This is a genomic window from Streptomyces humidus (assembly GCF_014649655.1).
In the GTDB taxonomy this organism is placed as follows: domain Bacteria; phylum Actinomycetota; class Actinomycetes; order Streptomycetales; family Streptomycetaceae; genus Streptomyces; species Streptomyces humidus.
On record NZ_BMTL01000035.1, the window covers coordinates 57,672 to 108,210 of the forward strand.

Annotated in this window: 36 protein-coding genes and 7 pseudogenes (1 of these 43 running past the window's edge); 18 read left to right on the plus strand and 25 right to left on the minus strand. The window is 71.4% G+C overall.

Features of this window, described 5'->3' with window-relative positions; all coding sequences use genetic code 11:
- Both IE239_RS32855 and IE239_RS32860 read left to right on the plus strand, forming a co-directional pair.
- Positions 1-506, plus strand: partial view of a class I SAM-dependent methyltransferase gene (locus IE239_RS32855; RefSeq protein WP_190153104.1) — the end only. The gene continues 520 nt to the left of window position 1, outside the view; only the last 506 of its 1,026 coding nucleotides appear in the window; its start codon lies beyond the left edge, outside the window; it ends in the stop codon at positions 504-506.
- Positions 503-1,486 (plus strand): annotated as a pseudogene (locus IE239_RS32860) (lysylphosphatidylglycerol synthase transmembrane domain-containing protein); the annotation flags it as partial. The gene IE239_RS32855 and the pseudogene IE239_RS32860, both read left to right, overlap by 4 nt.
- Positions 1,487-1,623: 137 nt before the next feature.
- On the opposite strand, the gene IE239_RS32865 reads toward IE239_RS32860, so the two are convergent.
- Positions 1,624-2,472: a creatininase family protein gene (locus tag IE239_RS32865; protein ID WP_190153105.1), complete on the minus strand. Its 849-nt coding sequence runs from the start codon at positions 2,470-2,472 to the stop codon at positions 1,624-1,626.
- Between the two features lie 38 nt (positions 2,473-2,510).
- On the opposite strand from IE239_RS32865, the gene ribA reads away from it, so the two are divergent.
- The 3 genes and pseudogenes from ribA (at position 2,511) to IE239_RS32875 (ending at position 4,545) form a co-directional block, all read left to right on the plus strand.
- Positions 2,511-3,170 carry a GTP cyclohydrolase II gene (gene ribA / locus IE239_RS32870; RefSeq protein ID WP_190153106.1) on the plus strand — a complete coding sequence of 220 codons (660 nt, stop codon included), beginning with the start codon at positions 2,511-2,513 and terminating at the stop codon, positions 3,168-3,170.
- Positions 3,171-3,267: 97 nt separating this feature from the next.
- Positions 3,268-3,466: pseudogene (locus tag IE239_RS42555) on the plus strand (sarcosine oxidase subunit beta); the annotation flags it as partial.
- Complete coding sequence (locus IE239_RS32875) at positions 3,463-4,545, plus strand: saccharopine dehydrogenase (protein ID WP_190153107.1); 1,083 nt, start codon at positions 3,463-3,465, stop codon at positions 4,543-4,545. The pseudogene IE239_RS42555 and the gene IE239_RS32875, both read left to right, overlap by 4 nt.
- Before the next feature lie 375 nt (positions 4,546-4,920).
- Here IE239_RS32875 and IE239_RS32880 read toward each other — a convergent pair whose 3' ends face one another.
- The 4 genes from IE239_RS32880 to IE239_RS32895 form a co-directional block, all read right to left on the minus strand.
- Positions 4,921-6,150 (minus strand): serine hydrolase domain-containing protein, encoded by a 1,230-nt coding sequence (locus IE239_RS32880; RefSeq protein ID WP_190153108.1) that lies wholly within the window; start codon positions 6,148-6,150, stop codon positions 4,921-4,923.
- A gap of 40 nt (positions 6,151-6,190) precedes the next feature.
- Entirely contained in the window at positions 6,191-7,654 is a 1,464-nt protein-coding gene (locus IE239_RS32885) for an MFS transporter (protein ID WP_190153109.1), read from the minus strand.
- On the minus strand, positions 7,651-8,280 hold the full coding sequence (locus tag IE239_RS32890; protein ID WP_190153110.1) for a TetR/AcrR family transcriptional regulator: 630 nt from the start codon (positions 8,278-8,280) through the stop codon (positions 7,651-7,653). The genes IE239_RS32885 and IE239_RS32890 overlap by 4 nt, the downstream gene beginning before the upstream one ends.
- Positions 8,281-8,710: 430 nt before the next feature.
- On the minus strand, positions 8,711-8,962 hold the full coding sequence (locus tag IE239_RS32895; protein WP_190153111.1) for a hypothetical protein: 252 nt from the start codon (positions 8,960-8,962) through the stop codon (positions 8,711-8,713).
- A gap of 378 nt (positions 8,963-9,340) precedes the next feature.
- Here IE239_RS32895 and IE239_RS32900 point away from each other — a divergent pair, with 378 nt between their 5' ends.
- The 3 genes and pseudogenes from IE239_RS32900 (at position 9,341) to IE239_RS32910 (ending at position 14,311) form a co-directional block, all read left to right on the plus strand.
- The gene (locus tag IE239_RS32900; RefSeq protein WP_229878493.1) at positions 9,341-13,081 is read left to right on the plus strand and encodes an NACHT and WD repeat domain-containing protein; all 3,741 of its coding nucleotides are present in this window, start codon (positions 9,341-9,343) and stop codon (positions 13,079-13,081) included.
- A gap of 238 nt (positions 13,082-13,319) precedes the next feature.
- Positions 13,320-13,472: pseudogene (locus IE239_RS42565) on the plus strand (transposase); the annotation flags it as partial.
- Positions 13,451-14,311, plus strand: coding sequence for an alpha/beta fold hydrolase (locus tag IE239_RS32910; protein ID WP_229878495.1), 861 nt, complete (start codon positions 13,451-13,453; stop codon positions 14,309-14,311). The pseudogene IE239_RS42565 and the gene IE239_RS32910, both read left to right, overlap by 22 nt.
- Before the next feature lie 718 nt (positions 14,312-15,029).
- Here IE239_RS32910 and IE239_RS32915 read toward each other — a convergent pair.
- Both IE239_RS32915 and IE239_RS32920 read right to left on the minus strand, forming a co-directional pair.
- Positions 15,030-16,487 (minus strand): membrane-associated oxidoreductase, encoded by a 1,458-nt coding sequence (locus tag IE239_RS32915; RefSeq protein ID WP_190153113.1) that lies wholly within the window; start codon positions 16,485-16,487, stop codon positions 15,030-15,032.
- Positions 16,488-16,646: 159 nt separating this feature from the next.
- Positions 16,647-17,630, minus strand: a complete 984-nt coding sequence (locus IE239_RS32920) for a helix-turn-helix transcriptional regulator (protein ID WP_229878497.1) — start codon at positions 17,628-17,630, stop codon at positions 16,647-16,649.
- Positions 17,631-17,693: 63 nt separating this feature from the next.
- On the opposite strand from IE239_RS32920, the gene IE239_RS32925 reads away from it, so the two are divergent.
- Together IE239_RS32925 and IE239_RS32930 are read left to right on the plus strand one after the other, a co-directional pair.
- Complete coding sequence (locus IE239_RS32925; protein WP_190153115.1) at positions 17,694-18,080, plus strand: VOC family protein; 387 nt, start codon at positions 17,694-17,696, stop codon at positions 18,078-18,080.
- A gap of 2 nt (positions 18,081-18,082) precedes the next feature.
- The gene (locus IE239_RS32930) at positions 18,083-18,406 is read left to right on the plus strand and encodes a putative quinol monooxygenase (RefSeq protein WP_190153116.1); all 324 of its coding nucleotides are present in this window, start codon (positions 18,083-18,085) and stop codon (positions 18,404-18,406) included.
- Between the two features lie 422 nt (positions 18,407-18,828).
- Here IE239_RS32930 and gnd read toward each other — a convergent pair whose 3' ends face one another.
- From gnd to IE239_RS43140, 7 genes and pseudogenes are all read right to left on the minus strand, one after another.
- Positions 18,829-19,710 (minus strand): phosphogluconate dehydrogenase (NAD(+)-dependent, decarboxylating), encoded by an 882-nt coding sequence (gnd, locus tag IE239_RS32935; protein ID WP_190153142.1) that lies wholly within the window; start codon positions 19,708-19,710, stop codon positions 18,829-18,831.
- A 15-nt stretch (positions 19,711-19,725) separates the two neighbouring features.
- Positions 19,726-21,369, minus strand: coding sequence for a glucose-6-phosphate isomerase (gene pgi / locus IE239_RS32940; protein WP_190153117.1), 1,644 nt, complete (start codon positions 21,367-21,369; stop codon positions 19,726-19,728).
- Positions 21,362-22,297, minus strand: coding sequence for a glucose-6-phosphate dehydrogenase assembly protein OpcA (opcA, locus tag IE239_RS32945; RefSeq protein ID WP_190153118.1), 936 nt, complete (start codon positions 22,295-22,297; stop codon positions 21,362-21,364). The genes pgi and opcA overlap by 8 nt, the downstream gene beginning before the upstream one ends.
- Entirely contained in the window at positions 22,294-23,838 is a 1,545-nt protein-coding gene (gene zwf / locus IE239_RS32950; protein ID WP_190153119.1) for a glucose-6-phosphate dehydrogenase, read from the minus strand. The genes opcA and zwf overlap by 4 nt, the downstream gene beginning before the upstream one ends.
- A pseudogene (locus IE239_RS32955) lies at positions 23,835-24,197 on the minus strand (transaldolase family protein); the annotation flags it as partial. The gene zwf and the pseudogene IE239_RS32955, both read right to left, overlap by 4 nt.
- Before the next feature lie 142 nt (positions 24,198-24,339).
- Positions 24,340-24,703, minus strand: a pseudogene (locus IE239_RS32960) (transketolase-like TK C-terminal-containing protein); the annotation flags it as partial.
- 50 nt (positions 24,704-24,753) lie between these two features.
- Positions 24,754-24,864, minus strand: a pseudogene (locus tag IE239_RS43140) (hypothetical protein); the annotation flags it as partial.
- A gap of 171 nt (positions 24,865-25,035) precedes the next feature.
- On the opposite strand from IE239_RS43140, the pseudogene IE239_RS42570 reads away from it, so the two are divergent.
- Positions 25,036-25,471, plus strand: a pseudogene (locus IE239_RS42570) (AraC family transcriptional regulator); the annotation flags it as partial.
- Between the two features lie 164 nt (positions 25,472-25,635).
- Here IE239_RS42570 and IE239_RS32965 read toward each other — a convergent pair.
- The 4 genes from IE239_RS32965 to IE239_RS32980 form a co-directional block, all read right to left on the minus strand.
- Positions 25,636-27,027, minus strand: coding sequence for a glycoside hydrolase family 16 protein (locus IE239_RS32965; RefSeq protein WP_190153122.1), 1,392 nt, complete (start codon positions 27,025-27,027; stop codon positions 25,636-25,638).
- A gap of 213 nt (positions 27,028-27,240) precedes the next feature.
- Positions 27,241-27,678: a GNAT family N-acetyltransferase gene (locus IE239_RS32970; RefSeq protein WP_190153123.1), complete on the minus strand. Its 438-nt coding sequence runs from the start codon at positions 27,676-27,678 to the stop codon at positions 27,241-27,243.
- Positions 27,679-27,772: 94 nt separating this feature from the next.
- The gene (locus IE239_RS32975; RefSeq protein ID WP_190153124.1) at positions 27,773-28,552 is read right to left on the minus strand and encodes an IclR family transcriptional regulator; all 780 of its coding nucleotides are present in this window, start codon (positions 28,550-28,552) and stop codon (positions 27,773-27,775) included.
- Between the two features lie 18 nt (positions 28,553-28,570).
- A complete protein-coding gene (locus tag IE239_RS32980) occupies positions 28,571-28,996 on the minus strand; it encodes a MarR family winged helix-turn-helix transcriptional regulator (protein WP_190153143.1) in 426 nt (141 codons plus the stop codon).
- A gap of 243 nt (positions 28,997-29,239) precedes the next feature.
- On the opposite strand from IE239_RS32980, the gene IE239_RS32985 reads away from it, so the two are divergent.
- From IE239_RS32985 to IE239_RS33000, 4 genes are read left to right on the plus strand one after another with little or no spacing between them, the layout of a single operon-like run.
- Positions 29,240-30,157: an SDR family NAD(P)-dependent oxidoreductase gene (locus IE239_RS32985; protein WP_308435442.1), complete on the plus strand. Its 918-nt coding sequence runs from the start codon at positions 29,240-29,242 to the stop codon at positions 30,155-30,157.
- A gap of 47 nt (positions 30,158-30,204) precedes the next feature.
- A complete protein-coding gene (locus IE239_RS32990; protein ID WP_190153145.1) occupies positions 30,205-31,080 on the plus strand; it encodes an amidohydrolase family protein in 876 nt (291 codons plus the stop codon).
- A 12-nt stretch (positions 31,081-31,092) separates the two neighbouring features.
- Positions 31,093-32,598 carry an acyl-CoA synthetase gene (locus tag IE239_RS32995; RefSeq protein WP_190153125.1) on the plus strand — a complete coding sequence of 502 codons (1,506 nt, stop codon included), beginning with the start codon at positions 31,093-31,095 and terminating at the stop codon, positions 32,596-32,598.
- A gap of 25 nt (positions 32,599-32,623) precedes the next feature.
- A complete protein-coding gene (locus IE239_RS33000) occupies positions 32,624-33,079 on the plus strand; it encodes a MaoC family dehydratase (protein WP_190153126.1) in 456 nt (151 codons plus the stop codon).
- Between the two features lie 114 nt (positions 33,080-33,193).
- Here the strand turns inward: IE239_RS33000 and IE239_RS33005 are convergent, their stop codons facing one another.
- From IE239_RS33005 to IE239_RS33035, 7 genes are all read right to left on the minus strand, one after another.
- Positions 33,194-34,861 carry a PHP domain-containing protein gene (locus IE239_RS33005; protein ID WP_190153127.1) on the minus strand — a complete coding sequence of 556 codons (1,668 nt, stop codon included), beginning with the start codon at positions 34,859-34,861 and terminating at the stop codon, positions 33,194-33,196.
- A complete protein-coding gene (locus tag IE239_RS33010) occupies positions 34,858-36,735 on the minus strand; it encodes a LamG-like jellyroll fold domain-containing protein (RefSeq protein ID WP_190153128.1) in 1,878 nt (625 codons plus the stop codon). Before IE239_RS33010 ends, IE239_RS33005 begins: the two co-directional genes overlap by 4 nt.
- 64 nt (positions 36,736-36,799) lie before the next feature.
- A complete protein-coding gene (locus IE239_RS33015; protein ID WP_190153146.1) occupies positions 36,800-39,754 on the minus strand; it encodes a glycoside hydrolase family 2 TIM barrel-domain containing protein in 2,955 nt (984 codons plus the stop codon).
- Between the two features lie 8 nt (positions 39,755-39,762).
- Positions 39,763-40,632 carry a carbohydrate ABC transporter permease gene (locus IE239_RS33020; protein WP_190153129.1) on the minus strand — a complete coding sequence of 290 codons (870 nt, stop codon included), beginning with the start codon at positions 40,630-40,632 and terminating at the stop codon, positions 39,763-39,765.
- Between the two features lie 15 nt (positions 40,633-40,647).
- Positions 40,648-41,610 carry a carbohydrate ABC transporter permease gene (locus IE239_RS33025; protein WP_190153130.1) on the minus strand — a complete coding sequence of 321 codons (963 nt, stop codon included), beginning with the start codon at positions 41,608-41,610 and terminating at the stop codon, positions 40,648-40,650.
- Positions 41,610-42,896 carry an extracellular solute-binding protein gene (locus IE239_RS33030; RefSeq protein ID WP_190153131.1) on the minus strand — a complete coding sequence of 429 codons (1,287 nt, stop codon included), beginning with the start codon at positions 42,894-42,896 and terminating at the stop codon, positions 41,610-41,612. Before IE239_RS33030 ends, IE239_RS33025 begins: the two co-directional genes overlap by 1 nt.
- 124 nt (positions 42,897-43,020) lie before the next feature.
- A complete protein-coding gene (locus tag IE239_RS33035) occupies positions 43,021-44,040 on the minus strand; it encodes a carbohydrate kinase family protein (RefSeq protein ID WP_190153132.1) in 1,020 nt (339 codons plus the stop codon).
- Between the two features lie 165 nt (positions 44,041-44,205).
- Here IE239_RS33035 and IE239_RS33040 point away from each other — a divergent pair, with 165 nt between their 5' ends.
- The 3 genes from IE239_RS33040 to IE239_RS33050 all read left to right on the plus strand — a co-directional run bounded on the left by IE239_RS33040 (position 44,206) and on the right by IE239_RS33050 (position 49,502).
- A complete protein-coding gene (locus IE239_RS33040) occupies positions 44,206-44,970 on the plus strand; it encodes a DeoR/GlpR family DNA-binding transcription regulator (protein ID WP_190153147.1) in 765 nt (254 codons plus the stop codon).
- Complete coding sequence (locus tag IE239_RS33045; protein WP_190153133.1) at positions 44,967-46,304, plus strand: 6-phospho-beta-glucosidase; 1,338 nt, start codon at positions 44,967-44,969, stop codon at positions 46,302-46,304. The genes IE239_RS33040 and IE239_RS33045 overlap by 4 nt, the downstream gene beginning before the upstream one ends.
- Before the next feature lie 117 nt (positions 46,305-46,421).
- The gene (locus tag IE239_RS33050; RefSeq protein WP_190153134.1) at positions 46,422-49,502 is read left to right on the plus strand and encodes an alpha-mannosidase; all 3,081 of its coding nucleotides are present in this window, start codon (positions 46,422-46,424) and stop codon (positions 49,500-49,502) included.
- The last annotated feature ends 1,037 nt before the right edge of the window (positions 49,503-50,539 follow it).

A 50,539-nucleotide genomic window follows, 5' to 3' on the forward strand; every position in this document is an offset into this window, starting at 1 on the left:
CGGACGCCCTGCTGGGCGCCTCGCTGGTCACCGCCTCCGCGCTGCTCGACGTCCTCACCCGCGAGGAGGTCGAGACGCTCGCCGCGGCCTGCGCCGGCGCGGGCTGCCCCGCGCTGCTGACGCTGTCGGTCGCCGGCCGCGTCGAACTCAGCACCCCCGACCCGCTGGACGACGAGATCACCGCCGCGTTCAACGACCACCAGCGGCGCGGCGGCCTCCTCGGCCCCGACGCGGTCTCCGTGGCCTGCGAGGCGTTCGCCGACCAGGGCGCGACCGTCAAGGTGCACCCGAGCGCGTGGCAGCTCGGCCCCGAGAACGTGGGCCTGACCGCCCAGTGGCTGCGCGGCTGGGTAGGCGCGGCCGTGGAGGAGCGCCCCGGACTGGCCGAGCGCGCCGAGCCCTACCTGGCCGCGCGGCTCGCGGCCTGCGCCGCCGGCGAACTGCGCGCGACCGTGCACCACAGCGACCTGCTGGCGCTGGCCCGGCCGACGGGCGGAGCCGGATGAGCGCGGAGACGGCGGGCCCCCGGGTGACGAGCGCGGCGCCCCTGGGCCGGGCCGAGACGGCCTCGCCCGCCGTGCGACGGCCCCCGCGGGCTCCGTCGCAGGCCCGCACCGCCGTCATCGCGACCGAGCCCCGCGCGCAGCGGCCCTCCCGGCTGCGCGCCCTGCTCGGCAACCGCGCCCTGCGCACCCACTTCGGGACCGTCGCCGGGGTCGTCATCCTCACCGTGCTGCTGTGGCGGCTGGGCACCGGCGTCTTCCTGGACGGGCTGCGGCGCATCGACGCGCCGACGCTGCTCGCCGCGCTCGCGATCGGCGCGCTCACCACCGTGTTCAGTGCCTGGCGCTGGGCGCTGGTGGCCCGCGGGCTGCGGATCCGGCTGCCGCTCGGCCCGGCCGTCGCCGACTACTACCGCGCCCTGTTCCTCAACGCGGCACTGCCCGGCGGCGTCCTCGGCGACGTGCACCGAGCGGTGCGGCACGGGCAGAGCGCGGGCGACGTCGGACGCGGCGTGCGGGCCGTGGTCCTGGAGCGCACCGCGGGACAGCTCGTGCTGACCGTGGCGGGCGTGACGGTCCTGCTGGCCCTGCCGTCCCCGGTCATGCAGGACGTCCGGCAGATCACGCCGCTGGTCCTGCTGGCCGGCGTGGGCGCCTGCGCCGTCGCCCTCGCCGTGCGGATGAGCTCCTCGGCGCCGCGGCGCGCCGGCCGGCTGCGGGCGACGCTGGCGGAAGCGCGCGAGAGCCTGCTGTCGCGGCGCAACGGGCCGGGCGTCGCCCTGTCCTCGGCGGTCGTGCTGAGCGGACACCTCGGCATGTTCGTCGTGGCCGCCCGGGTCGCCGGTTCCGGCGCCTCCGTGCTCGCGCTGCTGCCGATCGCCGTGCTCGCGCTGCTCGCCATGGGCCTGCCGCTGAACATCGGCGGCTGGGGCCCGCGCGAGGGCGTCACCGCCTGGGCGTTCGGCGCCGCCGGGCTCGGCGCGAGCACCGGGCTCACCGTCGCCGTCGTCTACGGGGTGCTCAGCTTCGTGGCGGCGCTGCCCGGAGCGGTCGTGCTGCTGGTGCGCTGGTCCGCGGGACTGCGGACCCGGGACGCCGGCCCGGGTCCCGTCGAGAGCCGCTACGACGAGGCCGCGTCACCGTCCGCCGCGGCACCGTCCGCCGCGCCGGCGCGGGTCCCGGTCGCCGACGCCTGCGAAGCCGCCGACGCGGCCGGCATCGCCGACGTGAGCAGGGTGAAATACGTGCCGAAGGAATCCGCCAGGCTCGCCAGGAGTTCCTTTCCCTTTTCCGCGGACCCCAGGGAAGGACGGCCGATGACGCCCGAATCGGTATAGGCGGACATTCCCAGCGTGAGCAGATGACGGCGGTCGTCCGCGACGAAATCGGCCGACTCGTAACCGGGCCGGACGACGTCGGGGTGGGCGTGCAGCAGGATCGAGGTCTCGATCTCCCCGGCGTGCATGTCGGTGAGGAGCGAGGTCGCCACCCCGGACCGCTCCAGCGCCGCCTCCCAGTCCTCCGGGGCCGGGAAGAGCGCCATCCGTTCACCTGCGGCGGAGGACTCCTGGACGACGTTGCCCAGGACGTAGTTCCCGCCGTGTCCGTTGACCAGCACCAGGGCTTCGACGCCCGAGCGGCGCAACGACGCCGCGATGTCCCGTACCACCGCGTGAAGGGTCACGGAGGAAATGCTGACGGTTCCCGGCCAGGCCGCGTGCTCGTGCGAGCAGGCGATGGTCACCGGCGGGAGGAGGTGCACCGGGTACGCCCCGGCGATCTCCCGCGCGATGGCGCAGGCGACCAGCGTGTCGGTGGCCAGCGGCAGGTACGCGCCGTGCTGTTCGAAGCTGCCGACCGGCAGGACCGCCACCCGGGTCGCGACTCCCGCCCCCCGGGCCCGCACGTCCTCGGTGGTGTCCGTGGGCATCACTCCGTACGCCACCGGCCGTATGTCCGAACCACTCATTTCTTCCCGGCCCTTCGTCTCTGCTTAGGAACCAGATCATGACAGAAAACATTGGCGTACTCGGCACGAAGACCCCGCAGCGCACCGGTGTGGAACGCGTGGTGAACGCCCCCCTGCCCACGGTGTACGGGAAATTCCAGGCGATCGGCTTCATGGACCACGACCGCGGTGACGAACAGGTCGCGCTGGTCTACGGCGAGATCGGCGCGGAGGACGTGCTGACCCGGCTGCACTCGGAATGCCTGACGGGCGACGCGTTCGGCTCCCAGCACTGCGAGTGCGGCGACCAGTTGGAGTCCGCGCTGCGGGCCGTGGTCGAGGAGGGCCGTGGCGTGGTCGTCTATCTGCGGGGGCACGAGGGCCGCGGCATCGGGCTGCTCGGCAAGCTGCGGGCGATGGCACTGCAGGCGGAGGGCCTGGACACCGTCGAGGCCAACGTGGCCCTCGGTTTCCCGGTGGACGCCCGTGACTACAAGGTGGCCGCCGACATCCTGCGCGATCTGGGCGTGCGTTCCGTCCGCCTGATGTCGAACAACCCGCGCAAGCGCGAGGCGCTGGTGGACAACGGCATCAGGGTCGCCGAAGAGGTGCCGCTGCTCATCGAACCGTGCGAGAACAACATCACCTACCTGCGCACCAAGCGGGAGCGGCTGGACCACCGGCTTCCCCACCTGGACGCGGTGGCGCACTGGTCCTGAGCAGGCCGCGCACCGCCGCCCCGCCGGACGAGGGCCACGGCGGCCCCCGCGCACGACGGCCCCGGCCCCGGCAACGGGCCGGGGCCCGCTGCCTTTCCTGATCGGCGAGGCCGCGGCGGTGTCGCGCCTCCTGTCCCCGACGGGCCTGTGCGCTCACGGCTTCCGCCAGGCGCCGGCCGTCGGCGAGATCGTCCGCGGCCGGTATCCGGGCCGCGTACCCTTCGTGGACGTCACCCCCCCTGAGCGCCGACCGCTTCACGGCCGACGCCCCGTGTCCGGAGGTCAACCGCGTATGACCGCACTCCACCTGTGGCTGCGCCACGAGGTCCGCACCACCGAACGGCGTACCCCGGTCGTCCCCGACGACGCCCGCCGCCTCGTCGAGGCCGGCGTGCGCCTGAGCGTCGAGGACTCCCCGCAGCGCGTCTTCCCGGCCCCGGAGTACGAGGCCGTCGGCGCGAGGATCGTCCCCGCCGGCTCATGGACCTCGGCACCGGACGACGCCGTCGTCCTCGGCCTCAAGGAACTCCCGGACGAGCCCACCCAACTGACTCACCGTCATATTTTCTTCGGGCACGCCTACAAGCGGCAGCCGGGGGCCGCGGCCCTGTTGCGCCGGTTCGCCGCCGGAGGCGGAGCACTGCTCGACCTGGAGTACCTGGTCGACGACGACGGGCGTCGTCTCGCGGCCTTCGGCTTCTGGGCGGGCTACCTGGGAGCGGCCCTCGCCGTCCTCCAGCACCGGGGCGAGCTGACCGCTCCGCTGGCGCCCACCGACAAGGAGGCCCTGGACGCGACGCTGCGTCAGGCGTTGCACAAGGAACCGGAGTTCACCGCCCTCGTCGTCGGGGCCCTCGGACGCAGCGGCCGGGGCGCACGCGCCGCGTTCGCCACGGCCGGCGTGGACCCCTCCTGCTGGGACCTGGCGGAGACCCGCGACCTGGACCGCACCGCCCTGCTGGCGCACGACGTGATGGTCAACTGCGTCCTCGCCACGACCCCCGTGCCGCCGTTCGTCCGCGAGCAGGACCTCGACGACCCGGACCGCAGGCTGCGCACCCTGTCCGACGTCACCTGCGACGTGGGCTCGCCGCTCAACGTCCTGCCGGTGTACGACCGCACGACCGAATGGTCCGACCCCGTGCGCCGTCTGCGCAAGGAGCCTCCGCTGGACCTGATCGCCATCGACAACCTGCCGTCCCTGCTGCCGCGCGAGGCCAGCGTCGACTTCTCGGCGGCCCTCACGCCCCAGCTGCTGCACTTCGGCGCCGACCGGGCATGGGCCCGCTGCCTGGACCGCTTCCACGAGGCGAGCCGTGAACTCGGCCTGGCTCCGGGTCGGTTCGGCGCGGAAGGGGAGTCCGGCCGTTCCTGACGCCGTGCCCGTCACCGGCGTCGTGCACCAGGTGGGCGCGGGCCTGTCCCGGGCAGCGGCCCGGCCGCCCCGGGTGAGCACGGCGACCGCGTACGCCTGTGGCACCGCACGGCGGAACGGGCGGCCGGCACGCTGGGTGTCCGGCACATCCTGGGCGGGCCCCTCCCGCCGGGCCTGGCCAGGGCCGCCGGGACGGCCACCCGCTGCGAGCGGTGGCTGGGCGAACTGCGCGCCGGGGGACTGGACTTCGCGTTGCGCGTCGGGGCCTGACGGCTGCCGCGAGTCCCGGCGGGGGCGGGCGCGAGGCCGGCGCGGGACTCCGGAGGCGGACGTCCCCCGCGGGGCGGCGCCACCGTGGCGGCGGTCCCGGCGCGGTCAGTCCGTGACCGCTTCGTGGACCAGCCGCTTGAGGTCGGGGTAGAGCTTCAGCGACCTCCGCGGGCGCAGCTGGGTCAGGAACTGGACGGACACGTCGTGGCTCGGGTCGACCCAGAAGGTCGTGGTGGCGACGCCGCTCCAGCCGTACGTGCCGAGCCCGGACGGGGCCTGGGTGCGGCTCGGGTCGACGACCACGGAGACCCCGAGACCGAAGCCGACGCCGTCGTTGCCCGGCTCGTCGTGGGCGGGACGGCTGCCGAAGGCGCGCAGGTCGGCGCCGCCGGGGAGGTGGTTGCGGGTCATCAGGTCGACGGTTTCGGGCGCGAGCAGGCGCACCCCGTCGAGCTCGCCGCGCCGTCTCAGCATCTCGCTGAACCGGTGGACGTCGTAGGCGCTCGCCACCATGCCGCCGCTGCCCGACAGGAACCGGGGGCGGCCGAACAGGGGCAGACCCGGGATCGGCTCGATGCCGCCGCCGTCGGCGTCCCCGTACAACTCCGCCAGGCGGCCCGCCTGTTCGCCGGAGACCTGGAAGCCGGCGTCGGGCATGCCGAGCGGGCGGAAGATCCGCTCGGCGAGGAACTCGTCCAGCGGCCGGCCGGAGACCACCTCGACGACCCGGCCCAGGACGTTCGTGGCCACCGAGTAGTTCCACTGGGTGCCCGGCTCGAACTGCAGCGGCAGCCGCGCGTACGCCTCCACGGTGCCCGCGAGGTCCGAGCCCGGCAGCACCGCCGAGTCCAGTCCGGCCTCGCGGTACAGGGCGTCGACCGGGTGGCAGTGGTAGAACGCGAAGGTCAGGCCCCCGGTGTGGGTCATCAGATGCCGCACCAGCAGGGGCTGCTCGACCGGGCGGGTGGACAGGTCCGCGCCCGAACCGCCGGTGTACACGCGCTGGTCGGCGAAGGCAGGCAGGTGGTCGGCGACGGGGTCGTCGAGCCCCAGCCGGCCTTCCTCCATCAGTATCAGCGCGGCGACGGAGGTCACCGGCTTGGTCATGGAGTAGATCCGGTACAGCGTGTCCGCCTCGACGGGCAGCCCGGCGGCGATGTCGCGGCGGCCGTGCGTGACGAGGTGCGCGACCCGGCCGCCGCGTGAGACGGCCAAGAGGAACCCGGGCAGACGCCCTTCGTCGACACGGTGGGCGAGGTGCTGGTCGAGACGGTCCAGCGCCTTCCCGTCCAGCCCGGCCTCGCTCGGGTCGACCTCTTGTCGCAGCAGTGCCATCCCTGTCCTCCAGTGCGTTCGTTCAAGGTGCGGCCCCGGTCTACCCGCCGGGACGACCTCCGACCTCATCGTCGCGCAGGGAACGCGCGTGCGGACCCCTTTCGGCACCGTGATCCTTGTGCGTTGCGTCGCTTCCCTCAGCCGGGTGACCAGCGGGGCAGGCGGTCGGGCGGGCGGTGGGGGCGGGGCGTGCGCGGCCAGGGAGCGCCCTGCAGAGCGCCGGAGCGGCCGCGGACGCGCACGCCACCGCCAGCAGGGGCGAGCGCGCCGCGCCGAGGTTCATGAGCACGGTCGCCGCCGCGACGCCGAGCGCCGGTCCGACGTTCATCGCCGTCTGCTGCAGCCCGCCCGCCACTCCGGCCGACTCGGCGGGCGCCTCCCGGACGACGACATGGGTCGCCGCCACCATCGTCGCGCCGAACCCGGCGCCCACCAGGGCGAATCCGGCGCAGAAGACGGCCGGACCCGTGGCGCCGGCGAGGACGAGGAGGCCGACGGCGAGCACGGTCGTCGCCCCCGTGAGCGTGGTGCGCGCGCCGGCCCGGCGCAGCAGCACCGCGGCGGCGGGGGCGGCGGCCACCAGGAACACGGCCAGCGGAAGGCTGAGCAGGGCGCTGCGCAGCGGGGTGAGGCCCAGACCGTCCTGGAGCAGGTAGACACAGGCGAACACCGCGCCGTTCAGGGCCGCAGACGCGACGACGAGCAGACCGAGCGCCGCGCCGACCCCGTGCGAGCGCGCAGCGACCCCGCCCGTTCGCCCGAGCGCGGCCGCCCACGGCAGCAGGGGAGCAGGAGTGCGGCGTTCGTGCTGCACGAAGGCGACGGCGGCGAGGAGAGCGACCGGCGCCGACCACGTCATGCCGGGGAGCGTGACCAGGGTGTGGACCAGACAGGCCAGTGCCACCGCGAGGAGCAGGGCGCCGGGCAGCCCGAGCGGCCCGTCGGCGGACGGCCGCGGCTCCTCCCGGGAGGCGAGGGCGAGCGCGCCGAACAGCAGCGCGGGCACGACGTTCACCAGGAACACCGAACGCCATCCGAACCCGGTGGTCAGCACCCCACCGACCATGGGCCCGACGGCCGCCGCCACTCCGATGGCGGCCGTGCGCACCGCGATGGGGGTGCGCAGCCGCTCCGGCGGGAACGACGCCCGCAGCATTCCCAGCGTGGCCGGCTGCAACAGGGCCCCGAACGCGCCCTGCACCACCCGCAGCCCGGTCACCCAGTCCACGCCCGGCGCCACGGTGAGTGCCGCCGAGACGACCCCGAACCCGAGCATGCCGACGGCGAAGGTGCGGCGGTGTCCGTGACGGTCGCCGAGTCGCCCGGCGAACACGAGCAGACTCGCGACCGCGACGAGATAGCCGGTCCCGGTCCACTGGGCCTGGGCCAGGGAGGCGTGCAGATCGTGTTGCATAGCGGGCCGGGCGACGGTGAGCACGGTGCCGTCCAGGGCGACGATCACCGCGCCGGCCACACTGCTCGCCAGCGTCAGGGAACGGTTCACCGGCTGTCCTCGGGCCCCAGATGCGCGTCCAGAGCCGTGCGAAGCAGCGGCGCGAAGTCGTCTGCTCCAGTGGCGAGTTGCAGGCTGCCCCAGCGCCACAGCTGGGCGATGCCGTGCAGGTTCGCCCACAGCGCGGCCGCGACGGCACGGGCGTCGGCGTCCGGGCGGACGCGGCCGACCAGCTCCGTCAGCACGCCGAACAGCGGCAGGCTGGTGTCGCGCAGCCGCAGATGACCGCTCTCCAAAAGATCGTGGCGGAACATCAGCTCGTACATCCCGGAATTCTCCAGGGCGAACCGCAGGTAGACGCCGCTGAGTTCGGTGAGCTGCCCGCGCGGGTCCGCGCTCCCGTCGCCGCAGGTCGCCCGCACGCGCGCGGCGAGGTCGTGGAAACCGCGGTGCGCGATGGCCGACAGCAGTTCCAGGTGGGTGGGGAAGTGGCGGCGGGGCGCACCGTGCGAGACGCCCGCCCGCCGCGCGATCTCGCGCAGGGTCAGCGCCCCGGCGCCCTCCCGGGAGACCAGGTCCACACCGACGTCGACCAGACGGGTGCGCAGACCGGCGTCGGAAGCGGTGGGGCCGCAGGGCTCGGCAGCCGGCCCCGGGTCGGGTGCTGGTTCGCTCATGGACGCTGTCTACCAGCGCCTAGTAGACAGTGTCTACTCTGGTCACCGCTACTGCGTCACCGCTGCTGCGTCACCGCTGCTGTGGAGGCCATAGATGCCGTCGGTCGTGGGTCTGCTGGAACAGCGCGAGCTCGTCGCTCGTCTGTACGTGGCCCTCGTCTCACCCGTTACCGACGGCATGAGGCCCCAGGACGTCTTGGCGCTCTTGAGCCTCATGCCGTCGGCCCACGGCAACACGGTGGTGCGACATCGGACCCGGGTGGTCAGGCCTGACCTGACACGGCAGGCCAAGAGTGCAACGTGCCCCGGTACCGGAGAGCGGTGTTGCGGCGGCTGCCGGGCCGGATGGGCGGTCGGCAGCTCACAGGTGTGCCCTCATCGCACATGGTCGGACATCTTGTTCCTTGCCTGCTGTCGAGGAGCGGGTGGGTCACTCAACCCAGATGTACAGGGCCCACTTGCTGCCGTACGGAGTGCAGTAGGCGGGCCCGGCGTAGGACGCCGCCAGCGAGTAGCACGTCGACTCCGAGTAGACGCCATCCTTGTGCCAGTAGCCTGCAGCCTCGGCCGTCGATGTGGGGCCGATCTCCGAGGGCGCGGGGGCGGCCTGAGCGACCGCGGTGCCACCCACCAGCATGGTGGATCCCAGAGCGATACCGGTGAGCAATAGACGTACTCGCATGTGTGTCTCCTTCGCCGTATGGCGGATATGTGTGGATGTCACTTTTCGGTGGGAGCGTGCTGTTTGCGGGCTGTCTGCAGGTCGGCATCCGCCGGCAATTCGTATGGCGGATGCCGATCCCGCTTCCCCGATCCGAGCCCACGACCGCCCGGCAGTCCTTCGCTGAACGGCAGCCCCCGGGGCTCGCAACACCGAGTTCAGCGGCTGGCGCATTGTTTGGCAGTGCTGGTCAGGCGGCCAAACAATGGCCGGACGCGAACTTTCGGGTCCTGTGGCGGGTCCGTAGCGTGGCTGGCCGGTCTGGTGTCACGGGCAGCTGACGGGGGTGGGGGCGTGGCGGGGCGTCGTGAGGTGCCGGTGGATCCGGGAGCCGGTCCGGTGCAGCGGTTCGCGTTCGAGCTGCGCAAGCTGCGCGCCGAGGCGGGCGGAGTCACCTACCGGGTGCTGGCGGATCGGGCTGGGTACTCGATCACGACGCTGTCGCAGGCAGCCGGCGGTGAGCAGCTGCCGACGCTGGCGGTGGCGTTGGCTTATGCGGCGGCGTGTGGGGGTGATGCGGGAGAGTGGGAGGCCCGGTGGAAGCAGGCCGTGGACGAGGTTGTCGTCCTGGGCCAGACAGAGGACGGGCAGAGCGCGGAACCGCCGTACAAGGGACTGGTGCGGTTCGAGACCGGTGACAGTGACCGGTTCTTCGGCCGTGACCGGCTCACCGCCGACCTCTTGGACCTGCTGCGCCGACAGAGGTTCGCGGCGGTGTTCGGGCCGTCCGGCAGCGGCAAGTCCTCCTTGCTGCGCGCCGGCCTGATCCCCGCTCTCCAGCACACCCGGACGCTGGACTTACGCCTGGCCGCCCTGCGTATCCTCACCCCCGGCCCGCACCCGGCCCACACCCACGCCCGGGTGCTCGATCCCGGCGCCACCAGATCAGGCACCCCGGGCGCCGACACGTTCGTGATCGTCGACCAGTTCGAGGAGGTCTTCACCCTCTGCCACGACCCGGCCGAACGCGCCCGCTTCCTCGATCTGCTGCTGACCGCCCGCCGACCCGAGAGCCGGTTACGGGTACTCATTGCCGTGCGCGCCGACTTCTACGGCCGCTGCGCCGAACACCAGGGCCTGGTCGAGGCCCTGCGCGACTCCAACCTGCTGGTCGGCCCGATGGCGCCGGCCGAACTGCGCGACGCCATCGTCAAGCCCGCCACTGCGACAGGCCTGACCGTGGAACGTGCCCTGACCTCGCGTCTGCTCGAGGAATTCGCCGACGCCCCGGGCGGGCTGCCGTTGCTGTCCCACGTGCTGATGGAAACCTGGCGGCGCCGCCGCGGCAAGACGATGAGCCTGGCCGGCTATCAGGCAGCCGGAGGCATCGAAGGCGCGGTCGCCAAGACCGCCGAGGACACCTACCGCCAGTTCACCGAACCCCAGGCCGCTGCGGCCCGCCGCATGCTGCTGCGCTTGGTCGCACCCGGCGACGGCACCCCCGACACCCGCCGACCCGCCCACCAAGACGAGCTTGAAGTCTCCCGCAGGCAGGAGATCGAACAGGAGAGCGAAATCGGGCACGTCCTCCAGGCCTTCACCCGGGCCCGGCTGCTCACCCTTGACGGCGACACCGTCGAGCTCGCCCACGAGGCCCTGCTGACCGCCTGGCCCCGCCTACGCGGCTGGATCGAGCAAGACCGCGAACGCCTGAGCATCCATCGCAAACTGACCGACGCCGCCCACGCCTGGGAGGAACTGGGCCGCGACCCTGGAGCTCTGTACCGAGGCAACCGAATGACCACCGCCCAAGAACACTTCAGCGGTGGGGCGGCCGCAGACCTCACCGACCTCGAGCACACCTTCCTCACCGCCAGCCTCACCGCACGTGATCAGGAAGAACACGCCGCTACCCGGGCCGGCCGCCGCCTGCGTCGGCTCACCGCATCACTGTCCATCCTGCTCGCTCTCACGGTCACCGCCGGCCTGATCGCCTGGCAGCAGAGCAGGTCGCACGAGCGCGAGCGGCTACGGGCCGAGGCCCGCCGTATCGCCGAGGTGGCCGACGGCATGCGCTTTGAGAATCCCCATACAGCGATGCTGCTCAGTCTGGCTTCCTGGAAGATCGCTGACCTCCCGGAGACCCGTTCAGCACTGTTGGCCGCTGCATGGCAGAAGGAACAGGACGCATTTGCAGTGCCCGATGACGATCCAACCGCCGGTCGCTTCCTCGACCTCGACGGTCGAACCGTGCTCAGTGTCGGCGAGCGTCAGGTGACACAGTGGGACCTTGCCACTCACCGAAAGGTGGCTTCCTACACAGGGCTGGGCCGGTACGCGGACGACTACCCCGAGGTCAGCGTGGAGTCACGCGTGGCTGTACTGAACGGCGGCGAGGGCGTTCGGCTCTGGGACTTGGCGGCAGGAAGGCCGATCAGCCACCCGGTGTTCCGCAATATGACGGGCCAGATGAACTCCAGTGGTCGGACCGTCATCGTCTATGGCATGGACCGCAGTATGCAGTTGCGAGAAATCCGCAGCGGCCGCCTGCTCGCCGATCGGCGCGCGGGCACTCTCACTGACGGACCCCTCATAGGGAAAGTCAGTGCTGATGACCATCTGCTGGCTGTGTGCCGGAGCGAATCCGCGCGCCTGGAAATCCATGACCTTCACGAGCAAAAAAACCTGACAGCCGCGAAACTGTCCGGTGCTCAGCTGCCCTGCCGCAAGCTGCGCTTCGTCTTCAGCCGGGACAATCGAGCTCTTCTCACCCTCACCGACACGAAGGTCCAGATCTGGGACATCAACTCCGGTCGTCTGCGGCACGGCATCGAACACCCAGGCATCGCCGAGGCAGTTCTGAGCCCGAACGGGAAATTCCTGGCAACCGCAGACGACAGCGCAATCCTCGTGTGGAGGCTCGCCGCCCCGTCCAGCCCTGTCTTCCGGTACGCCCTCGTCGGCGAGACCGCAGCGTCGTTGCGCTGGGCTCCCGGGGGGCGGGTTCTCCGCTACCTCGCAGGAGTGACCGGGGCAACAGTCAGGTCACTCGACGTGGAACATGCCGTAGATCCCATCTGGACCAGTCGGCCTGTCGGTCATGCGTCCTTCAGCGCGGACGGAAGAATCCAGGCCACTGTGAGGTCGTTGAGCGGCACCTTCCGTGCCCGGCTCCTTGACCTCCGCAATGGCCAGAACCTGGCGACAGCGGATGTGCCCTGCCCCGGCACCAGCGCACAAAAGCAAGTGCACGGGCGATGCACCGGACTTCTTGCGCTGGCGCCCGATGGCCAGTCGTACGCTGTCGGCGCCACCGACAGGGGCCGCCAAGCAACTGTCACCGTCAGTGGCCGGCAACGCAGCACCACACTCACCATTTCCGGAGCCGGGAGGAACACCAAGCCCGTCGCGGACATCGAACTCAGCCCGGACGGAAAGCTCCTCTACGTCCCGCAGGCCATAGACGATCAGATCGTCACCAACAGCCAACTCATCCCCGACACCCAGTGGACCGAAATCTGGAACGTGGGCCGGCAGAGAAGGACCCGAATTCTCCGCGGTGTCGGCGGAGACGTGATCGCCCTTCGCCCGGACGGTAAACTCCTGGCCACCTCAACCGGACAGTTGGTCGACCTTCCGTCCGGCCGGGTCACCCGCCGCACGCTCGCCCAAGACACCATCCGCTCCCTCGCCTTCAGCCGCGACGGAGACTACCTGGCCGTCGGCGATGCATCCGGCCGCGTCACCGTATGGGACAGCCGCGCACGACAGCGCCTTGCAGTCTTCGCCGGTGGACCCCGCGATACCGGCGGTCCCCCAGAGCCCGCATCGGCGCTTTCCTTCTCCCCCGACGCCCAGACGCTGGCAGTAGTCGACACACACGGCACAACTCAACTGTGGGACATCACTTCTCAGGCCCGACACGGCCCCGCCGTACCCGGTGCCAGCGACACCATTCTCGCTCTGGCCTTCAGCCCCGACAACCAGACCCTGTACGCAGCCGGAGACCACGCCACACTGCAGAAACACACGATCGCCCCAGAGAAGATCGCTGCTGCTTTATGCCAACGCACCCGAAAACTAACCGCAACCGAATGGAAGGCCTACATCCCCACCGTCCCCTATCGCCCAATGTGCTGAAACAACCCATGCCTACGCCCACTCTGATCTTCTGCGGCACACGTTCACCACCGGAGGGCGCAGGCTTCCGGAAATGCCTCGTCAACCCGGACGCCCCTGGTGATGCCTGATCGGCCGCCGTAACCCATATGCGTGGCCCTATGAGCTCGTAACACGATCTTGTTGAACGGTCCTGGTCGGGCGTGACTGTTGTGACGATCTGATCGTTCGGGTGTGTGTGACGACTCGGCCGTGGATCGTGGACGACGACTTGTGGGCGCTGATCGAGCCGTTGCTGCCGCCTTGGCCCGAGCGGTCTCCGGGGCCGAAGCCGGTGGCGGACCGGCTCTGTCTGCAGGGCATTCTGTATGTCCTGCACCAGGACGTCGCTTGGCAGCTCTTACCCCTGGAGCTGGGGTTCGGCTCGGGGCAGACCTGCTGGCGGGAGGTAATCCCGCGCTCGCACGCCGGCACACCGTCGTCGCCGTCGACTCGCGCGGAGCCGGGCTCTCCGACAAGCCCGACGACGGGTACGACGCCGGCACGCTGGCCGCCGATCTGGTCGCGTTGATGGCCGCGCTCGGGCACGACCGGTTCGACGTGGTCGGCCACGACATCGGTACGTGGACCGGATACGCCCTCGCCGCCGATCACCCCGAGCAGGTGGGCCGGCTCGCCATCGTCGAAGCGGTGATCCCCGGCCGCACGCCGTCCCCGCCGTTCTTCGGCCCGGCCGCCGCCAACCTGAGGCTCTGGCAGTTCGGCTTCAACCGGCTCACCGACCTGAACGAGGAACTGGTCCGGGGATGGGAACAGCTCTTCTTCGGCTACCAGTTCGCCACCAAGGCCGCCACGCCGACCGCGATCCCCGCGTACGCCGTCGACGTCTGCATCGACGCGATCACCGCGGATCCCCGCGCGCTGCGGGCGAGCTTCGCGTACTACCGGGCGCTGGACGAGACGATCGCGCAGAACGAGCAGCGCGGCAAGACCCGGCTGACGCTGCCGGTGCTCGCCGTCGGCGGCGCGCTGTGGAGCGGCGAGAATGCCGCCCAGACGATGCGGCTGGCGGCCGACGACGTCACGGGGGTCGTCCTCGACGACTGCGGCCATTACCCGGCCGAGGAGCAGCCGGCGCGGTTTGCCGAGGAACAACGGCGATGGACGGTTCGCTCACGGCGACTCCCCCGTGCCAAGAGGCTTGAGAAGCACAGGAGGACGCCTGTCTACGGAGTGTCCCGCCATTCGTGAGGGATCAGCGGTGGCTCGGCAGTGGATCGGTCGGTCGTTGCCGGCAGTCGGGATGTCGCACATCACTTCTGAAGGAGGGAGGAGAAACCATTGCGGCGTCCGGCGGGACGCGGCCAACCGATCAGCAGGACGAGGCCGAGGTGATCTTGATGCCGGTGAGTACTTCTTCCGCGTCGACGTGTCGCCGGCCCAGGTGTAGCGCAGCCACGCAACGTCGTCGTTGCGGGAGTTGTACACGTAGTTCGCTCCGCGCGCAGCGGTGCTGAGGCTCTGGTAGCCGGATGTGATGTCCTGGTATCTGGCGTTGGGGTTCCCGGCGTTCCACCGGGTTACGTTCTGATAGAAGCACACTTCCGGTCAGTTGCAGCCGTTGTAGGAAGTCGCGGAGGCGCTGGGCGCCACGGCGATCACGGCGCTCGTGAGAGCTGTGAGGGCTGTTGCCGCGGCGCCGATCTGCTTTTTGAGCTTCATGACTCGAAAGTGTGTGAGCGGAAGCCTCGATTCAGCAGATGAAATCCTGCGACCTCCTATTGAACCGTCCCATCCGCGCACCGCCGTCCCCCTTGGACGCCATACCCGTGGCTTTCACCTGGCTGGTCACCGACGCGCGCCGTCGGACGCGTCTTCTTCGAACTGGACCGGCGCGCCGGCGGATACCAGGGCTACGGTGCAGCCGACGCGCCGCTGCGGCCTGCGGCCCGGCACTCCGTCCGCCGGACTACTGACGGCTGACGGTCCTGGTGACGCCGGCGACGACCGTGGAGGCCAGGATCCAGCCGGTGAGGATGAGGACGTACGACAGCGTCTGGAACCAGCCGGTCGGAGCGAACGCGTCCTCCTGCCCGAAGGAGATCACCGGCAGCAGAAGGTCGAGGGTGTAGAAGACCGGGCTGAAGTGGGGCGACTCGCCCGCCTTCAACGGCGGCGGGTGGTGCCCGGCGTAGGCGATCGAGCCCACGGCCAGCAGGGACAGCAGCCAGCCGGCCGCGCGCAGCGGGCGGAACCCGTAGCCCACGGCCGCGTCCTGGAGGTGGCCCCACATCCGGCCGTACCAGGGGAGCGTGCGACGGTGACGGCGCTGCTTGGCGAGCTGCACGAGCCGGGCGGCCCGGTCGTCGCCGGTGGTGCGGTAGGCCGCGGTGAGCTGCTCGTAGGCGTGCGGGTCGAAGGCGCCGTCGTCGCGCTCCAGCATCGGCAACCGGCGCTGGGCGGGCTCGTGCGGGGTGAGGAAGGTGTAGGTGAGATCCAGCAGCCGCACCTGTTCGGGCAGCTTCTCGGGCGCCAGGTGGAGCTGGCCCACCTCGGCGCGCCGCAGATTGAGCCGGCCGGCGATCGGCGGGCCCTCGCGCAGCCACAGTTCGCCTATGACGCAGCTGCTCATCCGCAGGGCGGTGCCGCCCGGGTTCGACAGCGAGGAGTGCAGCAGATCCACCCGGCCGGGGACGCGCGAGCCGCGCAGATCGATCCGGCCCTCGGCGCGCATCCGGCGGGCCAGCAGGTTGGCGCCGACGGTGAGGGCCTCGGCCGCCAGGACGCAGCCGACGGGGTTGCTCAGCTCGGCGTCCTCCATATCGATCGAGCCGGCGACGGTGGCGCCGTCCAGCCGGATCAGCCCGCGGGCCCGCAGGCCGCGCGCACACAGGTCGTCGTCGACGGAGAGCTGATGGAGCGCGAGCGCGGGCTGCGCGGGGTCCTCGGCGGTGATCTCGGCCCGGTCCACGAAGAGAGCTCCCGAGATCTGAGCCCCGCCCAGCTGCAGCGGGCCGTCGATCCGGCACCGGCTCAGTCTCAGGCTGCCGTCGATCCGGCTGCGCGCCGCCGCGAGACCGGGCAGGACGCAGTCGCTCAGGTTCAGGTAGTTCAGGTGGGCGCCGGCCAGGCGCGGCGCGGCGTCGAAGCGGCAGTGTTGGAGACGGACGACGCTGTCCACGCTCGCGTGCCGCAGATCCAGCTGTCCTGTGATCCGGGCCCCCACGACCTTGAGGGCCGCCACTTCGCTGGGTTCGCGGGGGCCGTTGAGGAGCAGCGCGCGCAACACGGCCGCGCGCACGCTCGGTTCGGGCCCGCGGTCGGCTCCCGGTGCGCCTTCGGCGCCCTCGCGGAAGTCCACCGTCGCTCCGGTGGGGAAGGCCCGCCAGACTCGCCGTTCGGCCGGTGTCAGATCGTCGATCTCCATCAGCCGCGACTCTGCGGGCCCCTCCGAACGGTGTCAACCGGCTTTGCCCGCTTGTGCCGTTCGGCCCTCACGGGCCCCGTGCTCCGCCGACAGCCCGTGCTCGCGTTTCTGTGGTCCCCGCCCCGGACCGTGACCGACCGGCACATCGACCGCGGAGGGCTACCGGTCGCCCGGTTCGCCGTTCGCCGAGGGCATGCCGTTGGCCGCGCACAGCTCCCGGGCACGGCGCAGCAGCGCCTGCCGTACCTCGTCCGGGGACAGGACCCGCAGTGGGGTGGCGAGGCTGAGCAGGTACCGGGCGAGACCGTCCGCGTCGGGGCCGCCGATCTCGACGACGGTGGCGTCAGGACCGTCCGGGCGGTGGGCGCCGACCGTCGGCGGGACCAGTCGCAGTGCCCGGTCCATGGGCACCGGGAGACGGACCGTCGTACGGAGCGGGTACGCGCCGGTCGCGATGGAGCGGGAGACGAGCAGTACCGGGTCGGGCGGGTCGAGGAGTTCCACGGCATGCCCGGTCGGCCGTATGCGCGCCACCCGGTCCGCCCGGAACGTCCGCCACTCGCCCCGCGCCACATCCCGGGCCACGAAGTACCAGCGCCGCCCTGTGCGCACGAGACGGTACGGATCGACGTCCCTGGCGGTGGCCTTTCCTTCCCTGTCGCGGTAGGACAGGTGGGTGCGCTCGCCCCGGTGGCACGCGGTGGCCAGTTCCAGCAGCATCCCGGGCGCGATCTGCGGCTCGCCGGGCCTGGGGACGTGCACAAAGGCGGCGTCCATCTCACCGAGCCGGTCCGCGATCCGTGACGGAAGGACCTGACGCAGTTTCAGCAGAGCCGACAACGCGACCTGGTCGCCGCCGAGGACGCCGCTGAGCGCCGCCTCGCGCAGCCCGACGGCCACGGCGAGTGCCTCTTCGTCGTCGAGGACCAGCGGCGGCACCCGGTTCCCGGCCCTGAGGCGGTAGCCGCCCCAGGGCCCGGGGTCGGACTCGACCGCGTAGCCGAGCTCCCGGAGCCTGGCGACGTCCCGGCGCACCGTGCGCTCGGCGACCGCCATCCGGTCGGCCAGCTCACCGCAGGTCCACGAGGGTCGCGTGGACAGCAGTGAGACGAGTCGCAGCAGACGGGCCGATGTGCTGATCACATCGGGAAGTGTCCCGCATGACCAGGACCGGAACTGTCCTGGTCCCGGCATAACGTCTGCCGCATGAGCACCGGAAAGACATCAGCACCCGCGATCCGCTACGCGGCCGTCACTTTCGACTGCCCGGACCCCACGGAACTGGCCCGCTTCTACGGCGAAGCCCTGGGGCTGCCCGTCGCCTACGCCACCGACGATTTCACCCTGCTCGGCCAGGAGGGCTCGGCCGGACTGGGTTTCAACCGCCTGGCCGGCTACCGACGTCCGACCTGGCCCGACCCCTCCCAGGAGAAGCAGGCCCACCTCGAGCTGGGGGTCGATGACCTGGATGCCGCCCAGGCCCGGCTGCTCGCCCTGGGGGCCGTCGAGCCCGCGGTCCAGCCGGAACCCGACCGGTGGCGGGTCCTGCTGGACCCCGCAGGCCACCCGTTCTGCATCACCACCCTGGTCTGAGCATGATCGGCAGACTGATGACCATGACGGCGCACGCGGGCAGGGGCGGCGAACTCGCCGGTGTCCTGCTGCGGGTGGCGGAGAGGCTGCACGGCTTCCCGGGCTGTGAGATCTACCTGATCAGCCAGGACGCAGCCGATCCGGACACGGTGCATGTCACCGAGGTCTGGCGGGACGACGCCAGTGCGCAGGCAGCCCTCACCGCCCCGTCGACCGCCGACGGGCCCGCCCCCGCCGACGTCCTCGCGCTGCTGTCGACCGCGCCGCACCGCACGGACCTCGCCGTCCTGGGAGGGGTGGGTCTCCCGGTCGACGACCAGTCCTGAAGCGGGCCCGCTCGTCCAGGCCGGGTGACACGGAGGCGGCGGCGACGCCGGCGGTCCGTGTCGCCCGGAGCGACGGGCCGGCCGGGGCCGGTGCAAGGCCCGGCCGGAGTGGGACGCGTCGAGGGACTCGGCCGTTCCTCGCCGCGGGTGGTGAGGAACAGGCCGGTCCGACCGGTGTGCCGTGCCCGCCACGGTCCGCCGGCCCCGGCGATGCTCCGGTACGGCGCGTGACGGCGCTCGGACCGGGCCGCCGGCTGCGCGGCATGCCGCTTCCCTCCGCGCGGGCGACGGAGTCCGGAGCCGGAGCCCGGGGTCCGGAGCCGGGGTCGGGGGTCCGGAGCCGGGGCCGGGGCGACCGGGATGTCGCCCACGCTCTCGAGGCAGCGGGGGAGGACCGGCGGAAGGTCCCCCGCGGCCGGCGCCTACTTCTCGGCCGACTCGACGGCGTGGCCGCCGAACTGGTTGCGCAGCGCCGCGATCATCTTCATCTGCGGCGAGTCGTCCTGACGGGAGGCGAACCGCGCGAACAGCGAGGCCGTGATCGCGGGCAGCGGCACGGCGTTGTCGATGGCCGCCTCGACCGTCCACCGGCCCTCGCCGGAGTCCTCGGCGTAGCCGCGCAGCTTGTCCAGATGGGGGTCCTCGTCCAGGGCGTCCACCGCGAGGTCCAGCAGCCAGGACCGGATGACCGTGCCCTCCTGCCAGGACCGGAATACCTCGCGGACGTTCTCCACGGAGTCGACCTTCTCCAGCAGCTCCCAGCCCTCGGCGTAGGCCTGCATCATGGCGTACTCGATGCCGTTGTGGACCATCTTCGAGAAGTGGCCGGCGCCGACCTTGCCGGCGTGGACGTAGCCGTAGGGGCCCTCCGGCTTGAGCGCCTCGAAGATCGGCTGAAGCCGCTCGACGTGCTCCGTCTCGCCGCCGACCATCAGCGCGTAGCCGTTCTCGAGGCCCCACACGCCGCCCGAGACGCCGGCGTCGACGAAGCCGATGCCCTTGGCACCGAGTTCCGCGGCGTGCTTCTCGTCGTCCGTCCAGCGGGAGTTGCCGCCGTCCACCACCGTGTCGCCGGCCTCGAGCAGACCGCCGAGCTCGTCGACGACGGACTGCGTCGGGGCGCCGGCGGGGACCATCACCCAGACGGTGCGCGGCGCCTGGAGCTGCCCGACCAGTGCGGCGAGGTCCTCGACGTCGGAGAGTTCGGGGTTGCGGTCGTAGCCGACGACGGTGTGGCCGGCGCGGCGGATGCGTTCGCGCATGTTGCCGCCCATCTTGCCCAGACCGATCAGACCCAGCTGCATCGATGTCATGTCAGTTCACTGCTTCCTGAGTTCGCGGTAGGCGGCGACGAGAGAGGCGGTGGAGGGGTCGAGGCCGGGCACCTCGGCGCCCTCGGTGAGCGCGGGTTCGACGCGCTTGGCGAGGACCTTGCCCAGCTCCACGCCCCACTGGTCGAAGGAGTCGATGTCCCAGACCGCGCCCTGGACGAACACCTTGTGCTCGTAGAGGGCGATGAGCTGGCCGAGGACCGACGGGGTCAGCTCCGGCGCGAGGATCGTGGTGGTGGGGTGGTCGCCCTGGAAGGTGCGGTGCGCGACCTGTTCCTCGGGCACGCCCTCCGCGCGGACCTCCTCGGCGGTCTTGCCGAAGGCGAGGGCCTGCCCCTGCGCGAACAGGTTGGCCGTCAGCAGGTCGTGCTGCGCCTTGAGTTCGTCGCTCAGCTCGCCGACGGGCCGGGCGAAGCCGATCAGGTCGGCCGGGACGATCTTCGTCCCCTGGTGGATCAACTGGTAGTAAGCGTGCTGGCCGTTGGTGCCGGGCGTGCCCCACACCACCGGACCGGTCTGCCACCGCACCGGCCGGCCCTCGCGGTCCACCGACTTGCCGTTGGACTCCATGTCCAGCTGCTGGAGATAGGCGGTGAACTTCGACAGGTAGTGGCTGTAGGGCAGCACCGCGTGCGACTGCGCGTCGAAGAAGTTGCCGTACCAGACGCCCAGCAGCCCCATCAGCAGTGGGGCGTTGGACTCGGCGGGGGCGGTGCGGAAGTGGTCGTCGACGATCCTGAACCCGTCGAGCAGCTCCCTGAAGCGCTCCGGGCCGATGGCGATCATCAGGGAGAGGCCGATCGCCGAGTCGAAGGAGTAGCGGCCGCCGACCCAGTCCCAGAACTCGAACATGTTGGCCGTGTCGATGCCGAAGCCGGCGACCTTCCCGGCGTTCGTGGACAGCGCCACGAAGTGCTTCGCGACGGCCTTCTCCTCCCCGCCCAGGCCGTCGAGCAGCCAGGAGCGGGCCGAGGTGGCGTTGGTGATCGTCTCGATCGTGGTGAACGTCTTGGAGGCGACGACGAACAGCGTCTCGGCCGGGTCGAGGTCCCGCAGCGCCTCGTGCAGGTCGGCGCCGTCGACGTTCGACACGAAACGGAACGTCAGCTCCCGGTCCGTGTAGGCCCGCAGGGCCTCGTACGCCATGGCCGGGCCCAGATCGGAGCCGCCGATGCCGATGTTGACCACGTTGCGGATCCGGCGGCCCGTGTGGCCGGTCCACTCGCCGGAGCGGACGCGCCCGGCGAAGGCGCTCATCCTGTCGAGCACGGCGTGGACCCCGGGGACGACGTTCTGGCCGTCGACCTCGACCACCGCGCCGGCGGGGGCGCGCAGCGCCGTGTGCAGGACCGCGCGGTCCTCGGTGATGTTGATCTTCTTGCCGTGGAACATGGCGTCGCGCAGCCCGAACACGTCGGTGGCGGAGGCGAGTTCACGCAGAAGCGCCAGGGTCTCGTCGGTGATCAGGTGCTTGGAGTAGTCGATGCGCAGGTCGCCGACGCGCACCACGTACCGCTGGGCGCGCCCGGGGTCCGTGGCGAACAGGTCGCGCAGACGCTCCTGCCGCTGGGCGCGGTGGTCCGCCAGGGCGGTCCACTCGGGCCGCCGGTCGAGCCGGGGGGTGTCAGACATGAGAGGGGGTCTCCTTGGTGGCCTCGCCCCGCAGGGCGACGGCGTACATCTCGTCCGCGTCGAGGCGCCTGAGCTCCTCGGCGATGAGTTCGGAGGTGGTGCGGACCTTCAGCGCGAGGGTGCGCGAGGGCTGGCCCGGCAGGGAGAGCGTGGCCAGCGGGCCCTCGGGGCGGTCGATGACGATCTCGCCGTCCGCGGTGCCCAGGCGCACGGCCGTGACGACCGGCCCGGCGGTGACGACGCGGTCGACCGTGACCTTCAGCCGTGCCTCCAGCCAGCGGGCCAGCAGCTCGGCGGCGGGGTTGTCGGCCTCGGCCTCCACGGCGCCCGAGACGATCGGCACCCGCGCCTGGTCCAGCGCGGCCGCCAGCATCGAGCGCCACGGGGTCAGCCGGGTCCACGCGAGGTCGGTGTCGCCGGGGGCGTAGGAGCGGACCCTGACCTCCAGGGTCGCCAGCGGGTTCTCGACGGCGTACAGGTCGGTGATCCTGCGCTGGGCCAGCGCGCCCAGCGGGTCCTTGGCGGGGTTGTCCGGCGCGTCCACCGGCCACCACACGACGACGGGTGCGTCCGGCAGCAGCAGCGGCAGGACGACGGAGTCGGCGTGGTCGGAGATCTCGCCGTACGTGCGCAGGACGAGCGTCTCGCCGGTGCCCGCGTCGGCGCCCACCCGCACCTCGGCGTCGAGGTGGGAGTTGGTGCGGTCGCGCGGGCTGCGGGCGTGCCGCTTGATGACGACCAGGGTGCGCGAGGGGTGCTCGTGCGAGGCCTCCTCGGCCGCCTTGATCGAGTCGTAGGCGTTCTCCTCGTCCGTGACGATGACCATCGTCAGGACCATGCCCACGGCCGGTGTGCCGATCGCGCGGCGGCCCTTGACCAGCGCCTTGTTGATCTTGCTTGCAGTGGTGTCGGTCAGGTCGATCTTCATGGCCTGCGCCAGCTCCGTCCGTCTCGTGCGAGCATCTCGTCGGCTTCCTCGGGTCCCCAGCTGCCCGAGGCGTACTGCGCGGGCCTGCCGTGCCGCGCCCAGTACTCCTCGATCGGGTCGAGGATCTTCCAGGACTCTTCCACTTCCTGGTGGCGCGGGAACAGGTTGGCGTCGCCGAGCAGCACGTCCAGGATGAGCCGCTCGTACGCCTCCGGACTGGACTCGGTGAAGGACTCGCCGTAGGCGAAGTCCATCGTGACGTCCCTGATCTCCATGGAGGTGCCGGGGACCTTGGAGCCGAAGCGGACCGTGATGCCCTCGTCAGGCTGGACGCGGATGACGATCGCGTTCGCCCCGAGCTCCTCGGTGGCGGTGGAGTCGAAGGGGGAGTGCGGGGCCCGCTGGAAGACCACGGCGATCTCGGTGACCCGGCGGCCGAGCCGCTTGCCGGTGCGCAGATAGAAGGGGACGCCCGCCCAGCGGCGGTTGTCCACGCCCAGCTTGACGGCGGCGAACGTGTCCGTCGTGGAGGCCGGGTCGATGCCGTCCTCCTCCAGGTAGCCGCGCACCTTCTCGCCGCCCTGCCAGGCGCCCGCGTACTGCGCCCGCACGGTGTGCCTGCCCAGGTCGTCCGGCAGCTTCACCGCCTTGAGCACCTTGAGCTTCTCGGTGAGCAGCGAGGCCGCGTCGAAGGAGGCCGGCTCCTCCATGGCCGTCAGGGCCATCAGCTGGAGCAGATGATTCTGGATGACGTCACGCGCCGAGCCGATGCCGTCGTAGTAGCCGGCCCGGCCGCCGATGCCGATGTCCTCGGCCATCGTGATCTGCACATGGTCCACGAAGGACCGGTTCCAGATCGGCTCGAACATGGTGTTGGCGAAACGCAGCGCCAGGATGTTCTGGACGGTCTCCTTGCCCAGGTAGTGGTCGATGCGGAAGACCTGGTCCGGTTCGAACACGTCGTGCACGACCGCGTTCAACTCCTGAGCGCTGGCCAGGTCGCGCCCGAACGGCTTCTCGATGACCGCCCGCCGCCAGGAGCCCTTCCGCGCCTTCGCCAGCCCGTGCTTCTTCAGCTGCTCGACGACCTTGGGAAAGAACTTCGGCGGCACCGAGAGGTAGAAGGCGAAGTTGCCGCCCGTGCCGCGGGAGGAGTCCAGCTCCTCGACGGCGCTCTTGAGCTGCTTGAACGCGGTGTCGTCGTCGAAGTCGCCGGGGACGAACCGCATGCCCTCGGCGAGCTGCTGCCAGACCTCCTCGCGGAACGGGGTCCGGGAGTGCTCGCGCACCGCGTCGTGGACGACCTGCGCGAAGTCCTGGTCCTCCCAGTCACGGCGGGCGAACCCGACGAGCGAGAAGCCCGGCGGGAGCAGACCGCGGTTGGCGAGATCGTAGATCGCCGGCATCAGTTTCTTGCGGGACAGGTCGCCTGTCACCCCGAAGATCACGAGGCCCGAGGGGCCCGCGATACGGGGCAGGCGTCGGTCGCGGGGGTCCCGCAGGGGGTTCTCCCAGGCCGCGCCGAGACTGCTGTTGCTCATGTGGCGTCAACTCCCTTGCTCGTCAGCGACTTCACGACCGCGTCCATAGGGTCCTGCCACGCCACCGCGAACTCGGCGACACCCTCGTCGGCCGACCGGGTGACGACCTCGTCGTAGGCGACTCCGAGCGCCTCCACCGCGGCCAGGCCGGCGTGCGCCGCGGCGCAGCCGCCGGTGACCGTGTCACCGGCGATGTCGCCGTGCTCGGGGGCGGCGTCCGGCGTGGCCTCGGGCATGGCGCCGACCGTGCCCGGCGCGGGCGGCTCGTCCACGTACAGCGTGTCCTTGTGGGCAGGATCGCTCACACCGGTGGACGCCCCCAGCGGACGCCGCCCGTTCGCCCCGGCGCCGGCCGGCCCCCGCCGGCGGGGGGCGCCGCTCGTCCGCTCGCGTGAGAGGTCGTCCAGCCGGAGGGAGACGCCTTCGTCGGAGAGGCGCTCGAGGGCTCCCGCGGCCGCGGTCGCTTCGGTCACTTCGATCATCTTCTTTCCCGCGGTCGGATCAACCGCGCGCGGCGGCCGGTGATTCCCCGGCCGCGCCGGCGACGTTCCCGGCGGTGAAGCCGTGGGCGGCGAACAGGGTCCCGGCGTCGGCGGAGGCCCCGAAGCGCTCCAGAGGGGCGAGGCGTCCGGCGTCGCCCACGAAGCGGCGCCAGGTCAGGCCGACACCCGCCTCGACCGCCACCCGGGCCTTCACCGACGGCGGCAGCACGCTGTCGCGGCACTCCCGCGGCTGCCCCTCGAACCACTCCATGGACGGCATGGACACCACCCGCGCGCCGGTTCCCCCGCCCTCCGGAGCCTCCCGCGCCGCCACGGCCAGCCGCACCTCGGAGCCGGTGGGCGATGAACAGCACGTCCGGCGTCCCCGAAAGATCGTGTACGCGACCGGAGCCGGGCTCATGGCGGTTCCGGGACGGCCGTCGCCCGCCCGCCGCACGGCGTCCGCAGCCGGCAGACGCGCCGTGCCGACGGCACGCCGGTCGACGGCGGGCCACTCGATGCCGTTCGGTGGCTGCGTGCTCATCTTCAGGAAGTCCTCGATCGGTCGGGGGCGGATCGGCTGGGCGGACGCGTTCAAACTTAAAAGTCTGACTTTTGCGGCGCAAGGTCTCCCTGTCCGCCTGTGGTGAATGCGGGACGCCGGCGCACGCCATGTGAGCGGCGCCGGTCGGCAAGTGCGCGACACGAAACGGGCATGGCGGACTCACGTCCCCAGGACGGCGCCGGTGAGGGCATCAGGACCCTTCCTTTCCCCGTCGAACACGGTGTCGGCGGTGTGGGCTGCGGATCGGACCGATGGGCGTCGGGTGCACCTGGCACACGGATGCCCCGCCGGACCGCGTACACCGCATCGACTTCCACGTGGTGATGCTCTTCGACTTCCACGTGTGATGTCTTCGACGACGGTCCCGTCCACCACCTGATCGATTCGCCCAGCACGAGGCGGCGGCCGGAGTCCTGCCGCGGATCCGTCCCGGACGGGTCCACCGCTTCTCCACGTCGAGCGAGTACCGCGGAACCGTGCTGACCATGCAGCCCGGCTGCCTGCCCCGCGCGCCGTCGAGGCCGCCGGCCCGTACCGCTACGACCTGTCGCCGCGCCCGCGTCCCCACGCGGCGCAACTCGCGGGCTGCGCGCGGCGCCGGGTTCTTCCCCCTGCACACGCGGAACACCCCGGTGGCCTTCCGCGCGGAACTGCGCGGAAGGCCACCGGGGTGCTTCCCGTCGGTGCGGACGCCGGGCCGTGGGGTCCGCACCCGAGGTGCGGCCTCGGCCGGGGGGCCGGCCGGGCCGGTCAGTGGCCGAAGGAGAACCAGTTGACGTTCACGAAGTCCGCCGGCTGTCCGCTGGTGAAGGTCAGATACACGTCATGGGTGCCGGTGACGGCGCCGATGTTCGCCGGGATCGTCCGCCAGGACTGCCAGCCGCCGGTGCCGGCCACGGCGAAGCTGCCGATCGGTGCGGCGCTGCGGCTGTCGAGGCGCACCTCGACCAGTCCGCTGACCCCGCCCGCCGCGCCGCTCGCGACCCGGGCGCTGAACTGGGTGGCCGGCGTGGAGCCGAAGGTGACGCCCTTGTAAACGGCCCAGTCGCCGTTCGCCAGGGCGCCGATGTTCTGGCCGCCGCCGCTGTCGGAGGTGGTCTCGGTGATCGTCCCGGACTGGCTGTCGTAGGACTCCGCCTGGATCGTGCCGTAGGCGTCACGGCTGCCGGACGGCGGAGGCGTGGTACCGCTCCCACCGCCCGCGGCCTGGAGGACCTGCACGTAGTCGACCACCATCGGGTGGCCGGGCTGGGTGTCGCCGTCCAGGCCGCCCCCGAAGGCGTCCGGGAAACCGCCGCCCATCGCGACGTTCAGGATGACGAAGTACCCGTGGTTCGTCGCGTTGTTCCATGTCGTCGCGTCGACCTGGTTCGCGGTGACGGTGTGGTAGTTGACGCCGTCGACGTAGAAGCGGATCGCCTCCGGGGACACCGAGCGGTCCCACTCCGTCGCGTAGGTGTGGAAGCCGGACTGGCAGGTGGTGTTCGGGCACGCGACGGAGTTGCCGATGCCGGTGGTCTCGTTGCACGGGCCGCCCGGGCTGGTGCCGCAGTGCATGGTCGCCCACACCTTGTTCAGGCCCTGGACGTTCTCCATGATGTCCAGCTCGCCGACGCCGGGCCAGTTCTGGTAGTTGCCCCGGTAGGGCGCGCCGAGCGCCCAGAACGCGGGCCAGTACCCCTCCGCGGCGGTGCCGGTCACGTTCGGCATCTGGATCCGGGCCTCGATCCGCAGCTTGCCTCCGGCCGGGGGCTGGAAGTCGGTGCGCTTGGTCTCGATGCGGCCCGAGGTCCAGCGGCCGGCCGAGTCGCGCAGCGGGGTGATGCGCAGGTTGCCGTTGCCGTCGAGCGAGACGTTGCCGGTGCTGTTCGTCATCGTCTCGACCTCGCCGGTGCCCCAGTTGGCGGGCCCGCCCGGATACGAAGTGCCGGTGCTGTACTGCCAGTTCGTGCTGCTCACGCCGGTGCCCGCGGTGCCGGTGAAGTCGTCGAGGAAGACCTGCGACCACCCGGTCGGCGGGGTGGGCGCGGAGGCGTTCGCGGGCAGCGTGACGGCCGCGGCCGCGGCGGCGGCCAGCCCGAGCGTGCTGAGTACGGCGAGGAGCGCGCGTCGCCTTCTGGGGATGCCGGAGGTTGCACTCATGGGGGGCCTCTCGGGTACGGGGTGAGGTGCGGGGGTGACTTCGGAAACGTCCTGAGAGCAAGCTGAGAGCGCTCTCAAAGTGGGCCCAATGTGCTCCCCGTCACCGGGACCGTCAAGACTTAAAGCAAGGAAAGTGCTTTCGGGGGACGGAAGTTCACACCTTGAACCGCCCAAACGCGCCAAAGTGACCGAGGCCGGAAGCGGCCCGTCGTGCTATCCGAGAGGGTGGTCGTAGCGGATGAACCCCTTGAAGACCGCCACCCTGTCGTACAGGGCGCGCGCGGTGACGTTGTCCTCCCGGGTGGTCCAGTACAGCCGGGCGGCCCCCCGTTCGCGCGCCGCCTCGGCGACCCGTTCGATCAGTGCGCGCGCCGCCCCCCGACCGCGCGCGGCCTCGTCGACGTAGAGGTCCTGGAGGTAGCAGCTGTCCGCCGCCCAGCCCGTGACGTGGAACAGGTAGTGCGCGATGCCCACCAGTTCCCCGTCCGCCCGGGCGCCGACGGCGTGCACCTCGTTGCCCTCGGTCAGGCGCCGCCACATCCGCTCGTAGCCCTCGTCGGGCACGTCCGTGCGGTAGAACCTCTTGTAGCCGCGTGCCAGGGACTCCCACGCGGCGCGGTCCTGCGGGCGAAGCGAACCGGTCTCGATCATGGTTGCGCATTCTCGCCCGGAGCGGCCCCGGGCCGCCAGTCCTCCGGCCCTGCCCACCCCTGCCGCCCCGTCCGGCGGAACCGTGGCGAGCGGCTCATTCGCCCCGGGGCCGGGGGCGCCAGCCCAGGGCGCGTGAGATGCCGCGGGCCGCGAGCCGGACCGCCGGCGCCAGCACCGGGACCTGCGCCTTCGCGTGCGGGACGACCACCGACACGGCGGCGGTCACCGTGCCGTCCGGGCCGCGCACCGCGGCGGCCACCGACAGTGCGTCGTCGGTGACCTGACGGCTGCTCACCGCCACGCCGCTGCGCCGCACTTCGGCCAGCGCCCGGCGAAGCCGCGCCGGATCGGTGATGGTGTGGGAGGTGTACGCGGTCAACGGCTTTGCGCAGTAAGCCTCTTGCAGCTCGGGTTCGCAGTGCGCCAGCAGTGCCAGCCCCACTCCGGTGACGTGCAGGGGCCAGCGGGCGCCCACCCGGATGTGCACCCCGACGGCCGAACGCCCCGACAGCCACTCGGTGTAGACGACCTCGGATCCGTCCCGCACCGCCAACTGCACGTTCTCGTGGGTGGCTTCGTAGAGGTCCTCCAGGAAGGGCAGCGCCACCTGGCGCAGTGCGAGGCCGCGCGGCGCGAGCGCCGCGACCTCCCACAGTCGCAGGCCCACGTGGTACACGCCGGACGCGCCCCGCTCCAGGGCGCCCCATTCGGTCAGCGCGCCGACCAGCCGGTGCGCCGTGCTGAGGGTCAGGCCGGCGCGCCGGCTGATGTCGCTCAGGGACAGGGCGGCATGCGTGTGGTCGAACGCGGCGAGCACCGACAGCAGCCGCTCGGGCGCGGAACGCGATTGCGCGGCGAGGTTGTCCTGGTCCATCGGGTCCTCCTCGCGCCGTCAGGCCAGTCCGTCCCCGGCGATCCGCAGCAGCAGCGCGTGCAGTATCTCGCGTTCGGCGGCGTCGAGGGGGTTCAGCAGCTCGTTCGTCACCCGCAGGCCCGCCTCGTCGGTGCCGCGCAGGAAGGCGAGGCCCTGTGCGGTGAGCGCCACGATCCGGCTGCGCCGGTCGTCCGGGGCCGGCCGGCGTTCGGCGAAGCCCAGCTTCTCCAGGTCGTCGACCAGGCCGACGATCGCGCTGGGGTCGTAGCCGAGCCGCACGCTCAGCTCGCGCTGGAGGGCTCCCTCGGAGGTGGCCAGGAACCGCAGCACCGCGTAATGGCGCAGCCGCAGCCCGGACTCCTGGAGGAAGGTGTTGAACAGCTGGCCCGAGCGCAGGCCCAGGCGGTAGAGCAGGTAGCCCGTGTCCGCGTGCAGTCCGCGCATCCACGGCTCGTCCACGTCGATCGAGGCGGCGTCCACTGCGTTGTCCTGGCGGGCGATGGCGGGCTCCCTGGGTTCGGTCCCCGGTGGCGGGGGGCGGTTCTCCGTACAGATTGCAGCATGACGCACCCGAAGGTGGACAACAACTATTGACGACGACAATTATTGCTCTTAGCTTCGATCCTGCAGTCGCGTCCCGAGCGACGCGAAGTCGCACCCATGACACCCATGTGAAGGGACACCGTCGTGCCCAGCATCGATCTCACCGGCAAGGTCGCCGTCGTCACCGGCAGCGGCCGGGGCCTCGGCCTCGCCTACGCCCATGCCCTGGCCGCCCACGGCGCCGCCGTGGTCGTCAACGACGTCGACGAGGCGGTGGCCGAGCAGGCCGTGAAGTCCATCGTCGAGGCCGGCGGCAGGGCCGTCGCCGAGGTCGTCCCGGTCGGCACGACCGAGGCCGCCGAGCGGCTGGTGGACCGTGCCGTGCGGGAGTTCGGGCGGCTCGACGTCCTGGTCACCAACGCGGGCATCCTGCGCGACAAGGTCCTGTGGAAGATGACCGACGACGACTTCGACGCGGTGATCGCCACCCACCTCAAGGGCACCTTCACCTGCGCCCGCGCCGCCGCCGTGCGGATGCGCGAGCAGGGCGACGGCGGCACGCTGATCCTCGTCGGCTCCCCGGCCGGCCAGCGCGGGAACTTCGGCCAGACGAACTACGCCGCCGCCAAGGCAGGCATCGCCGCCTTCGCCCGCACCTGGTCCATGGAACTGGGCCGCGCGGGCATCACCGTCAACGCGATCGTCCCGGTGGCCGCCACCGCCATGACCGAGACGATCCCCGCTTTCGCCCCGTACATCGAGGCGCTGAAGAACGGGGAGCCGTTCCCGGACTTCCTGCGCAAGGGCGAGGGCTTCGGCACCCCCGAGGACTGCGCGGCCCTGGTGCCCTTCCTGGCCTCCGAGGCCGCCCGGGGCATCACCGGCCAGGCCATCGGCATCGGCGGCGACAAGGTGGCACTCTGGTCGCATCCGCAGGAGATCCGCGCTGCCTACGCCGACGGCGGCTGGACACCGGAGAGCCTGGCCGACGCCTTCCCCACCTCGGTCGGCGCCGAGCTCCAGACGGTCGGCATCCCGGCCCCCACGTTCCCGGAGGCGTGATGAGCCCCGCCACGCCCCCCGCCGGCGCCCCTTCCGCGCACCCTCCGATGAACGTCGGCGACCTGGTCGCGATCGACGTCCACACCCACGCGGAGGTGTCCTCCAAGGGCCACTCCTCGCTGGACGACGACCTGCACGACGCCTCCTCCGCCTACTTCAAGGTCGAGGGGAAGCGGAAGCCCACCCTGGAGGAGACGGCCCGGTACTACCGGGAGCGGAGGATGGCCGCCGTGATCTTCACGGTGGACGCCGAGTCCGCCACCGGCACCGCGCCGGTCCCCAACGAGGAGGTGGCCGAGGCGGCCGCCGCCAACGCCGACGTGCTCATCCCCTTCGCCTCCATCGACCCCTTCCGGGGGAAGGCGGGCGTGCGGCAGGCCCGGCGCCTGGTCGAGGAGTACGGGGTGAAGGGCTTCAAGTTCCACCCCAGCATCCAGGGCTTCTTCCCGAACGACCGCTCGGTGGCGTACGACCTGTACGAGGTGATCGAGGAGACGGGCGCCATCGCCCTGTTCCACACCGGTCAGACCGGCATCGGCGCGGGCGTCCCGGGTGGCGGCGGGATCAGGCTCAAGTACTCCAACCCCCTCCACGTGGACGACGTGGCGGCCGACTTCCCCCACCTCAAGATCATCCTGGCGCATCCGTCCTTCCCCTGGCAGGACGAGGCCCTCGCCGTCGCCACGCACAAGCCGGGCGTGCACATCGACCTGTCCGGCTGGTCGCCGAAGTACTTCCCGCCGCAGCTCGTGCAGTACGCGAACACGCTGCTCAAGGACAAGGTGCTCTTCGGCTCCGACTTCCCCGTCCTCACCCCCGACCGCTGGCTCGCCGACTTCGACAAGCTGACGATCAAGGACGAGGTGAAGCCGAAGATCCTCAAGGAGAACGCCGCCCGGCTGCTCGGGCTGACCACACCGTAAGGGGCTTGGAAGATGCGCAACGAGGGACTGGGGTCCTGGCCCGCACGCCGGGCCCGCAAGACCCCGCACCGCACGGCCCTGATCCACGACGACCGGCCGACGGACTACGCCACGCTGTACACCCGCACCACGCGGCTGGCGCACGCCCTGCGCGACCGGGGCGTACGGCGCGGCGACCGCATCGCCTACCTCGGCCCCAACCACCCCGCCTACCTGGAGACCCTGTTCGCCGCCGGCACGCTCGGCGCGGTCTTCGTCCCCCTCAACACCCGCCTCGCCGGCCCTGAGATCGCCTACCAGCTGGCGGACTCCGGAGCCAAGGCCCTCGTCTACGGCCCTTCCCACGCGGGCCTGGTCGCCGGACTCCCCGGGAACTCGGACGTCCGCACGTACGTCGAGGTCGGCGCCGAGTACGAGGAGGCGCTCGACGCGGCCTGCGACGAGCCGATCGACACCCCGGTCGCCCTCGACGACACCTGCATCATCATGTACACCTCGGGGACGACCGGCCGCCCCAAGGGCGCCATGCTCACGCACGGCAACCTCATCTGGAACGCGGTCAACGTCCTCGTCGACATCGACCTGATCGCCGACGAACGCGCCCTGGTCTCCGCCCCGTTGTTCCACACCGCGGGCCTGAACATGCTGACGCTGCCGGTGCTCCTCAAGGGCGGTTGCTGCGTCCTGGTCGAGGCCTTCGACCCGGCGGCGACCCTCGACCTGATCGAGCGTCACCGGATCACCTTCATGTTCGGGGTCCCGACGATGTTCGAGCAGGTGGCCCGGCACCCGCGCTGGCCGGACGCGGACCTGTCGTCGCTGCGGGTCCTGACCTGCGGCGGATCCCCGGTGTCGACGCCGCTGATCGCCGCGTACCAGGAACGCGGACTCACCTTCCTTCAGGGCTACGGAATGACCGAGGCGTCGCCCGGCACGCTGTTCCTGGACGCCGAGCACGCGATCAGCAAGGCGGGCTCGGCCGGCGTTCCGCACTTCTTCAGCGACGTACGCGTCCTGCGCCCCGACCTCACCCCGGTCGACGTGGGCGAGACGGGGGAGATCGTCGTCCGCGGACCGCACGTCATGCCCGGCTACTGGGGGCTGCCCGAGGAGACGGCCGCCGCCTTCGCCGACGGCTGGTTCCGCAGCGGCGACGCGGCCCGGGTCGACGAGGACGGGTACGTGCACATCGTCGACCGCATCAAGGACATGATCATCTCCGGTGGGGAGAACGTCTATCCCGCCGAGATCGAGGACCTGCTCCTCACCCACCCCGACATCGTGGAGTGCGCGGTCATCGGCGTGCCCGACGACAAGTGGGGCGAGGTGCCGCGCGCCGTGGTCGTGCCCCGCGAGGGCGCCCGGCTCGACCCCGAGGACGTGCTGGCCATGCTGGCCGGACGGCTCGCCAAGTACAAGATCCCCAAGTCGGTGGTGGTGGCGGACGAACTCCCGCGCACCGCCTCCGGAAAGCTGCTGAAGTCCCGGGTGCGCTCCCGGTTCGGCACCGAATCCTGAACAACTCTCCTGTGAGGAACGGCATATGAGCATCACCGTCAACGGACTCGACGAGCTGAAGAAGCTGGCCGGAAGCGAACTGGGCACCAGCGAGTGGATCGAGGTCACCCAGGAGCGCATCGACACGTTCGCCGACGCGACCGGCGACCACCAGTGGATCCACGTCGACCCGCAGAAGGCGGCGGCGGGTCCCTTCGGCGCGCCGATCGCCCACGGCTACCTCACGCTGTCCCTGTTCATCCCGCTGTTCACCGAACTGCTGGACGTCCAGGGCGTCACCACGAAGGTCAACTACGGGCTGAACAAGGTGCGCTTCCCCTCGCCGGTGAAGGTCGGTTCGCGGATCCGGCTGGTCGCCAAGCTGGCCGAGGTCGAGGACGTGCCGGGCGGGGTGCAGATCACCGTCGACGGGGCGATCGAGATCGAGGGCGGCGCGAAGCCCGCGGCGGTGCTGCAGAGCCTGTCGCGTTTCTACGCGTGAGCTGACATGCCGTGGAGCCGCGACGCCGGGGCGGCCCGGCTCGTGGTGGAACCGCGCGACCGTCGTGATGGCCGGTCGCGCGGTTTCCGCGCTCCTGTCGGGCGCGGGCGACGCTCAGCCGGCCACGTCCACGAAGACCGGGTTGGAGTAGAACCAGGTGTCCGCCCACGGGTCGCCGTTGCCCGGCTCGTGCGGGACCGGGCCGTGCGGGTCGACGGACGCGCCCAGGTAACCGGTTGCGTTCCGGTTGCCGTCGCTGCCGCGCAGCCGGACGTAGAAGGACTCGTCGCCCACGGTGACCGGGACGCGCAGGGTGTACGTCCCCTTGCGGCCGCTCACGTCGGTCGTGCGCACGACCCTGGTGTCGGGGGCCCGCCAGGCGTCCCGGTCGGACACCGGGCCGCGCACCGCGCCCCGGATCACGTCCACGTGCGCCAACTCGGGCAGGATCCCGTGCGGGTTGGGTCGCGAGGCGCTGGTCACGGTGATGTCGAGGGTGAGCTTCTCGCCCCTGCGCACCCGCAGCCGGCCGCCGAGGGTCACTCCGCGCCCGCCGCCGTGCTCGCGCCGCAGCCGCACCTCCAGGCCGTCCAGCAGATGCCCGTGGTCCAGCCAGACCCGGCCCTCGCGCAGCCCCGTCATCACCGCGCGGTAGCCGTGACGGGTCACGCCCACATGAGTGCGGCTGAACTGGCCCGGCCAGAAGTCGCTGCCCGGCTGCGGGGCGCCGGTGTCCACCGGGGCCGGCAGCTTTCCGGTGGTGTCGAAGTTCTGCCCGGCCGGCCAGTCGCCGTTCTTCCAGGTGTCGAAGACCGTCCGGTGGTTGTCGGAGTTGGTCGTGATCGAGAACAGCCTGCCCTCTGCCAGCATCGAGTCCCACAGACCGCCCACGGTCGCGGTCGCCCAGTCGAAGCCCCCGTACGTGAGGTAGGCGTCCGCCGGGTAGCCCGCCCAGGACTGGGCCGACGGCCTGTTCTCGTACTCGCCGCGGACGGACGTCGCCCCCCGCAGGCCGGGGATCGCCGCGCCCTGGGCGCCGGGCGCGCCCTCCATGCCGATCATGATCTCGGGGGCCGCGTCGCGCCAGGCGCGCATCTCGTGCGGCGAGTCGATGCCCAGGCGCAGCGGGTGGTTGGCGAGCACGAGGACGTCGTCGACGTAGCCCGTGCGGCGCTGCTCGGCCAGCCACTTGATCGCCCTGACGGCGTGCGCCTCGTTGCGGGCGGTGTCGGCCGCCCCGGCGGAGCCCTCGGTGTAGCCGAGCAGCTTGCCGTCGTAGGCCAGCTCGAACTTCGTGAGCAGGTCGGCCTCGTGCGGGCCGGGCGCGGCGAACACCGTGCAGTGCTCGGCGGCCGGGATGTACCACTCCAGGCCCTGGAAGATCAGCTGGCGCGGGTTCGCCGCACGGGCCTTGAGGATCTCCTCGTGCTCGAGCGCGGCGCCGTGGGAGGCGTGCCCGAAGTTGGAGTGCTCGTTGAACACCATCCAGTCCAGTCCGTACCGTGCGGCGGCCCTGGCCTGCTGGGAGAAGGTGTACTTCGCGTCGTGGCTGTACACGGAGTGGACGTGGTGGTCGCCCACCAGGTAGGCGAGACGCGGGTCCTCGCCGCCGTGGCCCCCGCCGGTGGCGGCGGTGGCCGGGGCGGCCGCGCCGCCCAGCGCGAACGCTGCGCCGAACAGGCCTGCCCGGCGTATGAGTTGACGTCTCGACACGCCCTGAGGGTCGAGGTCGGCGGGGGCGACCGCCGGGTCGGCCCAGACGGGCAGCTGCTGCTCGGTCATGATGATCCTCGTGGCGTGGGTCGGTGGTTCAAGAAGGACGTGACGGGTAGCGCACGTTCGACGATGCGCACGTCGCCGAGGCGGCCGTGCAGGATCTGGTCGATCCGGCCGCCGTACTCGTAGCCGCCGAGCAGCCACGGCAGCCCGACGGAGGCGATGCCGACGGCCGCCGCCTTCGGGTTGCGCACCACCCGGCAGCCTTCGACGTACAGCGTGGTGTGCCGGCCGTCGTTGACGACCGCGAGGTGCCGCCAGGTCTCCAGCGGGGTCTCCTGACCCCAGTTGGTGGCGATCCCCTGCTGGTTCAGCGGACGCATCGCCCACTGCGGTTCCCGGTCGTCGGAGAGGGAGAGGGTGGCCAGCGGCTCGTCGGGGTCGTCGGCGGTCTTCCCCGCGGCACCGCCGGTGCCGGTGCGGCCGACCAGTCCCGACCAGGCGTGGTGTGCGGGGTCCCAGTCGGCCGGGAGACGGTAGAACGCCTCGATGGTGTAACCGTTGCTGAACGTCGCGGAGTTGAGGGGGGCCTTGTCGACCGTGCGCAGGTACGCGCCCTTCAGCGGGGACTTGTACCCCTGGAACTCCAGGCTGCCGTGTCCGGGCTGGTCGGGGTGATGGTCGGACGACCAGCTCAGCGCCCCGCCGCCCACGGTGACCACCGTGAGGTCGTTGCCGCGTCCGGACAGGTCCCGCACGGTGCCGCCCACCGCCGTGCCGTCGCCGTGGCCGTCGAAGCGCCAGTAGGCGACCGTGTCGGGCACCAGGACCCTCGCCGCGGGCCGCGGGGGACGCGGCGGGACCGGGTCGAAGCCGGCGAAGCGGGCGGCGAAGTCGATGCCGACCGTGAACCGGTCGGCGTCGCCGCTCAGTTCGCTCTCCTGCCGCTCCAGCTCGTTGAGCCCCTCGGCGGCCCGGCCGAGGATCCACGGGGAGACCGTCTCGACGTCGATGACGTTCCGGTCGAGGTCGAAGCGGTAGAGGCGGATCATCGCGGCGCCGCCGAAGTAACGGTTCTGATAGTTCGTCAGATGCAGATGGACGTCATGCCCGGCCGCGTTCCTGCGCGTCGCCCGGCCCGCGGGCCAGTAGTGGCCGTTGAGGGTGAGGAAGATCTGGTCGTGGTCGGCGATCAGCCGGTCCCACAGCTGCTGTCCGTACGCCGAGAGGGAGTCATCCCGGGCGACCAGCTCGTGCGTGGTCAGGACCACGGGGGTCCTCGGGTGCCGGGCCAGGACGTCGGCGGCCCAGGCGTACCCCTGGTCCGACAGCCGCCAGTCCAGCGCCAGCACCATCCACTCCCGCCCGGCCGCCCGGAACAGGTGGAAGGAGTTGTAGCCGTCGGGGGAGGCCCCGCCGAACGTGGGCTTCCCCCGGAAACGCCGCGGTCCGAAGGCGTCCAGGTACGGGGTCGCGCCGCGCTGGTCGGTCGTGGACGACTTCACGTCGTGGTTGCCGGCCAGGACGCTGTAGCCGACCCCGCGCCGGTCGAGCAGGGCGAACGCCTCGCTGATCGCGGCGATCTCGCTCTTCGTCCCGTTCTGGGTGAGGTCGCCCAGGTGGGACAGGAACACGAGGTTCTCGTGCCCGCCCTGATCGAGGAGGTAGCGCAGGGACGCCTCGACCGGCGCCCTGTCGATGCTGGGGCCGTCGAAGAGGTACTGCGTGTCGGGCATGACGGCGAGCGTGAAGCGGCGGCTGTCGGGATCGGGGCGCCACCGGGCGGCGGACGCCTCGGCGGCAGCCGCCTCCGCCGTGGCCGGCAGGGTCAGCCCGGCCGTGGCGGCTGCGCCGAGCAGGGCGGTGGCCCTCAGGAAACCGCGTCTTCCGGCACCGGCCTGCGCGGCCTCGCCCTGGTCGTGGGCATGCGAAGTACACACGTGTTGCTCCGTTGCGAAGTCCGTTACCGGAAAAGGTGGTTCAGAGGAAGCTCGGAGGATGCGCTCAGAGGACGCGCAGGGTCCAGCTCCAGCGGTGGACGCCCGGTGCGACGAGGTAGGAGGGGAAGGTGTCGGGGCCGCACGACGCCGTGCCCAGGCCGCGGTGCGCCGCGTCCAGGTGCACCACGCAGCCGGCCCGCGGGACCAGCTCGTCATGGTGGGAGGCGGCGGTCAGGTCCTCGGCGCGGTACCGCGTGACGGAGATCTGGCGCGGCTCGTCCAGCGTGACGGCCAGGCCCGTGGCGTCCGGCGCGGAGAGCGTGAAGCGTCGCACGCCGTGCCGTCCGCCGCTCTCCTGCGGACGCAGGTACGGCGTGAACAACTCGTCGACGGGGACGCGGTGGTGGCCCACCGGCGCGCCGCCGCTGCGGTCCGGGTAGGACTCCCAGGGGCCCTGTCCGAACCACTCCAGCAGGTCCAGGCCCGCGACCGTCTCGAAGACCGTGCCGACGCGTGCGACGTCGTCGAACTCCTCGGGCAGCTCCGCCTGTTCGTCGACGCGCACCCCGCCCTCGACCGGGGTGAACACCTGCCGGTGACGGACCACGCCCGCGGTAGCGGCGTACTCGGAGAGCACGGTCACCCCGTCGCCCTCCTGGCGGACCGAGACCAGCTTGCGCACGAGGGAGTCCAGCCCCCACGTCCGCCAGCGCAGCGCCATGCCGCCCAGCTCGTCGTTGTCGGTGGGCGCCCGCCACAGCGACAGCGTGGGCGAGGAGGTCAGCAGCGGGTGGACGAGGAGTCCCTCGGCGTCGGTCTCGACGCGTCCGGAGACCGCCGGGGCCCCGGCCGGTTCGGCCGCCCGCAGTCGCACCTGCGGCGCGCACACCGGCGTGCCGCGCGGCGCCCACGGCAGATCCTCCGCCGTCGTCACCCGCAGCGTCAGCCAGGCCTCTCCGCCGTCCGCCGGCAGCTCGAACGGCAGCGGCACCACCGCCGTCTCGCCCGGCCGCAGGTCGGGCAGGTCGGCTGCCGCGGTGAGCGTCCCGCCGTGGGCGAGAGACAGCTCCCACTCGCCCGCGAGCCACTCCAGGCCGCGGAAGTGCTGGTGGTTGGAGAGGACCAGCCCCTCGTGCCGGAAGCCCCGCAGCCTCAGCGGCGCGGCGAGTTCGCGGTGCTCGTACATCACCGGCTTCACGGTGCGGTCCGGCAGGACCACGCCGTCCGCGATGAACGCGCCGTCGTGGTCCGTCTCGCCGAAGTCGCCGCCGTAGGCCCAGCGGTAGCCGGGTGCGGTGACACCGTTGTCATAGAGTCCGGCGCCGCCACGCCCGACCGGTCTTCCGTCGTTCACGGACTGAAGGATCCCGTGGTCCCAGAACTCCCAGATGAACCCGCCCTGAAGACCCGGGGTGGCCTCGATGGCGGCCCAGTGGTCGGCCAGCGTGCCGTTGCTGTTGCCCATCGCGTGCGAGTACTCGCACTGGATCAGCGGCTTCGTCTGCAGCCCCGACAGCGCGTGCGCCACGCAGTCCTCCAGGGGCGCGTACATCGGACAGGCGATGTCGGAGGCGACGTGCGGATCCGCCCAGCCGCGCTTCGCCGCGCCCTCGTACTGCAGCGGCCGGGTCGGATCGTGCCGGCGCACCCAGCCCGCGGCCGCGTCGTGGTTGGCCCCGTAGTCGGACTCGTTGCCCAGCGACCAGACGATGACCGACGGGTGGTTCTTGTCCCGCAGCACCATCCGCGAGACGCGGTCGACGAAGGCGTTCAGATAGCGCGGGTCGTCGGCGATCTCATGGGCGTGGTCGTGGGACTCGATGTCCGCCTCGTCCACCACGTAGAAACCGATTTCATCGGCGAGGTCGTACAGAGCGGGGTCGTTGGGGTAGTGGGCGGTGCGGATCGCGTTGAACCCGAAGCGCTTCAACAGCACCAGGTCGGCGCGCATGTCCTCGACCGACACGGTCCGGCCGGTCAGCGGGTGGAAGTCGTGCCGGTTGACCCCGCGAACGAAGATCCGCTCGCCGTTGACCAGCAGGTCGCGGCCGACGATCGTCACGTCGCGGAAGCCGACCCGGTGCCGGGAGGCGTCGGCGACGGAGCCGTCGGCGCGGTGCAGGCGCACCGTCAGCCCGTACAGCTCCGGCGTCTCCGCCGTCCAGGTGCGCACCTCGGGCACCCGCGCGTGCAGGCGCGCCTCGCCCAGGAAGGCGGAGACGCGGTCGTCCTCGGCGTTGGCCAGGTCGAACTCCGCGTCCTGCGCCAGCGTGAGTCCGCCGGGCCCGTCCGGCCCGTCGGGCGCGTCCAGCTCCCCTGTGACGTACCACCCCGCGGGCAGCGCCCCGCCCGCGTCCCGCACCCGGCAGTCGACCCGCAGCTCGCCCTCCGCCGACGCCCGCACGTCCACGTCGGCCAGATACAGCGGGTCGGTGGCGTACAGCAGCACCGAGCGGGTGATCCCGCCGTGCCACCAGTGGTCCTGGTCCTCGATGTGCGAGGCGTCCGACCACTTGACGACCGTCAGCCGCACGACCGATGGCCGGCCGGGGGACAGGACGTCCGAGACGTCGAACTCGGCCGCCAGACGGGAGTCCTTGGAGAGGCCGACGGGCCGCCCGTCGACGTGCACCAGCAGCACGCTCTCGGCGGCCCCGACCTGGAGCACGATCCGGCGCCCGGCCCAGTCGGCGGGGACGTCGACCTCCCGTTCGTACACGCCGGTGGGATTGGCGTCGGGCGACAGCGGAGGGAACTCCGGGAACGGCATGCGGATGTTCAGGTACCGCGGCAGGTCGACAGTGCCCTGGACGTTCTGCATGGTCCAGACGCCGGGCACGGCCGCCGAGGACCAGTCACCGCCGACCGGCGCGTCCGGAGCGGGCAGCAACCGGAAACGCCAGTCGCCGTCCAGGGAGTGTGCTCCGGCGCGCCGGTCGACGGCGTTCATGGGCAGCCGCCGCCAGGAGGTCACCTCGGGGGACCTCCACGGGCTCAGCGCCAGCAGAGGATCGCTCACGTGGTCGTTCACTTGATCGCTCCCTTGGCGAGGTCGCCGATGATCTGGCGGGCGCCGATCGCGAACACGATCAGCAGCGGGACGAGGGCGAGCAGCGCGCCGGTCATGACCATTCCGTAGTCGGTGGTGCCGTGGGTGCCGTTGAGCTGGGACAGGGCGACCTGGAGGGTCACGTTGTCCGGGTCGGTGAGGGCGATCAGGGGCCAGGCGTAGTCGTTCCACTGGCCCATGAAGGTGAAGATGCCGAGGAAGGCCAGGCCCGGCCGGACGACGGGCAGCGCCACGTGCCAGTACTGGCGCAGGAAGTGCGCGCCGTCGATCCGGGAGGCGTCCAGCAGCTCGTCGTGGATCGCGCCCTTCATGTACTGGCGCATCCAGAAGATGCCGAAGGCGTTGGCGGCCGCCGGCACGATCAAGGCCGTCATCGAGCCGATCCAGCCGAGCCTCGCCATGATGACGAACTGCGGGATCGCCTGGAGCTGCGCCGGGACCATGAAGATGAACATGAGCAACATGAACAGCAACCGCTTGCCCGGGAACGCGAACTTGGCGAAGACGAAGGCCGCCAGCGAGTCGAAGAACAGGACCAGGAAGGTCACCGAGCCCGCCACCAGCAGCGAGTTGACCATCGAGCCGAAGAAGTCGACGGTGTCGAGGAGGCTGCGCACGTTCTCCGCGAAGTGCGTGCCCGGCAGCAGCTTGGGCGGATAGGAGAAGATCTCCGACGTCGTGTGCGTCGACATGATGACGGCCCAGTAGAACGGGAAGGCCGAGAGCAGGACGCCGAGCACGAGAACGGCGTGCAGCGCGAGCCCTCTGCGCCGCGAGCCGTCGATCCCCCGGGTACGACGGAGTCGTGTTCCTTGGATGGATGCCATGGTGTGCGGGCCTCCCTAGTCTTCGCCCCGGCGCTGCACGAGGCGCCAGTTGATGATCGAGAAGAGGACGACGACGAGGAAGATGCCCCACGCCACGGCGGCGCCGTAGCCGAAGTCGTTGTTGTCGAAGGTCTGCTGGAAGAAGTAGAGGACCATCGTCCGGCCGGCGTGGCCCGGACCGCCCGAGAACGTCGATTCGTTGGAGGTGTTCTGCAGCAGCACCTGGGGTTCGGAGAAGCTCTGCAGTCCGGTGATCGTCGACACGACGAGCACGAACAGCAGCACCGGGCGCATCATCGGCAGCGTGATCCGGAAGAAGGTCTGCACGGGGCCCGCGCCGTCCATCCGCGCCGCCTCGTACAGTTCGCCCGGGACGGTCTGCAGCCCCGCGAGGAAGATGATCGCGTTGTAACCGGTCCACTGCCAGGTCATCAGGGCCGCGATGGCGATCTTGATTCCCCACGGAGTGTTCAGCCAGGCGATCTGGTCGAAGCCGATCGCCTGGAGGAAAGCGTTCACGAGACCGAAGTTGGTGGAGAAGACCGAACCGAAGACGATCGCGACGGCCACGACCGAGGTGACGTTCGGCAGGAAGTAGGCGAAGCGGTAGACGTTCTTGAAACGGACCGCCGAGTTGAGCATCACGGCCGTCACCATCGCCAGGAAGATCATGGGGAAGGTGGCCAGCGCCCAGATGACGAGCGTGGTCCCGATCGAGGTCCAGAAATCGGCGTCGCCGAGCAGGTACCGGTACTGCGACAGGCCCGCCCACTCCATCGAGCCGAGGCCGTCCCAGCGGTGGAAGGAGAGGTAGAGGGAGAACCCGACGGGGATCAGTCCGAAGCAGAGGAAGAGCAGATAGAAGGGGGAGATCGCGGCATAGAGATGCCAGTGTTTGCGAAAACCCTTTCTGGGCCGTGCGACGGGTGTTTCCGTCCTGACCGCCGGGGGCTTCTCCAGTGCGGGGAGCGTGGCCATCAGTAGCTCACCCCCAGGTGCTTCGCGATGCGCCGACAGGTGCTCATGGCGTCACTCCAGGCCTGTTCCGGGTCCTTGCCGAGGACGCCCACGTTCTTGATCTCGTCCTTGACGGGCTGCCCGAGCGCCACGTCGAACGGGCTGTTGTAGGCGACCACGATCTTCTGCGCGGCAGGCCCGAAGACGTCCATGGTGACCTGGCCGCCGAAGAAGGGGTCGGGCTCACGGACCTGTTTCAGGGCGTACGAGGCGGGGGTGGAGGGGAAGAGCCCCGCGTCGACGAAGCCCTGCGCCTGGTTGCCCGCGTCGAGCATCCAGCTGATGATCCGGAAGGCCTGCTCGGGCTCGCGGCACGCCTTGGTGACCGACAGGAAGGAGCCGCCGTTGTTGGCGGGCCGCACGGGCATGTCGGCCACCCGCCACCGGCCCTTCGTCCTCGGCACGCCGTTCTTGAGGTCGCCGGTGGCCCAGGAGGCGCCCAGCTGGCTCGGCAGCCTGCCGGACTCCACGGCCGAGAGCTGGTCGGGGGTGCCGTTGACCAGGTTCGAGACGATTCCGCGCTGCTTGGCCTCCACGGCGAGCGCCCAGGCGTGGCGCACATGCTCCTGGTCGCCGATGAAGTGGCGGTCCTTGTCGACGTATCGCGCGCTGCCCTGCTGGACCGCGTTCTCGAAGACGCTGTTGATGTCCGTCAGCAGGGAGGCGCCCGGGATCCGCCGGCCGAGCTTCTCGCCCGCGGCGAAGAACTTCTCCCAGGTGTCGAGCTCCCTGGAGACGTCGGCGGGCTCGTAGGGCAGGCCGGCCTTCCGGAAGACGTCGTACTGGTAGAAGTGCGCGACCGGCCCGCAGTCGATCGGGAAGCCGACCATCGTGCCGTCGTCGGCGATGCCCTGGTCCCACTTCCACGGCAGGTAACCGCTCTTGTACCGGTCGGCGCCCAGGGTGCGCAGATCCACGAACTGGTCGGCGTTGGGCAGATAGGACGCCATGTCCTCGCCTTTGAGCCCCGCGATGTCGGGGACATGGGCGCGGCCCGCCATGGTGGTGATCAGTTTGGAGCGGTAGTAACCGCCGATCTTGACCGCTCGCAGGTCGACCGAGCTGTCGTAACGGGCCTTGGCGTTCTTGACGACGGTGTCGCCGAGCCCGCCGTCCCAGTACCACAGGACCATGTTCCGGCCGGTGGAGCCGGTCGGGACGGCGCAGCCGGCCGTCAGGCCGCCGAGCGCCGTGGCGGCCGTGCCGGCCAGGCCCGCGCGCAGCAGGCCTCTTCGTGAGAGCCGCACAGCTCCCACCGCCTTTCGGGTCTGTTCGCGTCTTCGCAGACGGTGTGCACTTCTCGCGTCTTCGCGGACGGTGTGCACTTCGAGGGACATGCGTGGGTGTCGTCGGGTCGGGGGAGGGGTGCCGTCAGGACCGCGGGGCGGGCGGGGTGACCGGGGCGTACCGCACGGGCGGCCCCACGTCCGCGGGGATGCGGTCGGCCAGGAAGCCGTAGGCCCGCTTGAGCTCGGGGTCGTCCAGCGAGCGCCACCAGCGCTCGACGCCGTACCAGCCGGGAGCGGCGAGAGCGCCGCCGTGGCGCCGCACCGAGAGCCCGGCGGCGAGGACGGCGAACCGCAGCCGTTCGACCAGCGGCCACCCGCCGAGCGAGGCGGCGACGAAGCTCGCGCCGAACACGTCCCCGGCGCCCGTCGCGTCCAGGACGTCCCCGGCGAGAGCGGGGACCTCGGCGTACTCCCCGGTGCTCTGGTCGACGGCGATCGCGCCGTCGGCGCCCCGGGTGACCACGGCCACCGGCACCAGTTCCGCGAGCGCGCCGAGCGCGGCGGCCGCGGTGCCGGTGCGGGTGTACGCCATCGCCTCGCTCTCGTTGGGGAGGAAGGCGTGGCACAGGGCGAGCTGTTCCAGCAGGTCGGCGGACCACTCCCGGGTGGGGTCCCAGCCCACGTCGGCGAAGATCCGCGTGCCGTTCGCGGCCGCCTTGGCGAGCCATCCGCGCGGTTCGGCCTCCAGGTGCACGAGGGCGGTGCGCGCCTCGGGCGGGTCGCCCAGCAGCACGTCCTGCGAGTACGGCGGTTCCTGGCCGTGGGTGACGAGGGCCCGGTCGTGGCCCTCGGCGAGGGCGACGGTGACCGGAGTGGGCCAGCCCGGCGCCGTGCGCGAGAGGGCGAGGTCCACGCCCTCCTGGCCGGCGAGGACCTCATGGCAGTGGGCGCCGTAGAAGTCGTCGCCGAAGACCGTGGCCAGACAGGTGCGCAGGCCGAAGCGGGAGGCCGCCACCGCGAGGTTGGCGATGCCGCCGGGGCCGCAGCCCATCCCCGTGGTCCAGATCTCCTCGCCGGGAGTCGGCGGTCCGCCGAGCCCCGTGAGGACGATGTCGTAGAAGAGCAGCCCGGTGAGCAGCACCTCGGGCCGGTCGTCGTCCACCGTGCATCCTCTCGTCGCAAGAATCGACGGAGCCCGTCACGTCGGAGGAGCTCGTCAAAACTCTTCAATTCGTGACCGGAATCGTGCGCCCATCGGCGACATTGGTCAATACCTCAGCAGAAGTGAGCATGGATTTGATTGAAGATGACGAGTAGTGTTCATGACGTGCTGGCAGAACGACGACATCAACTCATCCTGCGGGCCCTGCGCTCCGGCGGTCCCGCGGCCGTGACCGATCTCTCCGAGCAGCTGGGCGTGAGCCCCGCCACGATCAGGCGCGACCTGCTCAAACTCGAGGAGGACGGCCTGCTCACCCGGGTGCACGGCGGAGCCGTCGCGGAGGAGGGCGACCAGCCCTTCGCCGAGGTCGCCGAGGTGCGCGTGGCCGAGAAGGACGCGATAGCGGCCCGGGCCGCGGCGATGGTCGCGGACGGCCAGTCGGTGCTCCTCGACATCGGCACCACGGCCTACCGTCTGGCCCGGCAGCTGCACGGCCGCCGGCTCACGGTGATCACCAGCAACCTGGTGGTGTACGAGGAACTCGCCGACGACGAGGGCATCGAGCTGGTGCTGCTCGGCGGCATGGTCCGCCGCGAGTACCGCTCCCTGGTCGGCTTCCTCACCGAGGACAACCTGCGCCAGCTGCACGCCGACTGGCTGTTCCTCGGCACCAGCGGTGTGCGTCCGGGCGGGCAGGTGATGGACACGACGGTCGTCGAGGTGCCGGTGAAACGGGCCATGATCGAGGCCGCTGACAAGGTCGTCCTGCTCGCCGACTCGGCGAAGTTCCCGGGTACGGGCATGGCGAAGGTCTGCGGTCCCGAGGACCTGGACGTGGTGGTGACGGACACGCCGGTCGATCCGGCGACCCGGTCCTCCTTCGAGGAGGCGGGCGTCGAGGTGGTCGTGGCAGGAAAGGTGCGAGCGTGAAACTGACGATTCTCGGCGGCGGCGGATTCCGGGTGCCGCTCGTGTACGGGGCGCTCCTGGCGGACCGCGGCGAGGGCCGGGTCACCCGGGTCGTCCTGCACGATCTGGACGACAGCCGGCTGAACGCGGTCGCCCGCGTGCTGGGCGAGCAGGCGGCCGCCGTCCCCGACGCGCCGGAGGTGACGGCCACCACCGACCTCGACGAGGCGCTGCGCGGCGCCGACTTCGTCTTCTCCGCGATCCGGGTCGGCGGTCTCGAAGGCCGTGCGGACGACGAACGGGTGGCTCTGGCGCAGGGCGTCCTCGGCCAGGAGACGGTCGGCGCCGGCGGCATCGCCTACGGACTGCGGACCGTGCCCGTCGCCGTCGACATCGCCCGGCGGGTGGCCCGTCTGGCGCCCGACGCCTGGGTCATCAACTTCACCAACCCCGCCGGTCTCGTCACCGAGGCCATGTCCCGCCACCTGGGCGACCGGGTGATCGGCATCTGCGACTCCCCGGTCGGGCTCGGCCGCCGCATCGCCCGCGTGCTCGGCGCGGACCCGAAGGAGGCGTGGATCGACTACGTCGGCCTCAACCACCTCGGCTGGGTGCGCGGCCTGCGGGTCGCCGGCCGCGACGAGCTGCCGCGGCTGCTCGCCGACCCCGGCCTGCTCGGCTCCTTCGAGGAGGGCAAGCTCTTCGGCGTCGACTGGCTGCGGTCCCTCGGCGCGATCCCCAACGAGTACCTGCACTACTACTACTTCAACCGGGAGACCGTGCAGGCCTACCAGCAGGCCGAGAAGACCCGCGGCGCCTTCCTGGCCGACCAGCAGGCCCGCTTCTACGAGGAGATGAAGCGCCCCGGCGCGGCCGCCCTGAGCGCCTGGGACCGCACCCGCGCCGAACGCGAGGCCACCTACATGGCCGAGAACCGGGAGAGCGCCGGCGCCGGCGAACGCGACGCCGACGACCTCTCCGGCGGCTACGAGAAGGTCGCTCTCGCCCTGATGCGGGCCATCGCCCGCGACGAGCGCACGACGCTGATCCTCAACGTGCGCAACCAGGGCACCCTCTCGGTGCTCGACGCGGACGCCGTCATCGAGGTGCCCGCGCTGGTCGACGCCAACGGCGCGCATCCGGTCTCCGTGGCCCCGCTGCCCGAGCACGCCACCGGGCTGGTCTGCGCCGTCAAGGGCGTCGAGCGCGAGGTGCTGGCCGCCGCCGAGTCCGGCTCGCGCGCGACGGCCGTGAAGGCCTTCGCGCTGCATCCCCTGGTCGATTCGGTGAACGTGGCCCGCAGGCTGGTCGAGGGCTACACCGACGTCCATCCCGGGCTGGCGTACCTTAGGTAGACGTCCGGGAGGGAAAGCGCTTTCTCTCCCGGTCCGCCAGGCAACCGGACCCCGGTCCGTTCAGCACCCGGCCCCCGGGCCTCCCCGCACTTCGTGGTCCCTCACTGGAGATTCCCCATGCATGACGAACGCCGCCGCATCGAGGAGCGCGTCGAGCGCGTCCACCACCAGCGCGTCAAGCCCGCGATCTACGCGGCCACCGTCCCCCTCGAGGTCGAGGCCTGGCAGGCGCCGGGGGAGCCCGTGCCGTTCGCGGAGGCCGCGGCCGCCGCCTACGAGCCCTTCGCGATGGACACCCCCTGGGGCCCGCCCTGGGGCACCACCTGGTTCCGGATGCGCGGACAGGTGCCCGCCGAATGGGCCGGCCGGCGCGTCGAGGCCGTCATCGACCTCGGCTTCGTCGGCGACTGGCCCGGCAACCAGGCCGAGGCCCTCGTCCACCGCACCGACGGGACGCCGCTGAAGGCGGTCAACCCGCTCAACCAGTACGTGCCGATCGGCAACCCGGCGCAGGGCGGGGAGAGCATCGACTACCTCGTCGAGGCGGCCTCCAACCCGGACATCCTGGCGAACGACTTCGCGGCGCCGACCCTGCTCGGCGACGTCCTGACCGCGGGCGACCGGCCGCTCTACACGTTCCGCCGCGCCGACATCGCCGTCCTCGACGAGGAGGTCTGGCACCTCGACCTCGACCTCCAGGTGCTGCGCGAACTCATGGTCCACCTCGGCGAGCACGAGCCGCGCCGCCACGAGATCATGCACGCCCTGGACCGGGCCATGGACGCCCTCGACCTGGACGACGTCTCCGGCAGCGCCGCCGCCGTGCGCGAGGTGCTCGCCCCGGTCCTGGCCCGCCCCGCCCACGCCAGCGCCCACACCATCTCCGGCGTCGGCCACGCGCACATCGACTCCGCCTGGCTGTGGCCGATCCGCGAGACCAAGCGCAAGACCTCCCGCACCTTCTCCAACGTCACCGCGCTCGCCGAGGAGTACGACGACTTCATCTTCGCCTGCTCGCAGGCCCAGCAGTACGAGTGGGTGCGCGACAACTACCCGCAGGTGTGGGCGCGGATCCAGGAGTCGGTGAAGAAGGGGCAGTGGGCGCCGGTCGGCGGCATGTGGGTCGAGTCCGACGGCAACCTGCCCGGCGGCGAGGCCATCGCCCGCCAACTGGTCCACGGCAAGCGGTTCTTCATCGAGCACTTCGGCATCGAGACCAAGGGCGTCTGGCTGCCGGACTCCTTCGGCTACAACGCCGCCTACCCGCAGCTCGCCAAGCTCGCCGGCAACGACTGGTTCCTCACCCAGAAGATCTCCTGGAACCAGACCAACAAGTTCCCCCACCACACCTTCTGGTGGGAGGGCATCGACGGCACCCGCATCTTCACGCACTTCCCGCCCATCGACACCTACAACGCCCGGTTCAGCGGTGAGGAGATGGACCGCGCGGTGCGCAACTACTCGGAGAAGGGCGGCGGCACCCGGTCGCTGGCCCCCTTCGGCTGGGGCGACGGCGGCGGCGGCCCCACCCGCGAGATCATGGAACGGGCCCGTCGGCTGGCTGACCTGGAGGGCTCGCCGAAGGTCGTCGTCCAGCACCCCGACGCGTTCTTCGCCAAGGCCCGCGCCGAGTACCCGGACGCGCCCGTCTGGGTCGGCGAGCTCTACCTGGAGCTGCACCGCGCCACCTACACCACCCAGGCCCGCTCCAAGCAGGGCAACCGGCGCAGTGAACACAAGCTGCGCGAGGCCGAGTTGTGGGCGACGACGGCCGCGCTGCACGCGCCGGGCTACGCCTACCCGTACGAGAAGCTGGACCGGCTGTGGAAGACGGTGCTGCTGCACCAGTTCCACGACATCCTGCCGGGTTCCTCCATCGCCTGGGTGCACCGGGAGGCCGAGGCCGAATACGCCCGGGTCGCCGAGGAACTGGAGACGCTGACGGCCGAGGCGGTCGCCGCGCTGGGCGCCGGCCGGCCGGGCGAGCAGCCGGACGCCTCGCCCCGGGTGTTCAACACCAGCCCGTTCGCCCGCGCCGAGGTGGTGCGCACACCGCAGGGCCGGCCGGTGTACGTCGAGGCGCCCGCGAACGGCAGCGCGCCGCTGACCGGAGCGCGCCCGCCGCAGCCGGTGACGGTCTCCGGCCGCGTGCTCGACAACGGACTGGTCCGGGTGGAGATCGCGGACGACGGCACCCTCTCCTCGGTGTACGACCTGCGGGCGGACCGCGAGGTCCTCGCCGACGCCGGCAACCTGCTGCGCCTGCACACCGACCTCCCGAACTGCTGGGACGCCTGGGACATCGACAAGCACTACCAGAACCGCTACACCGACCTGCTGGAGCCGGACGCGGTGACGGTCGTCGAGGAGGACCCGCTGGTCGGCGCGATCCGGGTCACGCGCTCCTTCGGCAAGGGCTCGACGATCACCCAGACCATCACGCTGCGGGCGGGCAGCCCCCGCGTCGACTTCGAGACCGACATCGACTGGCACGAGGCGGAGAAGATCCTCAAGGCGGCGTTCCCGGTGGACATCCGCGCACCGCACTCCTCCGCCGAGATCCAGTTCGGCCACATCCAGCGCCCCACCCACACCAACACCAGCTGGGAGGCGGCCCGGTTCGAGGTCTCCGGCCACCGCTGGGTGCACATCGGCGAGCCCGGATACGGCGTCGCCGTCGTCAACGACTCCACCTACGGCCACGACGTCTCCCGTACCGTCCGCGAGGACGGCGGCACCACCACCACCGTCCGCCTCAGCCTCGTCCGCGCCCCGCGCATCCCGGACCCCGAGGCAGACCAGGGCCGGCATCGCTTCGTCTACGCGCTGCTTCCCGGCGCGAGCATCGAGGACGCGGTCGCCGAGGGCTACGCCCTCAACCTCCCGCTGCGCGTGGCGGACGCGGCCGACGCACCCGGCCCGATCGTCTCCGTGGACGGCGACGGCATCACCGTCGAGGCGGTCAAGCTCGCCGACGACGAGTCCGGCGACGTCGTCGTACGGCTCTACGAGTCGCGCGGCGGCCGGGCCACGGGCGTCCTGCGCACGGGGTTCCCGCTCGTGGGCGCCAAGGTCACCGATCTGCTGGAGCGGCCGCTGGAGCCGGCCGACCTCGCCCGGGACGGCGGGATCGCCGTAACCCTGCGTCCCTTCCAGATCCTGACGCTCCGTCTGGAACGCGCCGTCGCCGGCCGCTGACGCAGCCCTTGGGGGCGGGCGCGACCGGGCGTCCCGTCCGCCCCGCCCGCTCACCCGGAAACGCTGTGCGCCGGGCAGGAGTTCGACCCCGCCGATGCGCCCCTCTTCCCCTGACGCCAGGCCGGGATGTGCAACAGATCGAAGGCCGGAGGAGGGATCCGAGAGCGCGCCGAGGCCGTGCACGGGACGGCGCGCGGGCTTCCGGGCGGCCACCGCCACGGACCGGGCACTGCTCCCGGCGCACGGCCGTCCGCCGGGAGCAGTGCGCGGGCGGCATGCGTTCGGGTCGGTCGGCCGCTCCCCGTGACAGCGGCCGACCGACCCGATCCCCCGTTCCCCCGGGAATCCCCCGTCGATTCCCGTTCTTCCCCCGTGGATCCCCGTGCTTCCCCCGAGACCCCGGTGTTCCCCCGGCTCCCCCGCGGGGTCTTTCCCTCTTAGGAGCAGGCGCCCCGGCCCCTGATACACCTTCCGGGAAAAAAAATCCCCCGGACCGCAATCCGGGGGAACTCGGGGAGGTGCGGCGGCTTCGGGGGATGTCGGCCGGTGAAGTCCGCCGCGGTCTTCAGCGCGGTGAGGATCCGCGCCCGCACTGCCGCAGGGGGACTGCAGAGGGACTGCATAGGGATGCACCACTGTGCAGGGGGTGCGCAACAGAGCCGGTACGGACCGATCGGCGTATCAAGAAGCGTGACGCGACCGGACCGTACCGCTTAGCTGAATCTCTGTTCCCCTGTTCTCCGCGGGTGTTCTCCGAGGGCCCAGGCCGGCGTCCGGGCTACCGGGATTCATTCGCAGTGCATCGGGCTTCAGGACTCTGCTGATCAGCCAGGTGGTGAAGCGAATCTGGTGGTCGCGAGGCGGAGCGTCGCAATGTCGTTCCGGCGGAGCTGGACTGTGCCGCGAGAACGGTGACGGATCGTACGAACGTTCCCCATGGCGGTGCGTGTGCGACATGTCTAGTGTGATCGTCATGCAGCTCCGGTACGCCTTCAGGGTGCGACACGAGGTCGCACCGCTCAAGCGGATAAATCGGG

Bases quoted from the DNA above. Each gene is read 5' to 3' on its own strand.
- IE239_RS32975 (WP_190153124.1), bottom strand. From the start codon at position 28,552: ATGGACCAGGACAACCTCGCCGCGCAATCGCGTTCCGCGCCCGAGCGG.
- IE239_RS32990 (WP_190153145.1), top strand. From the start codon at position 30,205: ATGAACGTCGGCGACCTGGTCGCGATCGACGTCCACACCCACGCGGAG.
- IE239_RS32930 (WP_190153116.1), top strand. From the start codon at position 18,083: ATGATCGGCAGACTGATGACCATGACGGCGCACGCGGGCAGGGGCGGC.
- IE239_RS32995 (WP_190153125.1), top strand. From the start codon at position 31,093: ATGCGCAACGAGGGACTGGGGTCCTGGCCCGCACGCCGGGCCCGCAAG.
- IE239_RS32880 (WP_190153108.1), bottom strand. From the start codon at position 6,150: ATGGCACTGCTGCGACAAGAGGTCGACCCGAGCGAGGCCGGGCTGGAC.
- pgi (WP_190153117.1), bottom strand. From the start codon at position 21,369: ATGTCTGACACCCCCCGGCTCGACCGGCGGCCCGAGTGGACCGCCCTG.
- IE239_RS32915 (WP_190153113.1), bottom strand. From the start codon at position 16,487: ATGGAGATCGACGATCTGACACCGGCCGAACGGCGAGTCTGGCGGGCC.
- IE239_RS32970 (WP_190153123.1), bottom strand. From the start codon at position 27,678: ATGATCGAGACCGGTTCGCTTCGCCCGCAGGACCGCGCCGCGTGGGAG.
- IE239_RS32925 (WP_190153115.1), top strand. From the start codon at position 17,694: ATGAGCACCGGAAAGACATCAGCACCCGCGATCCGCTACGCGGCCGTC.
- IE239_RS32875 (WP_190153107.1), top strand. From the start codon at position 3,463: ATGACCGCACTCCACCTGTGGCTGCGCCACGAGGTCCGCACCACCGAA.
- ribA (WP_190153106.1), top strand. From the start codon at position 2,511: ATGACAGAAAACATTGGCGTACTCGGCACGAAGACCCCGCAGCGCACC.
- IE239_RS32895 (WP_190153111.1), bottom strand. From the start codon at position 8,962: ATGCGAGTACGTCTATTGCTCACCGGTATCGCTCTGGGATCCACCATG.
- IE239_RS33020 (WP_190153129.1), bottom strand. From the start codon at position 40,632: ATGGCATCCATCCAAGGAACACGACTCCGTCGTACCCGGGGGATCGAC.
- opcA (WP_190153118.1), bottom strand. From the start codon at position 22,297: ATGAAGATCGACCTGACCGACACCACTGCAAGCAAGATCAACAAGGCG.
- zwf (WP_190153119.1), bottom strand. From the start codon at position 23,838: ATGAGCAACAGCAGTCTCGGCGCGGCCTGGGAGAACCCCCTGCGGGAC.
- IE239_RS33005 (WP_190153127.1), bottom strand. From the start codon at position 34,861: ATGACCGAGCAGCAGCTGCCCGTCTGGGCCGACCCGGCGGTCGCCCCC.
- IE239_RS32965 (WP_190153122.1), bottom strand. From the start codon at position 27,027: ATGAGTGCAACCTCCGGCATCCCCAGAAGGCGACGCGCGCTCCTCGCC.
- IE239_RS32890 (WP_190153110.1), bottom strand. From the start codon at position 8,280: ATGAGCGAACCAGCACCCGACCCGGGGCCGGCTGCCGAGCCCTGCGGC.
- IE239_RS32980 (WP_190153143.1), bottom strand. From the start codon at position 28,996: ATGCGCGGACTGCACGCGGACACGGGCTACCTGCTCTACCGCCTGGGC.
- IE239_RS33000 (WP_190153126.1), top strand. From the start codon at position 32,624: ATGAGCATCACCGTCAACGGACTCGACGAGCTGAAGAAGCTGGCCGGA.
- IE239_RS33050 (WP_190153134.1), top strand. From the start codon at position 46,422: ATGCATGACGAACGCCGCCGCATCGAGGAGCGCGTCGAGCGCGTCCAC.
- IE239_RS32865 (WP_190153105.1), bottom strand. From the start codon at position 2,472: ATGAGTGGTTCGGACATACGGCCGGTGGCGTACGGAGTGATGCCCACG.
- gnd (WP_190153142.1), bottom strand. From the start codon at position 19,710: ATGCAGCTGGGTCTGATCGGTCTGGGCAAGATGGGCGGCAACATGCGC.
- IE239_RS33025 (WP_190153130.1), bottom strand. From the start codon at position 41,610: ATGGCCACGCTCCCCGCACTGGAGAAGCCCCCGGCGGTCAGGACGGAA.